General features: G+C 37.4%; 48 protein-coding genes, 2 pseudogenes and 1 riboswitch. Of the genes and pseudogenes, 10 read left to right on the top strand and 40 right to left on the bottom strand.

The window, feature by feature from the left end; genetic code table 11:
* The coding region (locus DVW83_RS09200; RefSeq protein ID WP_446717768.1) for an aggregation-promoting factor C-terminal-like domain-containing protein at nt 1–111 on the top strand (111 nt) is incomplete at its 5' end.
* Nucleotides 112–149: 38 nt separating this feature from the next.
* Here DVW83_RS09200 and DVW83_RS09195 read toward each other — a convergent pair.
* From DVW83_RS09195 to DVW83_RS09170, 7 genes are all read right to left on the bottom strand, one after another.
* Nucleotides 150–1,055, bottom strand: coding sequence for a plasmid recombination protein (locus tag DVW83_RS09195; RefSeq protein ID WP_104662090.1), 906 nt, complete (start codon nt 1,053–1,055; stop codon nt 150–152).
* A gap of 235 nt (nt 1,056–1,290) precedes the next feature.
* Entirely contained in the window at nt 1,291–1,818 is a 528-nt protein-coding gene (locus DVW83_RS09190; RefSeq protein WP_104662089.1) for a hypothetical protein, read from the bottom strand.
* 195 nt (nt 1,819–2,013) lie between these two features.
* Nucleotides 2,014–2,616, bottom strand: a complete 603-nt coding sequence (locus DVW83_RS09185; RefSeq protein WP_104662088.1) for a hypothetical protein — start codon at nt 2,614–2,616, stop codon at nt 2,014–2,016.
* 33 nt (nt 2,617–2,649) lie between these two features.
* Nucleotides 2,650–2,997 carry an LPXTG cell wall anchor domain-containing protein gene (locus DVW83_RS09180; RefSeq protein ID WP_224784393.1) on the bottom strand — a complete coding sequence of 116 codons (348 nt, stop codon included), beginning with the start codon at nt 2,995–2,997 and terminating at the stop codon, nt 2,650–2,652.
* Between the two features lie 219 nt (nt 2,998–3,216).
* Nucleotides 3,217–4,032 carry a hypothetical protein gene (locus DVW83_RS15505; protein WP_238699397.1) on the bottom strand — a complete coding sequence of 272 codons (816 nt, stop codon included), beginning with the start codon at nt 4,030–4,032 and terminating at the stop codon, nt 3,217–3,219.
* Nucleotides 4,033–4,059: 27 nt separating this feature from the next.
* Complete coding sequence (locus DVW83_RS15500) at nt 4,060–4,689, bottom strand: helix-turn-helix domain-containing protein (protein ID WP_238699396.1); 630 nt, start codon at nt 4,687–4,689, stop codon at nt 4,060–4,062.
* 356 nt (nt 4,690–5,045) lie between these two features.
* Nucleotides 5,046–6,509: a helix-turn-helix domain-containing protein gene (locus DVW83_RS09170; RefSeq protein ID WP_104662087.1), complete on the bottom strand. Its 1,464-nt coding sequence runs from the start codon at nt 6,507–6,509 to the stop codon at nt 5,046–5,048.
* Between the two features lie 426 nt (nt 6,510–6,935).
* Here DVW83_RS09170 and DVW83_RS09165 point away from each other — a divergent pair, with 426 nt between their 5' ends.
* From DVW83_RS09165 to DVW83_RS09145, 4 genes are read left to right on the top strand one after another with little or no spacing between them, the layout of a single operon-like run.
* Nucleotides 6,936–7,349 carry a GntR family transcriptional regulator gene (locus DVW83_RS09165; protein WP_104662086.1) on the top strand — a complete coding sequence of 138 codons (414 nt, stop codon included), beginning with the start codon at nt 6,936–6,938 and terminating at the stop codon, nt 7,347–7,349.
* Nucleotides 7,318–8,193, top strand: a complete 876-nt coding sequence (locus DVW83_RS09160; protein ID WP_174784274.1) for an ATP-binding cassette domain-containing protein — start codon at nt 7,318–7,320, stop codon at nt 8,191–8,193. Before DVW83_RS09165 ends, DVW83_RS09160 begins: the two co-directional genes overlap by 32 nt.
* A gap of 14 nt (nt 8,194–8,207) precedes the next feature.
* Nucleotides 8,208–9,401, top strand: coding sequence for an ABC transporter permease (locus tag DVW83_RS09150; RefSeq protein WP_104662085.1), 1,194 nt, complete (start codon nt 8,208–8,210; stop codon nt 9,399–9,401).
* 33 nt (nt 9,402–9,434) lie between these two features.
* Nucleotides 9,435–10,055: a VanZ family protein gene (locus DVW83_RS09145; protein WP_104662084.1), complete on the top strand. Its 621-nt coding sequence runs from the start codon at nt 9,435–9,437 to the stop codon at nt 10,053–10,055.
* A gap of 195 nt (nt 10,056–10,250) precedes the next feature.
* Here the strand turns inward: DVW83_RS09145 and DVW83_RS09140 are convergent, their stop codons facing one another.
* The 8 genes from DVW83_RS09140 to DVW83_RS09100 form a co-directional block, all read right to left on the bottom strand.
* Nucleotides 10,251–10,967 (bottom strand): TatD family hydrolase, encoded by a 717-nt coding sequence (locus DVW83_RS09140; RefSeq protein WP_104662083.1) that lies wholly within the window; start codon nt 10,965–10,967, stop codon nt 10,251–10,253.
* Nucleotides 10,960–11,694 carry an ABC transporter ATP-binding protein gene (locus DVW83_RS09135; protein ID WP_104662082.1) on the bottom strand — a complete coding sequence of 245 codons (735 nt, stop codon included), beginning with the start codon at nt 11,692–11,694 and terminating at the stop codon, nt 10,960–10,962. Before DVW83_RS09135 ends, DVW83_RS09140 begins: the two co-directional genes overlap by 8 nt.
* Before the next feature lie 11 nt (nt 11,695–11,705).
* Nucleotides 11,706–12,692, bottom strand: a complete 987-nt coding sequence (locus DVW83_RS09130) for an ABC transporter substrate-binding protein (protein ID WP_104662081.1) — start codon at nt 12,690–12,692, stop codon at nt 11,706–11,708.
* Nucleotides 12,693–12,890: 198 nt separating this feature from the next.
* Complete coding sequence (locus DVW83_RS09120; protein ID WP_123862473.1) at nt 12,891–13,634, bottom strand: ABC transporter permease; 744 nt, start codon at nt 13,632–13,634, stop codon at nt 12,891–12,893.
* A gap of 79 nt (nt 13,635–13,713) precedes the next feature.
* Nucleotides 13,714–13,818, bottom strand: a riboswitch (TPP riboswitch).
* A gap of 47 nt (nt 13,819–13,865) precedes the next feature.
* Entirely contained in the window at nt 13,866–15,185 is a 1,320-nt protein-coding gene (locus DVW83_RS09115) for a dihydrolipoyl dehydrogenase family protein (RefSeq protein ID WP_104661920.1), read from the bottom strand.
* Nucleotides 15,172–16,137 carry an ABC transporter ATP-binding protein gene (locus DVW83_RS09110; protein ID WP_104661919.1) on the bottom strand — a complete coding sequence of 322 codons (966 nt, stop codon included), beginning with the start codon at nt 16,135–16,137 and terminating at the stop codon, nt 15,172–15,174. The genes DVW83_RS09115 and DVW83_RS09110 overlap by 14 nt, the downstream gene beginning before the upstream one ends.
* Nucleotides 16,134–17,672: an ABC transporter permease/substrate-binding protein gene (locus DVW83_RS09105; RefSeq protein ID WP_123862475.1), complete on the bottom strand. Its 1,539-nt coding sequence runs from the start codon at nt 17,670–17,672 to the stop codon at nt 16,134–16,136. The genes DVW83_RS09110 and DVW83_RS09105 overlap by 4 nt, the downstream gene beginning before the upstream one ends.
* 460 nt (nt 17,673–18,132) lie before the next feature.
* Nucleotides 18,133–18,420, bottom strand: coding sequence for a hypothetical protein (locus DVW83_RS09100; RefSeq protein WP_123862476.1), 288 nt, complete (start codon nt 18,418–18,420; stop codon nt 18,133–18,135).
* 107 nt (nt 18,421–18,527) lie between these two features.
* Between DVW83_RS09100 and DVW83_RS09095 the strand changes: the two genes are divergently transcribed.
* Nucleotides 18,528–19,190, top strand: coding sequence for a YitT family protein (locus tag DVW83_RS09095; protein WP_123862477.1), 663 nt, complete (start codon nt 18,528–18,530; stop codon nt 19,188–19,190).
* 96 nt (nt 19,191–19,286) lie between these two features.
* On the opposite strand, the pseudogene DVW83_RS09090 reads toward DVW83_RS09095, so the two are convergent.
* The 4 genes and pseudogenes from DVW83_RS09090 to DVW83_RS15495 form a co-directional block, all read right to left on the bottom strand.
* A pseudogene (locus DVW83_RS09090) lies at nt 19,287–19,999 on the bottom strand (hypothetical protein).
* Nucleotides 20,000–20,095: 96 nt separating this feature from the next.
* Complete coding sequence (locus DVW83_RS09085) at nt 20,096–21,043, bottom strand: LacI family DNA-binding transcriptional regulator (protein WP_104661960.1); 948 nt, start codon at nt 21,041–21,043, stop codon at nt 20,096–20,098.
* A gap of 192 nt (nt 21,044–21,235) precedes the next feature.
* Nucleotides 21,236–21,997: an alpha/beta fold hydrolase gene (locus DVW83_RS09080; protein ID WP_104661961.1), complete on the bottom strand. Its 762-nt coding sequence runs from the start codon at nt 21,995–21,997 to the stop codon at nt 21,236–21,238.
* A gap of 4 nt (nt 21,998–22,001) precedes the next feature.
* Nucleotides 22,002–22,391 (bottom strand): hypothetical protein, encoded by a 390-nt coding sequence (locus DVW83_RS15495; RefSeq protein ID WP_238699394.1) that lies wholly within the window; start codon nt 22,389–22,391, stop codon nt 22,002–22,004.
* Between the two features lie 154 nt (nt 22,392–22,545).
* Between DVW83_RS15495 and DVW83_RS09070 the strand changes: the two genes are divergently transcribed.
* Nucleotides 22,546–23,088: a DUF2179 domain-containing protein gene (locus DVW83_RS09070; RefSeq protein ID WP_005878182.1), complete on the top strand. Its 543-nt coding sequence runs from the start codon at nt 22,546–22,548 to the stop codon at nt 23,086–23,088.
* 142 nt (nt 23,089–23,230) lie between these two features.
* The gene (locus tag DVW83_RS09065) at nt 23,231–23,869 is read left to right on the top strand and encodes a hypothetical protein (RefSeq protein ID WP_174784273.1); all 639 of its coding nucleotides are present in this window, start codon (nt 23,231–23,233) and stop codon (nt 23,867–23,869) included.
* Between the two features lie 172 nt (nt 23,870–24,041).
* Here the strand turns inward: DVW83_RS09065 and DVW83_RS09060 are convergent, their stop codons facing one another.
* From DVW83_RS09060 to DVW83_RS09030, 7 genes are all read right to left on the bottom strand, one after another.
* A complete protein-coding gene (locus DVW83_RS09060) occupies nt 24,042–24,908 on the bottom strand; it encodes a DUF1803 domain-containing protein (protein ID WP_104661963.1) in 867 nt (288 codons plus the stop codon).
* A 106-nt stretch (nt 24,909–25,014) separates the two neighbouring features.
* On the bottom strand, nt 25,015–25,941 hold the full coding sequence (locus DVW83_RS09055) for a manganese-dependent inorganic pyrophosphatase (RefSeq protein ID WP_104661964.1): 927 nt from the start codon (nt 25,939–25,941) through the stop codon (nt 25,015–25,017).
* Between the two features lie 85 nt (nt 25,942–26,026).
* Entirely contained in the window at nt 26,027–26,788 is a 762-nt protein-coding gene (pflA, locus tag DVW83_RS09050) for a pyruvate formate-lyase-activating protein (RefSeq protein ID WP_104661965.1), read from the bottom strand.
* Between the two features lie 102 nt (nt 26,789–26,890).
* The gene (gene pflB, locus DVW83_RS09045) at nt 26,891–29,122 is read right to left on the bottom strand and encodes a formate C-acetyltransferase (protein WP_104661966.1); all 2,232 of its coding nucleotides are present in this window, start codon (nt 29,120–29,122) and stop codon (nt 26,891–26,893) included.
* A 277-nt stretch (nt 29,123–29,399) separates the two neighbouring features.
* Nucleotides 29,400–31,850, bottom strand: coding sequence for a DNA topoisomerase IV subunit A (gene parC, locus DVW83_RS09040; RefSeq protein ID WP_137239310.1), 2,451 nt, complete (start codon nt 31,848–31,850; stop codon nt 29,400–29,402).
* 11 nt (nt 31,851–31,861) lie between these two features.
* Nucleotides 31,862–33,892, bottom strand: coding sequence for a DNA topoisomerase IV subunit B (gene parE / locus DVW83_RS09035; RefSeq protein ID WP_104661968.1), 2,031 nt, complete (start codon nt 33,890–33,892; stop codon nt 31,862–31,864).
* Between the two features lie 180 nt (nt 33,893–34,072).
* The gene (locus tag DVW83_RS09030) at nt 34,073–34,510 is read right to left on the bottom strand and encodes a CoA-binding protein (protein ID WP_104661969.1); all 438 of its coding nucleotides are present in this window, start codon (nt 34,508–34,510) and stop codon (nt 34,073–34,075) included.
* Nucleotides 34,511–34,616: 106 nt separating this feature from the next.
* Here DVW83_RS09030 and plsY point away from each other — a divergent pair, with 106 nt between their 5' ends.
* The gene (gene plsY / locus DVW83_RS09025) at nt 34,617–35,255 is read left to right on the top strand and encodes a glycerol-3-phosphate 1-O-acyltransferase PlsY (RefSeq protein ID WP_104661970.1); all 639 of its coding nucleotides are present in this window, start codon (nt 34,617–34,619) and stop codon (nt 35,253–35,255) included.
* Between the two features lie 232 nt (nt 35,256–35,487).
* Here the strand turns inward: plsY and DVW83_RS09020 are convergent, their stop codons facing one another.
* From DVW83_RS09020 to ylqF, 10 genes are all read right to left on the bottom strand, one after another.
* Nucleotides 35,488–36,363, bottom strand: coding sequence for an aldose 1-epimerase family protein (locus tag DVW83_RS09020; RefSeq protein ID WP_104661911.1), 876 nt, complete (start codon nt 36,361–36,363; stop codon nt 35,488–35,490).
* Nucleotides 36,364–36,475: 112 nt separating this feature from the next.
* On the bottom strand, nt 36,476–37,267 hold the full coding sequence (gene codY / locus DVW83_RS09015; protein WP_005878161.1) for a GTP-sensing pleiotropic transcriptional regulator CodY: 792 nt from the start codon (nt 37,265–37,267) through the stop codon (nt 36,476–36,478).
* 15 nt (nt 37,268–37,282) lie between these two features.
* The gene (gene hslU / locus DVW83_RS09010) at nt 37,283–38,683 is read right to left on the bottom strand and encodes an ATP-dependent protease ATPase subunit HslU (RefSeq protein WP_104661910.1); all 1,401 of its coding nucleotides are present in this window, start codon (nt 38,681–38,683) and stop codon (nt 37,283–37,285) included.
* 13 nt (nt 38,684–38,696) lie between these two features.
* Nucleotides 38,697–39,245 carry an HslVU peptidase proteolytic subunit gene (gene hslV / locus DVW83_RS09005; RefSeq protein ID WP_005878157.1) on the bottom strand — a complete coding sequence of 183 codons (549 nt, stop codon included), beginning with the start codon at nt 39,243–39,245 and terminating at the stop codon, nt 38,697–38,699.
* 38 nt (nt 39,246–39,283) lie between these two features.
* The gene (gene xerC, locus DVW83_RS09000) at nt 39,284–40,183 is read right to left on the bottom strand and encodes a tyrosine recombinase XerC (RefSeq protein ID WP_104661909.1); all 900 of its coding nucleotides are present in this window, start codon (nt 40,181–40,183) and stop codon (nt 39,284–39,286) included.
* Nucleotides 40,184–40,538: 355 nt separating this feature from the next.
* Nucleotides 40,539–41,861: an FADH(2)-oxidizing methylenetetrahydrofolate--tRNA-(uracil(54)-C(5))-methyltransferase TrmFO gene (gene trmFO, locus DVW83_RS08995; RefSeq protein WP_104661907.1), complete on the bottom strand. Its 1,323-nt coding sequence runs from the start codon at nt 41,859–41,861 to the stop codon at nt 40,539–40,541.
* 21 nt (nt 41,862–41,882) lie between these two features.
* On the bottom strand, nt 41,883–43,961 hold the full coding sequence (gene topA, locus DVW83_RS08990) for a type I DNA topoisomerase (RefSeq protein WP_104661906.1): 2,079 nt from the start codon (nt 43,959–43,961) through the stop codon (nt 41,883–41,885).
* A 123-nt stretch (nt 43,962–44,084) separates the two neighbouring features.
* On the bottom strand, nt 44,085–44,942 hold the full coding sequence (gene dprA / locus DVW83_RS08985) for a DNA-processing protein DprA (protein ID WP_137239308.1): 858 nt from the start codon (nt 44,940–44,942) through the stop codon (nt 44,085–44,087).
* 56 nt (nt 44,943–44,998) lie between these two features.
* Complete coding sequence (locus DVW83_RS08980) at nt 44,999–45,766, bottom strand: ribonuclease HII (RefSeq protein WP_104661904.1); 768 nt, start codon at nt 45,764–45,766, stop codon at nt 44,999–45,001.
* Nucleotides 45,759–46,619, bottom strand: coding sequence for a ribosome biogenesis GTPase YlqF (gene ylqF, locus DVW83_RS08975; RefSeq protein WP_104661903.1), 861 nt, complete (start codon nt 46,617–46,619; stop codon nt 45,759–45,761). The genes DVW83_RS08980 and ylqF overlap by 8 nt, the downstream gene beginning before the upstream one ends.
* Nucleotides 46,620–47,441: 822 nt before the next feature.
* Between ylqF and DVW83_RS08970 the strand changes: the two genes are divergently transcribed.
* Nucleotides 47,442–47,843: a VOC family protein gene (locus tag DVW83_RS08970; RefSeq protein WP_137239306.1), complete on the top strand. Its 402-nt coding sequence runs from the start codon at nt 47,442–47,444 to the stop codon at nt 47,841–47,843.
* 214 nt (nt 47,844–48,057) lie between these two features.
* Here DVW83_RS08970 and DVW83_RS08960 read toward each other — a convergent pair whose 3' ends face one another.
* From DVW83_RS08960 to DVW83_RS08945, 4 genes and pseudogenes are all read right to left on the bottom strand, one after another.
* The gene (locus DVW83_RS08960) at nt 48,058–49,083 is read right to left on the bottom strand and encodes a lipoate--protein ligase (protein WP_104661901.1); all 1,026 of its coding nucleotides are present in this window, start codon (nt 49,081–49,083) and stop codon (nt 48,058–48,060) included.
* Between the two features lie 346 nt (nt 49,084–49,429).
* Nucleotides 49,430–49,981 carry a signal peptidase I gene (gene lepB, locus DVW83_RS08955; RefSeq protein WP_104661900.1) on the bottom strand — a complete coding sequence of 184 codons (552 nt, stop codon included), beginning with the start codon at nt 49,979–49,981 and terminating at the stop codon, nt 49,430–49,432.
* A gap of 387 nt (nt 49,982–50,368) precedes the next feature.
* Nucleotides 50,369–50,590, bottom strand: a complete 222-nt coding sequence (locus tag DVW83_RS08950; protein ID WP_005878529.1) for a YozE family protein — start codon at nt 50,588–50,590, stop codon at nt 50,369–50,371.
* Nucleotides 50,587–50,868: pseudogene (locus tag DVW83_RS08945) on the bottom strand (peptide-methionine (S)-S-oxide reductase); the annotation flags it as partial. The gene DVW83_RS08950 and the pseudogene DVW83_RS08945, both read right to left, overlap by 4 nt.
* Nucleotides 50,869–51,536: the final 668 nt, after the last annotated feature.

Below are 51,536 nucleotides of genomic sequence, written 5' to 3'. Positions count from 1 at the left end.
GGTGACTACTCTGCTGCTAATCAAGAACGTGTAGCCGATCAATATGTTACTTCACGTTATGGTTCATGGGATGCTGCCCAAGCATTCTGGTTAGCTAACGGTTGGTACTAAGAAGTACAAATAGAAAATAAAAAAATTGGCGGGAATCCTTAGGTTTCAGCCAATTTTTTTGCGTATTTTTTTTGTTGAAACTTTGTTACTTTCTGATTGGTCTCTTGGGTCGAAAACAATTGCTTTTCCAATTGTTGGATATTGTTTTCAGCTTCTCGAATGACCTTCACTAAATAATTTTTTTCTGCTTTTAGTTGTTTTACTAAATATTCCAAATAATCATTTTCTTTTTGAAATTCTTCTATTGTTTTATTCTTTTTTCTCATAAACTTGCTCTGCGGATCTCGTTTATTCTGCTCTGGTTTTTTTATTCCAATTTCTGAGGGCAAAATAGATGTATTCACGATTTTGTCATAAAGCTGTTTATATTCTAAACGCTGACTATTCGTATTTAAAGAAATATGTGCTCTGGATGTGTTGTTTCCAGAAATTGCGGCCTTTTTTTGTTTGAGAATCATCTCAAGCTTCAAAGAAAGTTCAGTTTCCAACTCATTCTTTTTGTATTTAGTGATCATTTGAGCAGAATTCAAACGTCCTTCTTTCATTGGAATCAGACCGATATGTAGATGTGGTTGCTCTTCATCAAAATGTACACTTGCATAAATAATATTTGCTATACCATAAAATTTTTGAAATGTCTGTACGACTTGTAAAAAGAATAATTTCATTTCTCTACTTGATAATTTTTGTAAAGAGTACTCCTCGAACAAGACACGCCATTCAACCAAGACTGTCCAATTAGAGCAGACTGACTTAGATGCAGATAGATGCGTCAACCGACGTTTAATGGCTTTCTTATAGTTTATATTTTTTTTGTTCAAGACATCATAATTCAAAAGGGTCTTTTCAGAATGAACGATCAGTGACTCGCAAATTTCTCTTTGATTGTGGATTTGAACCTTTTCTAATTCATAAAAACGATAATTTTTTCTTTCTAAACTAATTAGCTTGATCTTCTTCCCTCCTCTAACATCAAATTACTTATATACTTATTTTATGAAATATCGATCTTAAAAACAAACCTATATCTTCCTATCTCTAGGTAAAAATATAAGCCGCCTTGCCATAAAAAAGAGGACTTCTTCCCCAAAAGAAATCCTCTTTAATCATTAGCCAAAATGAGCAATCAATGTGTACTAGAACTACCCCAAAGTCTATGCTACCCATTATTTTGAATCATCAACTTACGATTATGGTTCCATCAATCGTTGTTGTGTTGATCAATTCTTGTTTGTCGTACATTTTATAATAGATTTTTACAGTATGCTCCCCTTTATTCGGTATGTTTTCAAAAGGAACAGAGGCGATTCCATTATTTGGCGGTACTAACCCTGAAACATACAATTTTTTCTGATTAGTGGCTAAATAATATTCTACTTGGATATTGTACGCATTCTCTCCACTATTACGAATATCGACATTTGCTTTCCCGTTCTTGTCTACTTCAATCTCATGTTTTAATGTAATCCGAATATTGTCTTTATCAACTTCAGTTTGCATCAATTTCAATAGATCGTCGTTGTTCAATTTAGAAATATTCTTGTCTAATTCTGGAAGTCCAGTAACGACCTTTGGGGGAGATTGATTAAAATAATAGTATCCACCAACTCCGAGTGCGAAAAACAACACTACTAGAGCTATGAGGATATATGTTCTTTTTTTATTCTTGTCTTGTGTTGCATTGTTACTATGTGCTATTTTAAACACTCCCTTCTCTGTCGTTGCTGAAAGTTGTTGCTTTTATTTTAATTTTTATAAATACTGACATTTTTAAGTTGATGTTCATTTCGAGTAATCTTACTGCTCTATCGACTCGTTGTTCACCTAAAAAATATGTGCGAAAACACCTGATCACGGGTTTCCAAAATAACTCTATGCTATATTTAACTACTTGGTGTCAACTCAATTTTTTAAAGCTGTAAAATTGAACGTCATTGTATAAGAAGGTTTGATGACTTCATCCGCTTTGAATCCTTCAGCGATCTCACCTTCGAATTTCAAATATTTACTTTGTCCCATACCGATAGTCGCTAAATGGGTCGGTGTATCTAAGAACTGTCCTGCAGCACTTTGCAGACGTACGCCTGCTTCATTGACTGGTGTAAAGAACAAGTCTTGTTTGACACCTGAATTTCCTGTTTCAGAAAAACTTGATACCTCAACCATCACATCACGTACTTTTGAATTATTGGTGATCGTATATAGCGGAGATAAGATATCTGGAAGAATTTTTCCGTCTTCAGACATCGCATTCGCATAACGAACTGTTGTTGGAACAGTGATATCTACATAAGTTTTATCTTCTGGATCTACTGGCGTCCATTCTCCGACCCATCCAGAAACTGCAACGCTTGCATTGTCTTCACCTTTAATCGTTTGTCCTGGTGAAGGATCTGGTTGACCAGGGATCCAACCTAAATCTTGTGCACTAGCATTCATCGTTCCGACAGCCAAACCGCCTAGTAAAACAGACGATAAAAGAATCATACTTGTCAATTTTTTCATTTTTCTTTTTTCTCTCCTTATTGAAATAGTGAATTATTTCGTTCTGATAGCGATACCTACTTTGACCCAACTGTCTTTTTCCCGATTCACAGTGACAAACATCACTACCGAAAAAATAGAAAGCAGCAATCCGATTGCTAGAATATGACCTTGTTTTTTTACGCCAGTTTGTGGAAGATTTGCAGAAGAACCTGAATCAGATGGTGGAATTGCTATAGTTGGTTTTTCTTTTGTTCCAGCGCCATTTCCTTGATTGTTTGAACTGACATCCCATGGTCCTATCGTTGCTTCGACACGAACATTTTGTGTATCTGTAGCTTGCGCATGACAGTTTGTTGTAATACCTAAATTGATTAGTATAATACCTGTCAAAATATACAAAAATTTTTTTATTTATTCCTCACCTCCATTACTTAATGACGCAACTTCCACATCTATAATTATGCTAAAAAGCGAAAAATAATTAAAACCAAGTTTTACCGATAGGTTGGTAAATTGACGAAAAACTCACTTGATCACGCTGTTAGAAAATATAAAAAACGCTTCAGCAGAACGTCAGTCATCCAGATCATAATTACTCTCTCTTGAGCACTCATCTGTTCATACTCTGGCTCCTGCATTCAATTTAGTGTGATAATAATCAACTAATTTATTGATCACATCTTCATCAAGATAGTCTGAGATACCAATGGTAGGAATACCAAAATAATCTTGCGAATAGATATCTGTTAAAATACAGTCGAACTTTTGCAAATAATCTTTTTGGATTCTCGTTGAAGGATTCATTATCTCTATTTTGATATTGTGTCTAAAATAAAACTGGATTTCTTCTTTCAGCATCCTCATGTGATCATACGAACTATCCAATAAAAGGGCGACCTTTATGCTGACTTTGCTGGCTCTTACTTGGACCCATAACTCAGACCAGGAAGTAAGCAATTTAAAAACAGATTGATGGATCATTTCATCCAAATAAGAAAGAAACGGATTTCCTAACGAAAAATAAATATCAAAGAACTCATCTCTTAATGCATTGATCAAATCTGGACTATCTCTCAACGTATTTTCAAAAAAATCTGCCTTCTTATTATGTAGGACGTAAGTTGGCCTAGCAGCACTTAACGTAGTCCAATAAATATCATGAACAAGCTTATCTTTATTCTCGCAAAGGAGATGGAACTGTTCTTCTAGTAAAGTGATGACAGCTTTGATTTCGTTTTTGATCGCTACAGAATCAATATCGATTCCTTCATAATTGAATCGTGCTGTGGGATGGATTGGTTGATAAAATTCATAGAATAATTGTGGAAGATTCTCTTCTTTGATTTCTACATCAAATATATTATGTATATTGGTAATTATTTTCTTTTTGTTTGATAGATGTGAAAAACTAAACGGAATAATATCTGAGGGCATCTTGTACCCTTGCTTCAAGCGGGTTAATCAAACAAATAATTGGAATTTTATATTTCCTAAAAATAGATGATTGTCATTATATACGATTGCCCAGATCATATTTTCTTTAATAAACAATTCAATGATATCTGAGATCAAATTGATTTCGTCTTTCTGGATCAACTTCTCAGGCAAACTATATTTTTCCGAAAAATAGACTGCAAAAAAATCCCGAATGTTTCCCTCATTACCGACAATTTCCAGTTGTTTAGTTATTTGAAAATCAAAAAAGCGTAACTCATGGTTGATACGGTTAATGACACGTGCCACCTGTGTTTCTGAAACATACAAGATGTCACTTAACTCTTCTTTAGAATGGACAATTCCAAAAAATACTGTTTCTAAAAGTGTGTACTCTAAACTCTTTTCGAGTATCTTAGAATAAATAAATGACTTTGGGGTCATCAGGTCTTTCTTTAAAATGACACCTGATCGAAAAGAGGTTTCAATAGACAACGGAGCAATCATCTCATTCACTTGAGAAAGATCATTTCGGATTGTTTTCTCCGAGCTATCAGCTTTTTCTGCTAATTCAGAAGTCGTGATCCATTCTGTTTCCCAAAGTATCTCTAAAATATTTAATTGACGTTTCAAGCGCCCGTCTAATATTTCTCTCATTTTTCTTCCACCTCTCGTCTTAACGAAAAAACTCTTCTAAAATAATTTTTAGCACAACCGCTCGCCTAAAAATAACCGTAATATACCGAGCGCCTGGTAAAATAACATTAGCAACGTTACAGTTTAGTTTTTTCTATGTCAAGACTTCTTACATTTCCTAGTCGACCATTTATGAATAACTCCAATTGGGATTGCATTTTTTTCATCTGTTTTTTTCAAATAATAAAAATAGGATACATAAAAATCGTGTCAAAGAAAAAAACTCAAAAAAAATAGAGATAGGCCTGATTGAACGTATCTCTTTATGTATCTTATTTATTCTTCTATTCCCCACGACCTATGTCAAAAGCGTTGCTTTAAATCCTTCGCTCATTTTTTTTACTATTAAAAAAAAGATGCAATTTTTTTATGAACTCTTCTCCAAAATAGTTTGGTATACCAATCACGCTTACTTTTCCCAGCTCATCTATATTTAATAAATTGGTTAAAATACAATCATAGCAATTCAAGCGGGAAAAAGTGATTGGATCATCTGGTAATAAAATATCTACTTTGTACATATTTCTAAAGTGATATTCGATTTCTTCTTTTAACATGATCATATGTTCTTCCGGCGCATCTAGTAGTAATGCTGCTTTGATTTTCATGATCGTCTTACGAATCTCTACGCGAAACTCATGCCATTGGGTCACTAATGTATAAATAGACTGGTAAAGTATATTATTTTTATCCTCAGCAGATAGGGATAGGTCAGAATAAATGTCGGCAAAATATTTTTGTAAGTCACTGGCGATAGCTTGTTTATCTCTCAATGATTCCAACACGAATTCTTCTTTCGTATTGTGTAAAATATAACTTGGACCAACTGTTAGAAAACTACTCCATAAAATTGCATGGATCAAAGCATCTTGGTTTCGGCATTCGATTTTCAGTTGCTGACAAATCATACCAATCAATTGTTCAAGTCTAGTCTTTAAAGCAAACTGGCTCGCTCCTAACTCAAGACAGGTTTCAGTGACTTTAAAAGGAGCATAATAATGTTCAAAAATGTTATGCAAAATTTTTTCTGTCAATGAGATTCCAAAGACAACTTGCCACCGTTTATTCAATTCTTTGTCTTCAGTAATCATCGTGTAATCGAAGAAATGTTGCTTTTGCTCTAAAAAATAGTCTGATTTACAACGATAAATCGCCACAAGTATTTTCATACGCATTTTATTCAATAAAAAATGATATTGATTGTTCGCAGCAATGATCGCCGTATTTGCTTTATAGAATTTTCGGATCACCTGATCGATCAATTGAAATTCTTTTTCTTTGAAAAAATGGTCTGGGGAAAGATATTTCTCATAAAATAGACTTGAAAGTAATTTACGGATATTCCTTTCGTCCCCAACAATTGTTAAGTCAGTGGTGATTTTTATGCCATATTTTTCAAACCCTTTATTTAGTTTCACTTGCAATCGATTCAATTGTGTTTCAGAAATATACAGTCGATCGCACACTTCTCCTTTCGTGATATGGGGATTAAAAAGAATCATTTCAAGTAGCTGACATTCAACACTCTTTTGTAAAAAGAGCGCATACAGGTGTGTCTTAGAAATACACATTTCTTTATTTAAAAAGACGCCATGTTTAAAGGATGTCTCTATTGTTAATGGTTCAATGATCTCATTTAGCTGTTTGATATCTGTGCGGATCGTTTTCTCAACCCCGCCGATTTCCTTGACTATTTCAGAAACTGTCACCCACTCTTTGTTCCACAACAACTCTAATAAAGCGAGTTGTCTCAAACTCTGCTTATTTAATACTTCCTTCATTTTCCCCTCCTGATAGAACTATTTGTCATTTTATTACTCCCCCATAATTCAATTTTAATTTACTAAACGAAAGATGTCTATAACTAGATTAAAATATAAACATAGTAATATTAAAAATCATTTTATAATTACACCAATGTGTACAATTATGTTTGAATAACAGTCCTAAATTTATTAATAACAAATATAACTATTTCAAATTAGTTTCTATTATAAAAAACTGAATAAAACCGTTTCAGCTGCCGACCTTTCTGTCTCGACCTCTTCTCGCTTCACGAACTAATACGCTTCGGCATCATTCACTTCAAATTTCTGCCTTATCGTCCAGTATTCTATGAAACTTTTTTAGAAAAAAACTTTACATCCACTAGTGTACTATGTATACCAGTACACGAGGGTACGGTATCAAATGGAAGGAGCAACGCCATGATTACGATTGATAAAAATAGCAGCAAACCCTATTACGAACAGCTGATGCTTAGCATTAAAGAAGCGATTCTCCAAGGTATTTTACAGCCCGGTGACAAGATCCCCTCAGTACGTGAAATGGCAAAACAACAGTTGATGAATCCTAACACAGTCAGTAAAGCGTACAAAGTTTTGGAATCCGAGCAAGTTTTAATCACAATCAAAGGCAAAGGAACCTTTGTCAAAGATTTTGCAAAATTGCCGCGCGATGAACTTCGCATTGCACAGTTAAAAGACCAGATGAACGATCTGGTCATCGAAGCAACACATCTAAAAGTTACAGAACAAGAACTCATTACTTGGATTAAACAAACTCAAGCAGCCTTAGGAGGTCCTGAACATGAAAGTCATGAAACTTTCAAAAATGATTGAAGGTAAACAAATTCTCAACGACATTCATTTTGAACTTAAAGCAAACGAAATCGTCGGCTTGATTGGTCGTAATGGGTCTGGCAAAACCACTTTGTTTCGTACACTAACCGGTCAATATTTACCCAACAAAGGAGAGATCGAACTTGATGGTATCTCGCTATTGACCGCAACACAGTCAAAATCAGAATTGTTTTACATTGATGAAGCAGAAAATTTTTTAGCACCCTACACGTTGAAAACGATCAATCAGTTTTACCGTACTGCCTATCCGAATTTTAACCAAGATTTATTTCTTACATTGACAGGCTCGCATCAGTTCCCCTTGCACGTGAATTATCACGGCTTGTCAAAAGGTATGCAAGGTTTGTTTAACATGATTTTAGCCATCAGCTCAAACGCGCGCTTTTTATTGCTTGATGAACCTTTTGATGGCTTGGACGTGATTGTACGCAAAGAAGTCATCGGCTTATTATTAGAACATATCAGCGACAATCAGCACACCGCATTGATTGCTTCACACAATTTAAATGAACTTGAAAATTTAGCTGATCGTGTCTTGTTGTTGAAAAATCAGACCATCATTAAAGATTATCGTCTGGAAGAAATGCGAGAATCCGCTAAAAAAATCCAAATGGTTTTCAAAACAAAAAAAATCCCATCACTTGTCAAAGAACACTCAAGATTATTGACCATTCAAGGACGTGTCATCACTGCGATTTTTGAAGATTTTAATCAAGATTTGGCTAACAAGATCCAAACACTTCAACCAGTTTTATTTGAAGAACTGCCCTTAAGTTTAGAAGATTTATTCGAAGCTAACTTAAAAGAAAAAATGCCCCGCTAGAAAGGAAGAATCACATGGTAAAAAATATCTATCTCACGCGTTACAGTAAAATCTTGTTGCCATTGATTGGTTTGATATTACTCATGTTTGCCTTCAATGCTTGGAGTAATGTTAAAAATTGGCATGATAACGAGCGCTATCTAACTACCGACAAAGAATTAAAAGCAGATTTTAACGCCTATCCGGAGTACTACACTTATTTGGATGAGAAAAAACAAGAACAGATTCCCTACGCTTCATTTGAAAAATATATCGAACACCAACTATATGTCTACCATAAAAATGATTTTTCAGACAAAATATCGCAAAAAAACGACCCAAATCAAACTTATTTCAACCAATCGAGCAACGTAGCTACACTGTTCGCACTTTTTTTAGCCTCTTTTGTTGGTTTTTGCTTATTTTTTGTCGATCTGAAAACCCATTTCACACGCTTTTTATTTAGCTTACCTGTCAGTCGGAAAGAATTATTCGCCAAAAAGCTGCTCTACCTTGCCTTACCATTTTTAGCAACGATTTTCGTTGGTCAACTACTCTATCTGGCGATTCTTCGTTTAGGAATCCCACAACCGTACTTAAATGCGAGTCTAGGAGATATGTTCGCCTCTGTTGTGAATAGTTTTTCGTTGATCATGGTGTTCTTTTGCCTAAGTGTCTTTGTTGGAGTAATGGTAGGTAATTTGGTGTTTGGCCCATTGACTTGGTTTGTCTTTTTGATTTTTTTATGTCAAATCCCAAGTGCCGTAAATGGTCTTTTGTATACTGTCACCATGATGTACTCACCTTTTTTACGTGATTTCGACTTCAACACTTTATTTATTTTTGAAATCGGCAAAACGACTGGACATTGGTATATGAGCCTGTTGTTTTTACTTATCAGTGTTTCTTTCATCTACTGGGCATATCGCAAGTTCCAGGTCATCAGTTTGGAACATGAAAGCGAGTATCTTTTAACACCTGAATCACGTTGGCAAATTTGGCTTTTCATGACCGTACTCACAAGTTTTGTCTTAGTGTTTGCCATAAAAAATCCTTGGCCTTATTATCTGAGCGGCTTGCAGTACAACTTTGAAGTGTCATTTATGACTACGATGATGACAACACTTACTATAATTGTCATTTGTGGCGGGATTTGTTTTGTGGTCGTTTTCTTTTCCAGCATCAAGCGCTTTTTCCGCTCACTTAAAGCTCAAAGATTGGCGCGTTAGTATCCAAAATAACCCTTAAAGGAGGATGACGTGATGCAACAACAGCTTTCTTTACTGGACTCAATTTTGGACTTATTTGTTATCAGTCCACTCAGCATCTTGGGCGTGCTCGTTTTGCTCGTTTCCTTGTACTTCTCGTTGGTAAACGCCAGTTGGAAGCAAAAACTGCGCGTCAGCCTGGCATCATGTTGCTTGTATTTTTTTTGGGTGATTGCCTTAACAAATATCTTTGGTACCCCAAGTTTAGCGGAATTTTTCCGCTTGCATGATTTAGATGAGAAAATTTTCAATCCTAACATCGAATGGGGCTTTCTCGCAGATGGCTTTTCCCGTAGCTTTATTTTGAACATCCTCATTTTTATGCCTGTGGGATTTTTAGCCCCTTGGATTAGCCCAGTTTTTCAAAAGCTGAAAAATACTTGTTTGTTGGTCTTTTGTGCCTCGCTTGCGATTGAAATCAGCCAACTGTTTACCTTGTATCGAGCAACTGATATCAATGATTTGCTCGCAAATACCTTTGGTGGCGTCTGTGGCTTTGCTTGTTATTGGTTATTGGCCAAGATTTTTACTACCAACAAGGAAAGTTCGCCTGCTAAACCACGCTATCTGCCAATCATGATTCTTATATTGGGCGGTCTGGTGACTTTCTTTTAAGATTTCAGAATTTCTAAGAAAAAGAATGAGCCAAACTTCATCATTCGCAATTCAGCGAACAGAAGTTTGACTCTTTTTTTGCAATCATTTTTGATAAAGAGCACCATTTTGACTTAAAAATTCTCTGTCAAAATCAACTCGTTATGCAAGGACAGTACATTGCATAGGCTCAACAAAAAGAAATCATAAGCCTGTTCAAATCCTTAAAAACTCGAACAAATTCGTTTGAACTTGTTTCTCTAACTTTTCTTGAGAAACTTCCCTAATTTTACTGATCTGATGGAAATGGTCTTCAAGTAGCATTAAGTATTCTTTTGTAGGAGCAGGAGTCCCTAATGCCCATTCGATCGCCCCTAATCCGTCTGTTTCGACTAATAGACGATTGAAAGGGACTCCTTTTGCTAGTTGTTGCACTGCCTGATTTATTTTTAAATCAACACCGATCGTAAAATAGCAACCTGCTTCGATATATTCCTTTTGTAATTCCAGAGAAGAGTACCAATGAACAAGATAGCGATTTGGATATTCTTTGATGAACGTCAATATCTCTCTTTCACATCCTTTGGTATGCAAAACAACTGGTTTATCCGTTAATGCGGCATACGCTAGTTGTTTTCGGAATAATTTGACTTGGTGCGCTAAAGGAATATTAGTCCAAACACGATCAAGCCCTATTTCACCAATGATGGCTGCTTGTTGAAGATAAGGATAGATTTCTTCAAAAGTATAGTCTTCTGTTTTCCAGGGATGGAGACCAAAACTTAGATATTGATGACGACCAACAGCTAATTGCTGATTCTTTTGCCATTCCTTGGGAGAATCACAATTGATGATCGTCAAGACATCATTTTCTTGTTGGAGTATTGCAAGTTCTTGGTTTCCTTCCAAATGGCAATGCGCATCACTAAGCAATCGAATCACCTCCCAATAATTGGTAGATTTCTTGTTTTAAAGCAGCTTGACCGATCAGCCATGCACGTGTTCTTTCCACCGATGTAATCTTGATAGTGGTCAGAACTTTCGCCGGTCGTGGCGACAAGACAAAAATCTGATCTGAAAGATAGATTGCTTCCTCGATATCATGGGTGACTAAAATAGTTGTCCGTTTCATTTCTTCTGGAAGAGAAAGTAACCAATCTTGCATCTGTGATCGCGTCATCGCATCCAACGAGCCAAATGGTTCATCTAATAAAAGATAGGGTGCCGGATTTAGCATTGTTCTCAGTAGCGCTGTCCGTTGCTGCATCCCACCTGAAAGTTGCGGTGGCAAAAAATGCTGATAGTCTTTTAATCCAAAAAGTGCTAAATCATCCAACACTTGTTTTTTATCGATTGTCTTATGGTTGATTTTTTGATATAACGTCACATTTTGGTAGACACTTAGCCATGGCAATAGCATATTTTCTTGTGGCATATAACTAAATAGTGTATTCAACTTACTTGTTTCTTGACCATCTATCAGAATTTTGCCAGAGGAAGGTTCCAGAATTCCTGTCAACACTTTCAATAAAGTTGATTTTCCGGCACCACTTGGAGCAATGATCGACGTAAATGTATTTTTGGGGATAGACAGATCAATCTCTTTTAAAATTTCAAGTTGGTTGATGGTTACGCTGAGGTGTTCAACTTCTATCGACATGCTTCCTTCTCCTATTCGATAAACTGATTCGTAAATAATTCTTTCGCAGATATTTTCTCTTTGATCAGACCATTTTCCTTCATAAAGTCAGTATAGTTATCCCATACTTTTGCATCCATCATTCCCCACTTAGCAGGATCATCCGTATAATTTTTCGATAAGAATTCTTGTGAAGCATCTAAAAAGGTTTGTTCGTAGTCACTTGCGTAATTGTGTAAGATTTTTGCGCCTTCTTTAGGATTTTCCATTGCTTCTTGATAGCCTTTTTTAGTAGCATCCATAAACGCTTGGACTGTATCAGGGTCCTCTTTGATCATCTGATCATTCGTGATGATCAGCGGAGTATAATAGTCTAACCGTTTATCCAATTCTCTTAAAGGCATATAATTCAAGTCGATCCCCAACTCTTTTGCTTTGATCATATCCCATCCTTCAAAGTACCATTGGATATCTGCTTCCTTCCCCAAGCTTTGAGGGCCTTCACCATTGCTGCCAATGATCGTCAATTTAGAAAAATCTGCTCCTTCTTTGTTCATCGTGGCTTTCAGTACAGCTTCTTCGCTTGGACTTTGCCACCCTGCATACGTTTTTCCTTCAAAGTCTTTGGGTGAGTTGATTCCACTATTTTTTAGCGAAACAAATCCTGATGTGTTATGTTTGATAATCGTGCCGATCGCCTTAACGGGAATATTTTGACCATCCACATGTGCATATGTCACATCCTCTTGATAACTGACACCAAACTGAGCTTTGTTTGCACCGACTAGACCGATGCTCGTTGAATCATCCCCTGGTTCGATGATCTTCACATCTAAGCCTGCATCTTTATAATACCCTTTTTCCTTTGCCAAATAGATACCGGTGTGATTTGTATTCGGCACATAATCAAGTACTACTGTAACTTTCTTTAATCCTTTTTCTTCCGGTGCTGCTTTTGATCCTGTACTACAAGCTGTTAAAGCAAATAATAAAGGAATGAGTAACCAAATTTTTTTCATTTTTTTCTCCTTTTATAAACAATATAAGAGCGTGGGACAAAAGTAAGAAACACTTTTGCCTCATTCTTTAAAAACGGATAAACGGTAGGAGCAGAAGCAACTCCTTCTTAAATAAACCGAAATCCACAAAAATTTGAAAAGCAATTTTCATTAATTTCTTCTTATTTCTCGGAGTTAAACACTTCTGTCCCAGCCTCTTTATGAACGATATAAGATATAGTAATATCCTTTTTTTAACAGTACAGTGAGTATATTTAACATTAGACTTAGGATGATCACACAAAAAATAGCTGCAAATACCTTATCAATTTGATAACTATTTTTTACACGAATCATATAATAACCTAAACCCGCTTGCGCACTTAGCCACTCTCCAACGATTGCTCCACTTACACAATAGGTCGCAGCTACTTTCAATCCTGAAAAGAAATCATTTGATCCTTGCGGAATCTTGATGATCCGATACAGCTGCCATTCATTCGCTCCCATTGTTTTAAAAAAGCTGATCTGCTCACTTGAAACTTTACTTAACCCATCGGCAAAAGCAACCACAATAGGAAAGTAGCTCATCAAAATAACTAAAATCACTTTAGGAAACAGCCCAAATCCGAACCATAACGCCAAAAGCGGTCCAAGGACCATGATCGGTAATGTTTGTGAGACGACTAAAAGTGGATACAAAGAATTTTTGAAAATTTGCCAGTGGTCCATAGCAATAGCTGTCACAAAAGAAAGTAAGGCCGCAATGGCCAAACCGATGACTGCTTCTTCTAACGTTACGAGAGAATGATAAACGAGCGTAGCCCCATCTGCGAACAGAGCTGAAAGAACATTCAGCGGACTTGGTAAAATAAATGCAGGCGTTTGAAAGATTTTTACGAATAGTTGCCAAAGGGCTAATAAGAAAATAATGCTTACAACTGGATAAATTTTTTTCTTCATTTCTCCCCTCCTTTTCACATGTTTCAAGGGCACATCAAAAACGCCTGAAATCGGGTGCAACATAGAAACCCCAACTTCAAGCGTTTACTACGTTTCTCCCTTCACCAGTGTTAACTGACAGGTTCGATGGGTCTAAGTTCACAACTTACTCTCATGTCGTCGACGACATCCCCAGAAACAATCTTTATTTTTGTTTAGTGTAACACAACTTATTTTTAGTAACAAGGTACTTTACTTCAGCAAATAGGAAAGATCACTAGCTAAAGTTGGATAGCCGAGAATCCATTGATCTAGCTCTGCTTTTTTTACTTTTTGATTGATCAATAGAGTTAGATCATTGATCAAATCATCTGCTTGTTCGCTGATAACAGCAGCACCAACTAAAAAATCATTCGCATCATAGATAAGTTGAGCCTTCGCTAGAGGTTCGTTTACTCGATGGTAGGTAAACCAATCTGTCATTGATACATCGATCACTTGGTCTTTTTCAGTTGCCTGTTTTTTTGTTCGTCCGACCTGTGCCACCTTCGGACTGCTGTAAACGATCGTTGGGATTACCGGATAGTGGATAGGTGCTGTTTTCCCCGTTAAATAATCAGCAACATAAGTCCCTTCAAACGTCGCAACAGGAGTTAGTTTGGGTTCATTTTTTGCGATAATATCCCCACATGCAAAGATATTCGGATTACTTGTCTGTAAATACTCATTGACGACGATTCCTTGCTTCACTGTGTGTACACCTGCCTGCTCAAGTTGCAGATGTTCAATATTCGGCCTTCTACCAGTAGCAACGAAAATTGCATCTGCCTGTAACTCTTTGTCTTTTGAAACAAGACGATACGTAGATGCTTCTTGAATGACACGCTGTGACTCAAAATCAAAAATGAAAATGATCCCTGCCTTTTGCATTTGCTCAACTAAACTGTTGACCAACTCTTCTTCAAATCCTTTTAAAGGTTGCTGATTATGATGAACGATCGTTACCTTGCTTCCAGCAGCATGAGCAATCATTGCTAATTCAAATGCAATATAACCTGCACCGATAAAAATAATCTCTTTTGGCAATTTTTCCAACGCTAAAAAGTCCGTACTAGTTTGCAGAAATTCTTTTCCTTCAATAGGTAAAATAGCTGGTCGCTGCCCAGTCGCAAGGACATAATGCTCAGCAGTGATGGTTTCTTCTCCCACTTTGATCGTTTGTAGATCGATAAACTGAGCAGTACCAGATAAATGATCGATTTTTGCAGCCGCTAGTTCTTCTTGGCGATTTTTAGAAACAGGATCTGTGAATGTTCGTTTGAATGCTTGCAATTCTGCCCAATCAACAGGAGGTACATCCGAGAAACCTTTACCAATGAGTTGTTCGATTCTTTTTCTTGCTTCAACACCATTTAATAGAATTTTTTTCGGGTCACACCCTCTATTTGGGCAAGTTCCCCCCCAAAGGTTTTCTTCCACGACAAGCACCTGTTTTTCTGCCGCTTTCAACCCATACGCAGCACTTAACCCAGCCACCCCTGAACCGATGACGACCGCATCATACTTTTTCATTGTCTTCTTCCTTTCTACTTAGAAAAGCAAACATATCTCCTCTCGTGATTTCACCAGAAATACGTTCATTTTCCTGAATATTTACAGATTCATGATCAACCAACAATGCAAAAACTTCATTCAATGGCGTATTAAATTGAACTACAGGACGATCTTTTTCGCTGATTCCTTTTGTGTAATTCTTGGCCAAGAGGATCTCTTTTACGGTTTGTTCTTTTTGAGAAAGAGAATCATCAAAAAAGCTTCGCACAAACTCGTTCTTCGGATTGGTCAGTAATTGTCCCGGTGTCTCGCATTGGATCAACTCTCCATCCTTCATTACCGCTATCCTTGTTCCTAGTTTGATTGCTTCATCCATATTATGCGTAACAAAAACGATCGTCGTTCCTAGATCCTGATGCAAAGACAATACCAGATCCTGTAAAGAGGCCCGCGACAAAGGATCTAGCGCACTAAATGGCTCATCCATCAAAAGCACCTCTGGATTTGCTGCTAATGCTCGAATAATCCCGATTCTCTGTTGTTCTCCTCCTGATAATTCCTGAGGCATCCTGTTTCTATAGCTAGTGGGGTCAAGTCCAACTTTTTCTAACAAACGATCTGCCGTCTGTTCCCTTTTTGTTTTTTCCCAACCTAGCATTTCTGGAATGACTTCAATGTTTTGTTTGACCGTCATATTCGGAAACAGCGCAATTTGCTGTAGTACGTACCCCATATTCCATCTCATTTTTTGCAGATCATAGTCTTTCAATGCTTTCCCTTTGAAAGAGACTTCACCTGAAGTAGGCCAAGAAAGACCATTTATCATCTTCAATGAAGTCGTTTTTCCACTACCAGAAGGGCCAACGAGCACAAAGATTTCCCCTTCTTCGATTGCTATATCTAATTCTTTAATTGCGTATTTGTCCCCATATTTTTTTTGAACTTTATGAAATTCAATCAGTTTTGTCATTTGTTTTCCTCCTTCAGTAGTCCCTCTTCTATCAAGAATGCATGAGCAACTTCTGCAGGTTGTTTTTTCTCCACGTTTACTTGGTAGTTCATGTCGATCATCTGTTCTTCAGTGATTTTGTTTGAAAGTTTCTCTAGTGCTTTAACGATACTCGGATGTGTGTCGGCAAATTCAGTGGTCATCAAAGGTGCCCCTTGGTAAGCTGGAAACAGGCCTAAGTCATCTTCTAAGGTGACTAACCCATATTGCTTCAATTCACTATCTGTCGAATAACCGTCTACGATGTTCACATCACCATTATTGATTGCTTGGTATCTGAGACTAGGTTCCATACTCTGTACACTTGGAAAATCCAATCCGTACGTTTCTTGAATGCCTTTATAACCGTCCGATCGATCAATAAATTCTAGCGTAAATCCTGCTTTGATCTGATTTTCTATTTTCTTCAAGTCAGAAATCGTTTTTAGTCCATTTTCCTGTGCAAAGCTGGCTTTAACTGCTAGTGCATAGGTATTCTGGTAAGCCATCGGTTGCAACAAACACATCTTGAATTGTTCATTCAATAAGGTGTTGGCTTGCTCATAGGTTTCTTCTTCATTTAATTTTTTATTTTTTAAACTGTCAGGAACCTTCACTAAACTTTCCAAAACAGTTCCTGTGAATTCAGGATAAATATCGATTTGTTGATTCTCCAAAGCACTGAACAAGAAACTTGTTTTACCAAAATTAGGTTTCAGTTCAACTTTAGTATCTGTTTCTTCCTCAATCAGTTCCTTATACATCTCGATCAATATATCTGGCTCCGCTCCAAGTTTACCAGCAATAGTGATCTTTTCTTCCTTGAATATCTCACTTTGAGCCAATGAAGCACCACCGATTCCTAACAGGATAACGATCAATGTAATCACTGTGTATCTAGGCTTTAAATGTTGCAGAAGTCGGATCAAACTACTAAAGACAATGGCTAGTAACGCTGAACTGATCGCGCCAATCAACGTCAAGACAGGTGTATTACGGTCGATCCCTAATAAAATGAATGTTCCTAAACCACCAGCCCCGATCAAAGCTGCTAATGTAGCCGTACCGATGATCAACACTAAAGCTGTTCGAATACCTGAAATAATGACAGGAAGCGCAATAGGAAGTTCTACTTTGATCAGCCGCCTCATTCTAGACATACCGAATGCGCGAGCTGCCTCTTCAATTGACGGATCAATCTCACTCAGACCAATATACGTACTTTGAAAAATCGGTAATAGCGCATAGATGACCAAAGCGATCAATGCTGGCAAAGTACCGATCCCGACAAATGGAATCAACAACCCCAATAACGCTAATGAAGGAATTGTTTGAAGAACACTTGTCGTTTGTAGTAGTACTTCAGCCATTTTTTTATGGTTGACTGACCAAATAGCAATTGGTATTGCGATCAAAATCGCAATCAACAACGCAATCAGTGATATGGATAAATGTTGAAAGGTAGCTGTCAGTAACTCACCTTTTCGCTCATTGAGCGTTTGTATAAAATTATTCATAAGACCTTCCTTTCTAGCTATAATTCAAGTATAAACAACGAACAACAATTCCCCAACTAAATTGACCTCGTACAAAAGCAGTACGGATAAATACTTTCTGCTTTCCTCAAACATTTCCATTTACGGGAAGAGAATCTGGTACAAAAAGTATACATTTATCCGTGCCTCTTCAAAATTTCTTCCGACTTCCTCGTATTCTTTCTTTGAAGATAGTTGTTTAGAAAAAAGCAAAAAAATACACACCTTATGTTCTAAGACATAAAGTGCGCGATTATCGAATATAAATCAAAACAGCCAGTAAATATTGGACCTCGTGGGGGAGATTTTTTTTACTGGCATGTTCAACGATTATTATACTGGAAAACCAGCTATTTTTACTAAAAATGTAACAATCAGTTGTTTTGAGATCATAAACGTTGTACTTTTCCCCTTATTTCCTAAATAAAATAAAAATATTTTGTTAAATGATCAACTGTTGATCCTTCTCTTTTATTCCATATAAAGGTAATTTTTCTTTATCTTTTTGATAAAAGATTTCTTTCTCACGATTTTTCATCAAAAAAACCAATAGTTCTTTCATCGGAAGTTGTTTTTGCCCTTGGGTAAATAAAAAATTGCATTGCCCAGTTTCAGTTATTTCGACACCAGTCAAAGGATAGGATCGACTGTTGACTGTTAATTCGATGCTTTCGTAAGGTTTTTTTTTAGGTGGATTTGATAAAACTGTCAACAAATCTGCAGCACGCATCTTTTTTCCCCTTTCTGACTATTTTTTTATTTTTCCTATTGAAGAATAAGTATCTATCAGTATAATAAAGAAGTTGCTGAAAATTTTCAAAAGGAAAGAGGTTAGACATGAAAAAAAACAATTTATTGATTGATCTAGTTGGCATTACTCTGGGAGCTGCACTTTACAGCTTAGCCGTGACAGGGATCAATATTCCATCAAAGTTAGCAGATGGCGGCGTTACTGGTATCGCACTTTTATTAAATAATTTATTTGGCTTTGCTCCATCTATCACTTCCTTGATGATCAATTTACCTTTATTACTTTTCTCATTGTTCATTTTTGGAAAGCAAGCATTTTTACGGACAATTGTTGGTACTTTTGCTTTGGTTTTCTTTTTGCGTACATGGGAAAGTCTTCATATACATTTTGCGGTGCAGAATCTTTTGGTGAATAGTCTGATGACTGGGCTCCTTTCTGGGATTGGTTGTGGGCTTGTTTTTCGCTTTGGTGGAAGTACTGGCGGAACAGACATCCTCTACCAAGCATTTGAAAAATATTTTCAGATAAAAATCGGAAAAAGTTTATTTTTGATCACTTTTAGTATCTTAGTCGTTTCCTTACTCTATTTGGACCTGCGGCATTTCTTCTATACATTGATCAGCTGCTCGATCCTCTCATACACTTTGAACAAAGTGAAGTATCTGGAGATACCACTTTCATTCAAAATTTTCAAGAGAACATCCCCTAAACCATTTGAAGGATTGGATTCTGCCGAACAATTTGACTGATTTTCAAAAAAAAAAAAAACGAGCAATACAAAAAACGTATTGTTCGTTTTTCTTTCCAATTTCTCAAACCTAACCGACTTTTGTCTCGACCTCTTTTTATTTTTTGAAATAACTATTTTCACCTAACGAATTCCCTTGGTCTTCGATCAATCCTTGTAAAGATCGTTCCAAAATACCGTGGCTACGCTCTTTTTTACTTTGTTCTGGCGTGCTCTTTTCTACCTTATGGAAAGGTTTGACAGAAGGTTCATCTACTTTTTTTCTTGATAAGGTACTTGTTCATTATCAAATAATAAATAAGAATCTTCCGTTTTTTTCATTGATTGGATCAATTCGCTATCTGGAATCGTCTGCTCTTTCGGTTCGGAAATAATCGACGCTGGGACATATTTTGGCACAAAATAAGAACGTTCTCTTCTAGTTCTATGCGTCTCCGTTGTCCTTTGCGTACGTCCTTCATTCGAAGATCTAGTCGTTGAAAATGACCGGTTTTGGGTCTTCGGTAACGTTTTTCCCACTTCGTTGTGTCCTGTGTAATCAGGCAGATGTTCTTTGTATTTTTCCAAATCTTCTTTGACGACAGTTGTTTTCTTGGAATGACCTACTTTGCGGCGTTTGCGTTGTTCTTTTTCACTATCCTCTGCAAAATGGAATTCTTGCATTGGTTCAAACATTGGTTGCTTTGTTATTTCTGTCAATAACTCATCATGTCCATCAAACAAGACACGTTTTTCTTTTTTCGGTAGCTTTACACCTGTTACATCATCGTAGGCGGGAAAACGAAAATGCTTTCGTCTAATTTCTTTCATTTAAACCATCCTTCTCATCAATGGAGCTTTTCTAAATAATAGCATAAATTTGTTGTTTTCAATAGTAACCTCTTCTAAAATCCACTACTTTCTCATTCAGCAAGTTGTTTCTCTTAATATCAACTCAGGGAAAAAACGACGATATCCTTGACTCTCACCTTTTTCAGTAATTTTTTTCAACAGCATTTCACCACATACTTCTCCCATTCGAACAATGTCTTGCTTCACTGTAGTCAATTTTGGGGAACTGATTTGATCAAGAAATACACCATCAAAGCCAATCACGCCGAAATCATCTGGTATTCGCCCTTTTTCTTTGGTGATCCCTCTGACGATACCTAGGGCTAATCGATCTGAACTACAAATGAAACAAGTTTTTTCTTGAAAATCCTGCCAATTTTCTGTCAAATAATTTTCAGCCATCGTTGAATGATTCGGAAACCGTAAAATCTTAGATGGAAGATCTTGATCCTTCATTATGGAAAGATAGCCGTTCTCTCTTGATAACTCAAAAGGCTCATCTTCATCGATACCAATATAAACGATCGTCTGATAACCGTTATCTAACGCATATTGTGTAGCTTTTGCCGTTCCATAATGGTTGTCACTATCTACATAGTCGTACCCAAAACGGTTTTCGCCAAACAATACCACAGGCTTTTCCAAACGATCGATCCAATCAAAATCTTTCTCTCTAACACCAGTAATGATATAGCCGTCACAGGAACCTACATCGAAGGCATCGTTTGTCACTAATTGTAAAGAGTAATGGGCTTTTCCGATACACTTTGCGATTCCCATCAGCAAATTCATATAGTAAGGTTCGGTGGTATCGATCTCTTCCAAGATAAATAATTTGATTATTTGGGAACGATTTGAAACAAGTGCTTTAGCAGCTATATTCGGGCGATAATCTAGTTCTGCCATTGCAGAAAACACCAACTCTTTCAGTTCGTCTGTTACTTGTTCAGGATGATTGATCACTCTGGAAACAGTCATTTTGGAAACATTGGCCTTTTTGGCAACATCGGCTAAAGTCGGCATAAAAAACTCCTCTCCATGATAAAAACGTTTTATTCATTAAGAATAGTATAGCAAATTTCCATCCGTAATTATGCAAAAAATCAAAAATACAGCAACTTAGATCAAACAAATAAATCGAAATCCATATCTAGACCAAGAAATGGCATTTCGATTTATTTGTGCTATTCTTTTATAGATAAAACTGTTGCATCCTCAATCTATTTTATCCATCATCTTACCTAGAAAATCAGCAGCTTCTTCCATCAAAGGTACCTTCACCATATGTCGTTCGGTTATAGAAGACCGAAAAACGATCTTCTCACCAAAAGCTGTATCTCGGTTTTCATCAACGAATTCTTTCGTATGGGCAAATGGGATCTTTTCATCTTTTTCACCATGCCAAAAATACAATGGGCGTCCAGCTAATTTTTCTGGATGTAAGGACAAATCGTATTTTTCGACCCAAGAAATCAAATCAAAGTAATCTGCGGGCAATTTATAATGGTATTCATTTGCTCTTTTTTGGATTTCTTTTCCATATTGAATCGGTGCTGGTGACCCCATCAAACAGATACCGCCAACCAAACGTGGATGTCGAGTCAACAAGGCACAAGTGGTCATCCCACCCATCGATACACCACCTACCGCTACCTTTTCGTGGAGTAATCCTCTTTTATCTAAATGTTCGATCAATGTACTAAATTCGAATAAATTCCCATAAATACTACTCCAAAAAGTATAGGATGGGACAGAAGACACTGGCTGCTTTCGTTCACCGTGGTTCATCGCATCTGGTAATAAAACACGAATGCCCTTCTTGGCAAATTTTCTTCCTTGTGTCAGTACAAGTTCTTTACTGGTTTGCCAACCATGATAATAGATGACTATCGGAATCTTTTCATCTCTTAACTCTTCCAATACGACCTCTAGAAGTGGAATATTTTTTACTTTTCGTTTCAATATGAGTGGACTCAAGTGTTTACTCCCCTATCTTCATAAGTGTCACATACCGAAATAATAGCCAGATATTAACTACAATTTGGAATAAACTGATTATACCAAATAAAATTAAAAATAAATTAAAAGATTTAGAAAATAAAAGAAGTGCACAAATTCCTGTCACACCTAATCCTAAAGAAAGAAGAGGATAAATCGAGAAATTCAAGAAACTTGCAATACTTCCGAAAATATTTCCGATAAATATGGTTGCAAACAAAAAAATGCTTAAAATCAATCCATCAGTCAACGATATTTGGAATAGTAGATCGTTTGTTTCGATCGGTTTTTGTATGGAATATACACCGAGATATACACAAGCGACAATACTAGCTATATGAGTTATACTGATTATTCGATTGATTGTTTTCATTTCTATCACCATCTTCCTGTACCTGTATTATATTTTTCTATAATTGAATTATAATCATTTTATCATTTTTTGTGCATTTTAAAACTCATTTTTTAATTTTTTCTATAATTTTTAGGATAATATGGACTTTAGAACGAACTGAAGGGAGATTATTATGGTCGATACACGTATGTTACTGATGATTTTTTTTATTAATTTTGCTTATATCACACTTAATACGCTACGCTTTATGTTAACAATGAAGGGGTACCGTCTGATTGCCCCATTAGTCAGCATGGTCGAGATCACGATTTATATTCTCGGGTTATCTCTTGTGTTAGACCGTCTAGACAATCCTTTGAATCTATTTGTCTATGCCCTAGGCTATGCTGTTGGGATCAGCGTTGGCATCTTGATCGAAGACAAGTTAGCACTAGGTTATATCATGGTCACTACGATCTTGCCAACTAGCAGTACAGTAGAACAACATCTACCGCTCATCTTACGACAACACGGGTATGGCGTTACTCAAAGTTCCGCTATGGGTCTTGAAGGAGAACGTGTTGTACTAGAAATTCTTTCTCCTAGAAAAAATGAAAGAGAACTTTATCATTTGATAAAAGAAATCGAAGCACGAGCATTTATCATCTCTTATGAACCAAAATACATTTCTGGTGGATTTTGGACGAAAAAAGTACGTAAACGTCAATCGCATTGAGCGTTTCTTTTAACGATCAAAAGAAATAAAATGAAATTAGTCTGTTCCTATTAGTCGTTTCTTTTCATTTTGATTAAAACCTATCGACATATACTCATCATTTTGTTATTATATTCATATCAATCTATTTTCAGGAGAACCTATGAATATAAAAAAAAGAACCACCAGATTTTTACTGACAGGCTCTACTTTTGTTTTATTAACTACTATCCTATTTTTAAGCTACGCTTGTTTGAAAACATCTAGTATTCCCTGCAATGCGTTCGGTTGGTTATTATCGGACCACTCTGAACTTGCTCAGATAGAAGAATTCCCTTATCTATTGATTCTTTCATCGCTGTGCGGTTTCTTGTTTTCTGTTTACTTTCAAGCTTATGTATTTTACCAATTGCCAGGGACGATGAATGAGGCTGCCGGAGTTTTCACTGCATTGAAAGTTCTTTCTTTGATCAGTGTTTTCTTTTATTCGTTTAATCAGTCCTCATTATCCGTTTTTATAATCAATGGATTAGTCGTCATCTTATCTATTTTCACCTATTTTATTTTCTCATTGATTTTTAAAAAGTTAAAGTTACCGCGTTATATCCAGTTCGTCTCACTTTTTTGTTTTGGTTATAGCATGTTTTCTTTCTTTATTCTAGCGTTAGCACCAACCTTTGACCCAGAAAATATTCAAATCACCAGCAACTTTATAGATTTGTTATTCATGTTGAGTCTTGGGTGGATGATGTGGAAAGTAAAAAAAGAGGCAGAAACAGAAGTCATCAACTCCGATAAGTAAGAAGGAGTTGCTTCTGCTCCCGCCTTTTTTATTTATAGTGTCTGGGACAAATCTAAAAATTAGTTTTGCTACAGACTCTCGAATAAACGGTGTCCAAAAGTCAGTTTTTTCGGAAATTTCGAAAAAAACGAGCGTGGGACAAAAGTAAGAAACACTTTTGTCTCGACCTCTTTTATCGTTTTTCTAAAATATAAGAGTAGTCAGTCAAAGATAATTTTGCAATCAAAGATTCATATACTTTTCTTTTTATATATGCCCGTTCTGCTGGAACGATCTTGGTGTCCAAAACAGGGCAAACGATTTTTTCTTCACTTGGATGAAAGATTGGTAATCGTATTTCTTCGATTTCATTTGTTTCTATAGTAGCCGATAAAACAAGTGCATCAAAAAAGATGCTTGGACGGCGTTTTTTGTATTTCTGTTTTTGGATATGTTCTAAGATGACCTCGATCTGGTCGAAGAAATAGGATTCGTTCACATCACCGATGGTATGTGCTAAGTCCGTAAAATTCTTTGGCATTGGTAGTTGTTCTTTCTGAATGTAGAAATAATTTGCCAAGGTGACTGGTAAGTCCTTCTCATGGTTCACTGAAATAAACTGATACTCTTCATTTCCAGCACTTACTTTGTTGACAAGAAGAATATCCGCAGTTGTTCCATAAAAATAATCTTCTTCACCTTCAAAACAATAACGCCAAACCTCTTCTCCCATAGCTAATTGCTGTTCTTCTTGTGATAATTCCCGCAGTTGTGGCAGAAGTTCATTTGTGATGTTTTGACTTTCAGTAAGGTCTTTTTCATTGTTGAAGATCGGAAAATTCAACATATATCGTCTATTTTCACGGAGCACCAATTTTTCTTCAATCAATTGATCTAAAAAATGTTCGAATTTTTTCTGAGGAAATTTTGTTTTTAGTTCTCTTAAAATAATTTCGTGCTGTTGATTTTCATACATATATGCCACAAATTCTGAAAAAATAGGTTGCTCGATTATTTTTCCTAGCTTTTTTTTCTTGCTATTTGAATAGAAATAATTCATTTAGTTCCCTTCTTCGTTGTTTTCTCATTGAATAAAAAAGGCAGGAGAATCGTCGCGTTGACTTTCATCCCACCTTTTCACTCATTGGCCACTATTTGATCATTTTTTAGTTAAATGCCGCTGTCAATTGAGGGACAACTTGTTTCTTACGAGAAACAACGCCTTTCAATAGTGCCCGATTATTTGTTAATTTTGTTTGGAAAGCTTCTTCGACTTTATCGATTGCATTTCCTGCTACCAATAATTCAGAATCGCTATCTAAAATATTTGTAACAACTAGTACAAACAAATCATATCCATTCTTAGCCATCTCATCAGTCATCGCTTCTTCAAGCTCCGTTTGGCGATCCATGACTTCGTTTAGATCAACGGTATTGATTTGAGCGATCCGTACATTTGCTTCACCCATTGGGAAGCTTTTTGCATCTAAGTCTAGAAGGACTGCTGCTGTTTTATCGCTTAAGTTCGTACCAGCTTTTAGCATATCTAATCCATAAGCTTCTAACTCAACTTCGGCTAGTTCAGCAAGTTCTTTCGCTGCTGCTACATCTTCTGGTGTACAAGTTGGTGATTTGAACAACAGTGTATCTGAAATGATTGCAGACAACATGATCCCAGCGATCTCTTTCGGAATAGCCACTTGATTTTCTTTGTACATCTTCAATACGATCGTACTTGTACATCCAACTGGTTCTGCACGATAGTAAAGTGGGTTTGCTGTTTCAAAATTAGCGATACGATGATGATCGACAACTGACAAGATCTCAACATCGGCAATATCAGAAATACTTTGTTGGAATTCGTTATGATCGACAAGCATCACTTGTGTAGCTTCGCCTTTTGCAGAAGCTACGACACGAGGGGCAGCAAGTTTGAAATAGTCTAATGCATATTGTGTTTCTTCACTAGGTTCTCCTAAAGCCACAGCTTCAGTGTCCTTACCTAATTGATTTTGCAAATGTGCGAAAGCAATCGCTGCTCCAATTGCATCTGTATCCGGATTTTGGTGTCCAAAAACTAAAATTTTTGACATTTTTTTCGCTCCTTTGTGATTTCTCCTATTTAATAATAGCAAAAAACGGAAAAGAAGCAATACTTATCTTCCTTTCCGTCCCACGTTATTTTGTAAGATATCCTTTGTATTCTTCGGTATGAAGCAAGCGTTTGGCATTTTCAACACGCTCTTTTGTTGGTGGTTCGATACCTTCTAAAGGATATTTCAAGCCAAGTGTTTCCCATTTATATTTTCCCATCGTGTGATAAGGAAGGATCTCTACTTTTGCTACGTTCGTCAATGTTTTGATAAATGCATCTAAGCGGATCAAATATTCATCATAGTCGCTTCGCTCTGGGACCAACACGTGTCTGATCCAGACTGATTTACCGGTTTCAGAGAGATATTGAGCCATGTCCAGAATATTTTCATTGCCCCAATGCGTTAATTTTTTGTGTTCTTCATTATCGATATGTTTGATATCAAACAGTAATAAATCAGTATATTTCATCAACTCTTGGAAACGAGAAAAGAAAGGTTCATCACGTGTAAAAGGTTTACCACATGTATCTAGCGTGGTGTGTATGCCGCGTTCTTTTGCTTTCTGAAATAGTTCGATCAAGAAATCGATCTGTAACAACGGCTCTCCTCCACTAACGGTGATACCGCCTTCTGAGCCCCAATAAGAACGATAACGTTCAGCTTGATCTAAAATCTCATCTGCCGTATATTCTTTTCCTCCACCGATATTCCACGTATCAGGATTGTGGCAAAACTCGCAACGCATGCGACAGCCTTGCATAAAAACGACAAATCTAACTCCAGGGCCATCTACTGAACCAAACGTTTCAATCGAATGGACATAGCCAATTGTTTTTTCTACCATAGGGATCACTTCTTTTCTTTGATTTCATTTTATAAAAATATTCTTCTGAGCAAAGCTAAAAGATGAGGGCAAGGACAATGAGTCGTCCTGCCCTCAAGTTGATTACATTCTATCGTGTGATGTTCTCATCAAGACGTCTAGTTGTTGTTCTCTTGTCAAATCACGGAACTTAACAGCATAGCCAGATACACGAATTGTTAAGTTAGGGTATTTCATTGGATTTTCCATCGCATCGCGCAATAGATCATTACTGAATACATTCACGTTCAAATGGTAAGCTCCTTTAGAGAAGTAACCATCTAATACATTACGTAGATTACTAATTCTTGTATCTTCATCTTTACCAAGTCCAGTTGGGTTGATCGTTTGTGTATTTGAGATACCATCACGAGCATATGCATAATTGATTTTAGCTGTTGAGTTCAAGCTTGCTAATAATCCATTTTGTTCTGCATTATAACTTGGGTTTGCTCCTGGTGCAAGAGGTTTTCCAGCTTCACGCCCATCCGGAGTATTCCCTGTATTTTTACCATACACTACATTTGAAGTAATAGTTAACAATGATGTTGTTGGTGTAGAGTTGCGGTAAGTTTTATGACGTTTGATCTGTGTCATGAAGTATTCTAAGATCCATTCTGCTAATTTATCTGCGTTATCATCGTCATTACCATATTTAGGGAAGTCACCTTCTACTTCAAAGTCTACAGCGATTCCTTTTTCATTACGGATTGGTTTTACTTTTGCATATTTGATTGCAGCCAAGCTGTCAGCAGCATGTGAGATACCAGCGATACCTGTTGCAAACGTACGTTTCAAATCTGAATCCATCAATGCAAGTTGTGCTGCTTCATAAGAATATTTATCATGCATGTAATGGATGATGTTCAATGTATTGACATATAATTCAGCCAACCAATCCATCACGTTCATGAAGTTATGTTTTACTTCTTCAAAGTCTAATGTTTCAGAAGAAATCGGACGATATTCTGGTCCAACTTGTGCGCCTGTGACTTCATCTACACCACCATTGATAGCATATAATAAAGCTTTAGCTAAGTTTGCACGGGCACCGAAGAACTGCATGTCTTTACCGACAACTGTTGCAGATACACAACATGCGATCGCACAGTCATCTGAACCCCATTGTTCACGCAATAGATTATCATTTTCAAATTGGATCGAAGAACTTTCGATAGCGATCTTGCTTGCATAAGTTCTAAACCCTTCTGGAAGATGTTCTGAATACAAAACAGTTAAGTTTGGTTCTGGAGAAGGTCCCATGTTTGTCAATGTATGCAATAGGCGGAAATCATTCTTCGTTACTAATGAACGGCCATCTAAGCCCATACCTGCAATGGAAAGTGTTGCCCAGATTGGGAAACCTGAGAATAATTGGTTATATTCTGGCGTACGAGCAAATTTTACCATACGAAGTTTCATCACTAAATGGTCGATCAATTCTTGTGCTTCTTGTTCAGTGATCACACCGTTGTCTAAGTCACGTTGGATGTAGATATCTAAGAAAGCAGAAACACGACCGATAGACATCGCAGCACCATTTTGTGATTTGATTGCAGCTAGATAACCAAAGTACAACCATTGTACAGCTTCTTTTGCATTTGCTGCTGGTTTTGAAATATCATAGCCATATTTAGCAGCCATTTCTTTCATTTGAGCTAATGCACGATATTGTTCTGTGATTTCTTCACGAAGACGGATCACGTCTTCACTCATTGTATGGTAACCAGTCATATCATGATCTTTTTTCTTTTGTTCCATCAAATAGTCGATTCCATATAAAGCGACACGACGGTAGTCACCAATGATACGTCCGCGGCCGTAAGCATCTGGTAAACCAGTGATGATCTTGTTTTTACGTGCAGCACGCATTTCAGCAGTGTATGCATCGAAAACACCTTGGTTATGTGTTTTTCTCCAATCAGTAAAGATGTGTGTCAATTCATCATTTGGTGTATAGCCATTACTTTTTAGTGCATTGTTTGCCATGTTGATTCCACCAAAAGGCATGAATGCTTGTTTTAATGGTTTGTCAGTTTGTAACCCAACAACTTTTTCTAAGTCTTTATCCAAGTAGCCAGCGTCATGTGAAGTGATCGTTGATACGATTTCTGTATCCATATCGTAAACACCATTACGTTCGAATTGGATATCATTTAATTTTTGTAGTTCTGCCCATAATTTTTCTGTTGCTTCTGTTGGTTTTTCTAAGAAGCTGTCATCCCCACGGTATTCCGTGTAGTTATTTTGAATAAAATCGCGTGTATCCACGCCTTCTTTCCATTTCGTTCCTTTAAATCCATTCCATTGCTCCATTGTATGGACCTCCTATTTTCTGTTTAATGTAACAGTTTTTACGTGATTAGTATAACACAGAAGCAGACCTTTGCAAGGGTTTTCTTGTTTTTTATTTAACAAAATAAAAGCTTTTTAGTATAGACATTTAAATAACATTGATTTACCAGCGTTTAGCCATTGTGAACACTTTCATATTTTTGAACGATATCTATTAATATTTTATTAACAAACATGAAATAAGAGGGTTACCTGTACTAGTACAGGTAACCCTCTTATCAAAAAATACCATAACAGTTTACTCGTCAATCGAAATCTCTGGTGAATCAATTACTTTGATGACTTCGCCACCGCTTTTTTCATCCATTGCAAATGAACCATTTGATGTTCTGTCGCCAATCGGATAGTCCGTTGGATCGATGACTAGCTCTTGTCCTTTTTGGTTGATCACTGTCATCTCTTTCGATTTGCCTTCCGACATGTAAATGATACGATGCGGATTTTTCTTTAATTCACGCAAGACTGTGACACCACGCTTCGCACGCGAGGTCTGACTGATTTCTTGTGCTAACATTCGTTTCACGGATCCACGCTGAGTAACGATCACGATCGGTGTATCTCCTTCAGCAATCACTAAGAGTCCATTGACCACAGTGTCTTCTTCTTTAAGATTGATTGATTTGACACCAGCTGCCTTGGTACCCACTACCGGTACTTCTTGGAGCGGGTATCGTAGTCCCATGCCCCGATTTGTGACTAAAAAGACATCTAAGGCGGTCTGACCGTCTTCAAGGTAAATGGCGACTAATTCATCGTCTTCACTCTTCAGCTTCATCCCGCTAAGCGGACGGCTCTTGTACGTACGCCATGGTTCGAATTCTGTCATTCTCGTTTGTTTGATCCATCCTTGTTTACTGATGAACACAAATGTTTTCTCCGGATCGATTTTTTTGTAAGGGAAGACTGCCAAAATCGACTCATCTACAGAAAGATTTAAAATCGTTTGCGAGATATGTTCCCCCGCATCTTTCCATTTCAAATCAGGCAACTCATGGACCGGACGATAAATGACGTTGGCTTTGTTCGTGACGAGGAGAAGATGATCCAATGTATTCAGTTCTCCGGAATATAGTAAGTAATCGCCCTCTCTCATCCCGATTTCTTCAGGTTTAGAGGCGCTATATGAACGTAGACTAGTTCGTTTCACATAACCTTCTTTGGTCACACTGACAACAACGTCTTCTTGTGCCACCAATACTTTGGTATCGATTTTGATTTCTTCGATTTCATCTTCGATCTTCGTCATACGAGCATTCGCGTACTTTTTCTTGACTTCGCGAAGTTCCTTTTTCATCACAGAGAATAATTCTTTGTCATCAGACAATATCTTATTCAATTCAGTGATTTGAGCGATCAGGCTTTCTGACTCTGCACGTAACTCCGTGATATCTGTATTCGTTAAACGATACAATTGCAGTGTTACGATTGCTTCTGCCTGTTCCTCAGTAAATTGGAAAACGTCCACTAAATTTTTCTTTGCATCTTTTTTATCTTTACTTTCACGGATCGTCGCAATCACTTCATCAAGGATCGATAAAGCTTTCATCAATCCTTCAACGATGTGCTGACGTTTTTGTGCCTTTTTCAAATCAAATTGACTACGCTTCGTGATCACCTGTTTTCGATGGTCGATATAACTACTCAAGATATCTTCCAAGCCGACTTGATGAGGTGTCATATGATCAATAGCGACCATATTGAAATTGTAGTTGATTTGCAGTTCTGTATTTTTGAATAAATAATTTAAGATTCCAGGTGCATTTGCATCTTTTTTTAGTTCCACGACGATTTGTAACCCTGTTCGGTCACTTTCATCCCGTACCTCAGCGATTCCATCGATTTTTTTATTCAAACGGATCTCATCCATTTTCTTGACAAGTGTTGCTTTATTTACTTCATATGGGATCTCAGAGATTACGATTTGTTGTTTGTTCCCTTTGATGGCCTCGATTTTTGTCTTTGAACGAAGTATGACCTTGCCCCGTCCAGTTTCGTAGGCTTTTTTGATTTCATCTTTTCCTTGTAAGATTCCGCCAGTCGGGAAATCTGGTCCTGGGATAAATTCCATCAACTTGTCTAAACTGGCTTTTGGATGGTCGATCATATAAATCGTTCCATCGATCACTTCCGCTAAATTATGCGTGGGGATCTCTGTCGCATACCCTGCTGAAATCCCTGTCGATCCATTGACCAGCAGATTAGGGTATCTGGCAGGTAAGACAGTGGGTTCTTTTTCTGTATCATCAAAATTCCAGACAAGATCCACTGTGTTTTTTTCGATGTCTGCCAACATTTCACCACTCAACTGTGATAATCGGGCTTCTGTATAACGCATGGCAGCTGGTGGATCACCGTCCATACTCCCATTGTTTCCATGTATCTCGATCAAGACTTCTCTTAGTTTCCAGTCTTGACTCATACGAACCATTGCTTCATAGATACTGCTATCTCCATGAGGGTGATAGTTTCCCATGATGTTCCCAACAGATTTAGCAGATTTTCTAAAGCCTTTATCAAAAGTATTCCCATCTTTATTCATGGCAAATAAAATCCGTCTTTGAACGGGTTTCAAGCCATCGCGAATATCAGGCAATGCTCTTTCTTGGATAATATATTTTGAGTAACGTCCAAAGCGGTCACCCATAACTTCTTCTAGCGTTAGCTCTTGTACTTCTTGACGATTTTCCATCAGGTGACCTCCTATTCTACAACAATTTGATCTGTTTGTTTCTCTTCATCCAGTAATTCGTTTGAAACAGATGGTGTGATCTCGACTTCTTCTTTTTTATCAAGGATGCTTCCATCTTCTTCCAAAGTAAACTGGACATGGGTTTCGATCCATTTACGACGTGGCTCGACTTTATCTCCCATCAATGTGGTAACACGACGCTCTGCTTGGGCTGCATCATCGATCCGAACGCGGATCAACGTACGTGATGTTGGGTCCATCGTTGTTTCCCATAATTGTTCCGCATTCATTTCTCCAAGCCCTTTGTAACGTTGAAGCATATAGCCTTTACCGATCTTCTTGATCGTTGCTGCAAGCTCATCGTCCGTCCAAGCATATTCGATTACTTGTTTTTTCCCTTGTCCTTTAGATACTTTGTATAATGGCGGTAAAGCAATGTAGACTTTCCCGGCTTCGATCAAAGGTTTCATGTAGCGATAGAAGAAAGTTAACAACAATACTTGGATATGTGCACCATCCGTATCTGCATCGGTCATGATGATGATCTTGTCATAATTGCAATCTTCAATCGAAAATTCTGGACCGACACCCGCACCGATCGTATAGATCATGGTATTGATTTCTTCATTTTTTAAAATATCTTGCATCTTCGCTTTTTCGGTATTGATAACTTTTCCTCGAAGCGGCAAAATAGCTTGGAACTTGCGATCTCGTCCTTGTTTCGCTGAACCACCGGCTGAATCCCCTTCGACTAAATACAATTCATTCTTTTTAGGATTACGTGATTGTGCAGGCGTCAATTTCCCTGATAAGAGAGATTCTCCTTTTTTACGCTTCTTGCCATTGCGGCTTTCTTCTCGTGCTTTTCGTGCTGCTTCTCGCGCTTCTCTGGCTTTTACGGCCTTTCGAACAAGCATTTGACTCATTTCACTATTTTCTTGTAAATAAAAGCCCATTTGTTCGCCAATGACGTTATCTACGACGGTCCGTGCTACTGGTGTCCCTAGTTTTTCTTTTGTTTGTCCTTCAAATTGAAGCAGATTTTCTGGCACGCGAATTGAAAGGACAGCGGCGAGACCTTCTCTAAAATCACTACCTTCAAGGTTCTTGTCTCTCTCCTTCAGCAAGCCCACTTTTCTAGCATATTCATTGTATGCTTTTGTCATAGCAGTTTTCATTCCTGCTTCGTGGGTACCACCATCTTTTGTTCGAACATTGTTAACAAAAGACAAGACATTTTCAGAATAGCCATCATTATATTGATAAGCTACTTCCACTTCGATTCCGTCTTTTTCACCAGAGAAATAAACAACTGGTGTCAATGTATCTTTTTCTTCATTCAAATAATCGACAAATTCTTTGATTCCTTCTTCATAATGAAAGACTTCATTAACTGGCTCTTCTCCACGTAGATCAGAGAGAGTGATCCGTACGCCGCGTAATAGGAAAGCTGATTCTCTCAAACGTTCTGATAATATTTCATAAGAAAATTTTGTGGTAGAAAAAATCGAATCATCTGGCAAGAAATGGACGGTCGTGCCATTTGCTTTTTTAGTTTTGCCGATTTTTTTCAGTGTGCCGTTTGGTTTTCCGCCATTACTGAATTTTTGTTGATATTCAATGCCATCACGTACGATCGTGACAACTAGCCATTTTGACAATGCGTTTACAACGCTGGCACCTACACCATGGAGTCCTCCAGAGGTTTTATATCCTCCTTGGCCGAACTTCCCGCCGGCATGCAATACCGTAAAAATCACTTCGACTGTTGGGATACCTGACGCATGCATTCCTACTGGCATTCCACGTCCGCTATCTACGACGGTGATACTATTGTCTTCATGTATCGTTACGTCAATTTCATTTCCATATCCTGATAACGCTTCATCTACAGCATTATCGACAATTTCATAGACTAAATGATGTAAGCCTCGGCTGTCAGTCGATCCAATATACATCCCTGGTCTTTTTCTGACTGCCTCTAATCCTTCAAGAACCTGGATTGACGCATCATTATATTCGTTCTTTACTTTTTTTGCCAAGGCAAACGCTCCTTCAATAATACTTTGCGGTAAAACCGCACCACGATAATCATACTAGAAAAGCTCCTGAAAAAAAAGAGGGTAGAAGCGAATTAAAAACTATTTAATAGCTCGTTCCCTATCAGCGGATACTTTTTTTGAGCCATTTCTCTTTTGGCATTTCTCTGTCTTTGAGTTTTTCTAACGATTGTTCTGTTCTTGCATTTTGCTCCACTCGATCTTGATACAACGGTCCATCACGACATCTTCATGATTTGCTTTTTGGAGTATGTTCGCTGCTTCGTCATTTTGGATCCCTAACTGCGCCCAAAAAACTTTTGCATTCGTCTGTAAAAACTCTTCGGCGATTTCTGGTAAAAATTCACTGCGACGAAAAATATCGACAATATCAATAGGTTCATCTATATCTGAAAGACGCGCAAATACTTTTTCTCCTAAGACTTCCTGTCCTGCTAAAATAGGATTGACTGGTAAAATTCGATATCCCTTGTCTTGGAGCAACTGAGCAATTTTGTAGCTCGTACGCTCTTCTTTATTACTTAATCCTATGACCGCGATCGTTTTCGCTTCTTTTAAATAATCAAAAATTCTTTCTTGCGTTGGATTTTCAAATGCCATCTCTTTTATGCTTCCTTTCGTCTGATCTTTCAAGTTTTTCCGATTGTTCCTGCTTACTATTCATGCTAAAATAAACCTTAGTTTTCAACTTGAAAGAGGGTTAAAAATGAAATTGATCTTATTATTTATTGTAGCATACCTTTTAGGTTCGATTCCTTCGGGCGTTTGGGTAGGCAAATTGTTTTTTAAAAAAGATATTCGCCAACACGGCAGCGGTAATACTGGCACGACGAATACATTCAGAGTACTAGGTAAAACCGCAGGAACCATTGTTTTGTTCATGGATATCCTGAAAGGAACATTGGCAACTTGTCTGCCGTTTATTTTCCACGTTACGAGCATTAATCCGCTTTGGTTTGGTGTTTGTGCGATTTTAGGGCACACATTCCCGATATTTGCAGGATTCAAGGGTGGAAAAGCTGTAGCTACAAGTGCCGGCATGCTTTTGGGATTCAATCCACTCTTTTTCGTTTATTCGTGTATTATTTTCATCGTTAGTCTTTTTTGTACAAGCATGGTTAGTTTGAGCAGTATGATCAGTGCAGTGTTGATCACATTATCTACGATCTTCTTGCCTTATATTGTCCCTAGCATTTTACCTGAGCCTAACTGGTTGCTTACGATCATTGCCTTCTTAGTATCAGCTTTTATCTTTTATCGTCACAAAGACAATATCAAACGTATCAAAGATAAAACTGAAAGTAGAGTTCCTTTTGGCTTGAATAGCAGCAAAAAAAATAATTGAAAAGCAGAGAGCAAATGAGACAAAAAGAGGCTGGGACAAATCTAAAAATCAGGTTTGCTACAGACTCTCGAATAAACGAACGTCCAAAAATCAGGTTTTTTCGGAAATTTCAAAAAAACGAGCAATACAAAAAACGTATTGTTCGTTTTTTTCTCCAATTTCTCAAACCTAAACGACTTTTGTCTCGACTTCTTTTTTCATTGTTTTTTAAAATATTTATTGAAATTCTGTTCTATTTTACTGTAATCGAATATTTTGTTTTAAAGATTTCATGGGCCCCTAATTGATTGATTCCGGCTTTTTCCATCAGCTTCCCTGTGCTGTCCACTGTATCCGCGATCCCACACCAAGGTTCGATACATACAAACGGTGCTTCTTTGGGATAAGGAGACCAAATACCAACGTAAGGTATATCTTTATAGCTCAAAGTCACACTATGACTCGATTTTTCGCTTCTGATAGCATAAGCATTCAACCCTTTTGTCTCAAAGACCAACGCATCCTGATCGAATAATTCACGCATCAATGCAAGATTCGTATTTGTCTGGCCCAATGTTTTTTGATCCATATCGATATACGGACCATTCAGAGGTAAACGCAATCTAGATTTTCTTGGTGAGAATGCAAGATAAAAATCTTCAAAAGTCAATCCTTCTTCAAGTGGAACGTTAAAGGCAGGGTGCCCGCCAATCGAAAAGAACATTTCTTCTTCTCCAACATTCGCTACTTGGTAATGAACAGTGATCCCATCCCCACCTAGTTCATAAGAAATGACGAGTTCAAAATCAAATGGATAATTTTTCTTTGTTTCAGGAGTACTTTTTAGCATAAAACTAGCTAATTCCTCGCCTTGCTCAATGACCTCAAAGTCCATATCCCTAGCAAAGCCATGTTGCCCCATCGAATAAGTTTTCCCTTGATAAGTATATTGGTCATCTTTAAGGCGACCGACAAATGGAAATAATACTGGCGCATGGCGTCCCCAGTATTCAGGATCACCTTGCCAAATGTATTCCAAATATGATTCTTTTGATTTTAAACTAATCAATTCTGCGCCATGTTCAGCGATTTCAGCAATCAATTGATCATTTTGAATGATAACAGTCATAGTAATTCCTCCATCATTAAATCCTAAAACCTGAGACGATAGCTGTGTCTCAGGTCTATAGGTTTTTCCTCTATTTGAATAAATGTTGAACTGCTTTTTTAGATTGAATCAGTTAATAGCTGTGCTTAGTCAATTCTTCTTTAAAGCGAGAATTCAAAACTTTTAGATACGTGCCCTTCATCCCCAGAGAACGAGATTCAATGATACCGGCTGACTCTAATTTGCGTAATGCATTTACGATCACTGAACGAGTGATGCCGATCTTGTCAGCAATATTTGAAGCCGTCAAACGGCCTTCATCTCCCTCTAATGCATCAAAAATCGCCTGAACCGCTTTTAACTCACTGTATGATAACGTATTGATCGCCATCTGGACCGCAGTCGCACTGCGAACGTCGGCTTCGATACTTCGAGATTTTTGATACAAGATCTGCATCCCAACTACTGTTGCGCCGTATTCAGCCAATACTAGATCATCATCATTGAAAGCTTGTTCCATTTTTGCAAGAATGATCGTTCCTAAACGTTCCCCTGCACCAAAGATCGGTACAACAGTAGTTAAACCAAAGGGATATTTTTCTCTGGTTTCAAAAGGAAAAGCAGTGATTTCACTGGTGATAGGAATATTCGCTTCTGTTTTATTTAGTTGACCAACAGTGTCTGTATAAGAATCGGGAAATTGTTTTTCAACAAACATGCTTTTTACACGATCGTTGTTTACATCGTGACGTTCATTATAACCTAAAAGTACACCATCACTACCGATGATATATACATTACTATCTAAAATAGCACCTAGAGTAACAGCCATCTTATCGTAAGGTAAATCTGCTTGCATATCAAAAGTATTTTTTTGTTGCAAGAGTTTATTTATCTTGCGGGTCTTTGTCAATAAATCCGTCATTTTCTTCCTCCGATTTTATAAAATATAGCGGCTTAAGTCTTCGTTTGCCACGATTGAACCCAACTTTTCATCCACATATGCTTCTGTGATGGTTATTTCCCCCATCTGCATATCAGGTGCCTCAAATAGTAGATCTTCCAATAGTTTTTCAAGAATCGTGTGCAAGCGACGAGCACCGATGTTATCTGTGTCGCGGTTCACGTCATAAGCGATTTGTGCAATTTTCTCAATTGCTTCTTTTGTAAACGTTACCGAGACATTTTCTGTACCGATCAAAGCCACATATTGCTTGATCAACGCATTGTTTGGTTCAGTCAGAATCTTGATGAAGTCTTCTGCCGTCAGATCATCCAATTCAACGCGGATTGGGAAACGTCCTTGTAGTTCAGGGATCAAATCGCTAGGTTTTGATAGATGAAACGCTCCTGAAGCAATGAACAAAACATGATCAGTCTGGATCGTACCATATTTCGTATTTACTTGTGAGCCTTCAACAATTGGTAAAATGTCACGTTGGACCCCTTCCCTTGATACTTCACCGGATTGCTGTGATTTTGACGTGATCTTATCGATTTCATCAATAAAAATGATCCCACTTGATTCTGCTAATTTGATTGCTTCACTATGGATATCCGCATCTTTGACAAGTTTAGCAGATTCTTCTTTTGTCAATAATTCTAAGGCTTCTTTGACTGTCACTGTGCGTTCGACCTTTTTCTTGGGTGTCAAAGCTCCTAGTGTTTCGTTCAAGTCGATACCCATTTGCTCTAATCCGTTGTTCATCATTGGTGCTGGTTTCTTTTGATCTTCCACTTCAATCGTTACTTCGCGGTTATCCAAAAGACCTTTTTGTAGCTGTTCCAATACCGTTTTGCGATTCACTCGGATGTCTTCAGTGACATCTTCTTGAGGTTCTGCATTATTTTGCTGTGCCATATTGAACATATTCATCATCTGTTCAAATTGATTGCCAGATTGTTTTTGTTCTTTTTTGATACCAGGGACCAACACTTTTACTAAGCGTTTTTCAGCATTCTTTTTCGCATCCATATATACACGGCTATATTGTTCTTTTTCTACGATTTGGATCGCATTTTCAACTAGGTCACGCACCATCGATTCGACATCGCGTCCCACATAACCCACTTCAGTAAATTTAGTTGCTTCGACTTTGACAAAAGGTGCATTGACGATTTTCGCTAAACGGCGGGCAATTTCTGTTTTACCTACCCCAGTCGGTCCGATCATCAACATGTTTTTAGGTGTGATATCTTGTTGCATTTTTTCATCCAGTTGTAGACGGCGGTAGCGGTTACGTAATGCTACAGCAACTGATTTTTTAGCATCATGTTGACCAACGATGTATTGGTCCAATTCGCTGACGATTTGTCTTGGTGTTTGTTTTAATTCATTCATAGTTTGTTCACCTCTATATTTCTTCCACGATGATATTATGATTTGTAAAAATACAAATATCTGCTGCAATATTCAATGCATTTTCTGCGATTTCTTTTGCACTCATATCATTTTGAGCATAGTTTTTCATTGCACGAGCGGCAGCTAATGCGAAGTTGCCTCCTGAACCGATGGCCAAAATACCATCATCAGGCGTAATCACTTCACCAGTCCCTGATACTAGAAGCATCTCTTTATCATTCATAACGATCAGCATTGCTTCTAATTTTTGCATCGATTGTTGTGTGCGCCATTCTTGCGCCAATTCTACTGCTGCTCTTTGCAAGTTGCCGTTATATTCATTTAGCTTTCCTTCAAACTTTTCTTCTAAAGTAAAAGCATCTGCCACGCTTCCAGCAAAACCGACAACCACTTCATCATTGTAGATGCGGCGTACTTTTCTGGCAGTGCCTTTCATAACAACAGATTCTCCCATCGTTACTTGACCATCGCCCGCCATTGCGAACTTGCCGTTTTTTTCAACAGCACAGATTGTCGTTGAATGGAATTGTGATTCTACCATAGTTATTTCCTCCTAAATAGTTAACTTTCTCTTTTATCTCACGCTCTTGGGTGAAAAGAACGGTAATTTTTTTGTAAGCTTTCTTTGGTTACATGCGCATAGATTTGGGTCGTTGAGAGGTTCGTGTGACCAAGCAATTCTTGCACCGTACGCAGATCTGCACCATTATTCAATAGATGGGTTGCAAATGTATGTCTAAGCATATGGGGATGAATCGAACTATCTAAGCTGCTTTTTTTTATTATTTGGTTTAGAACATATTCAATGCCTGTTGGTGTGATTGGTTCTCCATGATGATTGACAAAAACGATATCATGCTCTTTCTGATACTTCGTCATCAAGACATGACGGCCATTTTCAATATATTCCATTAAAGCATCATGTGCAAATGATCCAATAGGCGCATATCGTTCTTTGTTTCCTTTCCCATGGACCAGCATGACTTCCGAATCAAGATCGATATCCGACATTTTCAGATTGCTGCATTCACTTAAACGGATACCCGAACCATAGAGAATCTCTAATAATGCTCGATTTCTCAGTTCCAACGGTTTTTCTCCCGTTACACTATCGAATAGTGCCTGCATTTCATCTTCATAAAAAAAGCGGGGCAATTTTAAATTTTTCTTTTTGAGGTGCACATAGGAAAAAGGGTTCTCAATGATCAGCTCTTCTTTTAAAAGGTATTGATAAAATGAACGTAGACTGGCGATTTTTCGACTAATCGAATTTCTGCTGTACATCTCATCAGTCAAGTAGCTCAAATACACGCGTACATCCATATGTTTTACTTTTAACAAATCGTCATCACCAGAGTCAGCCAAAAATTGATGGAAGTTGTTGATATCTTCTTCATACGCTTCCCTTGTTTTTTCGGAATACCCTCGTTCAACGATTAAATAACGTAAAAATTTTTCTTTCCATGGTTGTTCTGTCATTTCATCACCTTCCTTTTGATCCCAGAGATAAATTTAGCATAGCCAAAATAAAAAGACAAATAAATTGTCAGAATTTAACCAATATTTCTAAGTTCATTCACAATTAAAACAATTATCTTGACAAAAAGGAGGCGTCTTCTTTTATTTAACGACCATTGAAAAGAAAAAGTTCCCCACCAAAAGAAGAGCGTGAACAAAAGTAAGGAACACTTTTGTCTCACACTCTCAACACGAGTAGAGGGTAGAAAAAGAAGAAGCTCTCTCGAAAATGAATCAAAATCCACAAAAATTTGAAAAGAAATCCCCATGAAATTTTTCTTATTTCTCGTAGTTAAACGCTTCTACTCTCTTTTGTTTAATTGGCGGGAACTTCTTCAAATAATTCACGTTTGAATTGTTCGCCCACTTCCAATGCTCTTTGAGCAATTGTTTCATAACGTGTTTTTTTATCACGAATACGTTTCGGTAACTCAGGGAACAATCCATAGTTTGCATTCATCGGTTGGAAATGTTTGCCTTCTGCGTGTGTGATATAGTATGCCATGCTGCCGATAGCAGTTTCCCGTGGAAATTCAATTGGCTCCTCAGATTTTGCCAAACGAGCGGCATTGATACCTGCAAGTAGACCACTGGCGGCACTTTCAACATACCCTTCGACACCCGTCATTTGTCCGGCAAAAAATAAATCTTCGCGTTTTGTTGATTGATACGTAGGCTTCAATAATTCTGGTGAATTCATGAAACTGTTACGGTGCATCACACCATAACGCACGAACTCAGCATTTTCTAATCCAGGGATCATCCGGAAAACACGTTTTTGTTCGCCCCACTTCAAATGCGTTTGAAAACCGACGATATTATACAAAGATGCTGCCGCATTATCCTGGCGTAGCTGAATGACTGCATACGGTCTTTTGCCCGTTTTTGGATCTTCTAATCCAACTGGCTTCATTGGACCAAACAGCATTGTTTTGAAGCCTCTTTGTGCCATCACTTCGATCGGCATACAGCCGTCAAAATATTTTTCTTTTTCAAAAGATTTCAACTCGGCAACTTCTGCTGTCGTTAATGCTTCATGAAAAGCCTTGAACTCTTCTTCTGTCATTGGACAGTTTAAATAAGCTGCTTCCCCTTTATTGTAGCGAGATTTCAAGTAGACTTTGTCCATGTCGATCGTTGCTTTATCGACGATTGGTGCAGCCGCATCATAAAAGTAAAATCCTTCTGATCCATTGAATTCTTTAATACTTTCCGCTAAAGGATGAGAAGTCAACGGACCTGTTGCAATGATCGTGATGCCCTCTGGTATGGCAGTTATTTCTTCGTTGACGACTGTTACCAAAGGATGTTCTTTGACTTTTCGCGTAATGGTTTCAGAAAAGGAATCACGGTCAACAGCTAAAGCTCCTCCAGCAGGAACAGCTGTTTCATCAGCTGAAATAATAACTACGGAATTCAAGCGACGCATTTCTTCTTTCAACAAACCGACCGCATTCGCTAGACTATTGCCTCTTAGGGAGTTGGAACAGACTAGTTCAGCAAAATTACTTGTGTGATGTGCCTCAGTTGATTTTAATGGACGCATTTCATATAAACGAACAGGAACTCCTGCTTGCGCAATCTGCCACGCAGCTTCACTTCCAGCAAGACCTGCTCCTACAACATTAACAGTTTTCAATGATTGACCTCTTTTCATTTCTTATTTTTGGATATCTTCTTCGTAATCGCCATTCACACAAACGACTTGTTTGCCGCCTTTAACCTTTTTCTCTACAAGATATTGGTCACATTTTGGACAATTTCTGCCGACAGGTTTATCCCATGAAGTAAACTCACATTCCGGAAAACGAGAACAGCCATAAAAAATACGATTTTTCTTAGATTTACGTTCGATGACCTGTCCTTCATGACAAACTGGGCAAGTTACACCGATTTCTTTGACGATTGGTTTGGTATTTCTACATTCTGGAAAATTACTGCATGCATAGAATTTACCATACTTACCTAATTTTATGACCATCGGATGTCCACAAATATCACAATCAAACCCAGCAGGTTCATCCTTGATCTGGATCTTCTCGATTTTTTCTTCTGCATTTGTAAGTTCTTTTTCGAAAGGTTTATAGAAACGATCAACTACTTTGACCCAAGCTTCTTTTCCTTCTTCCACTTTATCTAAATCGTCTTCCATTTCAGCAGTGAAGTGGATATCGACAATTTGCGGGAAGAACTCGCAAATCAATGAATTGACGATTTCACCAAGTTCTGTTGGTTCAAAACGTTTTTGCGTCAATTTGACATAATAACGACGTTGGATCGTATCTAAAGTGGGTGCATACGTAGAAGGACGTCCTACTCCATTTTCTTCCAATGCACGAATCAACGTTGCTTCACTAAAACGTGCTGGTGGTTGAGTAAAATGTTGTTTTGGTTCAATATCAGTAGATTGGACAACGTCTCCTTCGGCAAGATCTGGCAAAATATTTTCTTTATCTTCTTTGCCGTCATCACGTCCTTCGACATACACTTGCATGAACCCTTTAAATTTAACCTTTGAGCCATTCGCAATAAAAATCACACCATTTTGTTCAATGGTTACCTTCATTGTATCTAAGATCGCTGGTGTCATCTGGCTTGCTACAAACCGTGACCAAATCAATGTATAAAGTTTCAATTGATCTTTATCTAGATACTGCTTGATTTCATCTGGTGTACGCAATACACTCGTTGGTCGTACTGCCTCATGGGCATCTTGTGCCCCTTGAGCGTTTTTGATTTTACGATTGGCATGACTAGAAAATTCTTTTCCGTATGTTTCTTCGATAAAATCAGCTGCTTCCGCTTTCGCTGTTTCAGCAATACGTGTCGAGTCAGTACGCATATAAGTGATCAAACCAACTGTTCCTTGTTTTCCTAAAGAAATTCCTTCGTATAGTTGTTGAGCGACCATCATCGTTTTACGTGTTCTAAAGTTGAGTTTTCTGGCAGCTTCTTGTTGAAGACTACTGGTCGTAAACGGATTGGCTGGATTTCTCTTCCGTTCTCTTTTCTCAACTTTTTGAACAGTGAAATCTTGTCCAGCGATTCGCTCAGTGACTTCTTTCACAGATTGTGCATCTGGTAATTTTTTCTTTTTCCCGTCGATTCCCCAAAAATTCGCTTTGAATTTTTTACGCGCTTTTTTGAAATTTCCATCAATACTCCAATATTCTTCTGGAATAAATTCACGGATTTCCTGTTCGCGATCAATGATGATCTTCAGAGCTATGGATTGAACTCGGCCAGCACTTAGCCCTTTTTTCACTTTGCGCCAAAGAATCGGACTGATCGAGTAACCTACTAGACGATCCAATGCTCTTCGTGCTTGTTGGGCATCGACTAGATCAACATCGATCGTTCGTGGCTCTTTGAAGGCTGCTTTAACCGCATCCTTTGTGATTTCGTTAAAAACCACCCGATTCTTGTCATTTAAGTCTAATCCTAATAAATAAGCAAGGTGCCATGCAATTGCTTCCCCTTCTCTATCCGGGTCACTTGCGAGATAAACTTTTTGTGCTTTTTTGGCAGCAGACTTCAAACTTTTGATGACATCGCCTTTACCGCGAATTGAAATATAATGAGGCTCATAGTTGTTCTCAACATCTATCCCCATTTTGCTTTTAGGTAGATCACGTATATGGCCAACACTAGCCATTACTTTATAATTACGACCAAGATATTTTTCTATCGTTTTGGCCTTTGCAGGTGATTCAACGATCACTAAATATTTATATGCCATTACTGAATGGACTCCTTTCCATTGTCGTGTTCCTACTATATATATATAGGATTCATACAAATCGTAGCTTATCATATCCATTCAGAAAACGTTTGTCAAGAAAAGCCAATGATAAATCCGTTGTTATTCTTTTAATTCAGCCAATATATCTTGACCAGAAACCGCGCAAACTGCGCCATCTTGTATCAATTGATGGGAACCTTTCGAATGTTCTGTCAAAATATTTCCTGGAACAGAAAAAATGGGTTTTCCCAACTCCAAAGCGTGCTGGGCAGTGATCAGAGAGCCACTCTTTTCTCTTGCCTCAATCACACAGGTTCCTTCTGATAAAGCTGCAATGAGTCGGTTTCTCATCGGAAAATGATATTTCTTCGGACCTGTATCAGGAGGGAATTCACTGAGTAGCAAATGATTTTTTCCTATCTCTGCTTGTAATGCACGATTTTCTTCAGGATAGACTTTATTCATCCCTGTGCCAATGACTGCAATTGTTTTGCCAGAGTAATTGATTGCCGCTTGATGTGCATAGGTATCGATACCTTTTGCACAGCCACTCACGATCACTACTCCTGCTTCAACGACTGGAGCCAGCAGATGGTGCACTACTTTTTTTGCTAAAACAGACGTTTTCCTTCCACCAACAACACTGATCATCTTTCTCTCCAACAACGAAAGATCACCTTGGTAAAAAAGTGCAATAGGGGGCGCTGCAAGATGCAGTAGTTGCGAGGGATACCTTTTATCTAGGCATGTCACGGCTGATTGTTTTGACAAGCTATCCACCTGTTTTGCACAAATCTCTGCCCAGCTCTCTTCAAATAGGTAACGGAAGTCGCCGATTTTTGCAATAGCAATGATTTCTGTTAGGGATAATTCTTTTTTCTCAGATTTCAGCAGCTCTTGAATCACTTGCCATTTTCTTTGGATGCTCAACCCTTTTACGCACGCTAATTTTTCCAAAAATAAATCTATTTTATACATAACAAAGATCGCCTCTCTTTCTCATAAGTAACATGCGCAAGAGGCGATCAATTATTTTAAAGCAAATAGTTTTTTACAGGCGCAAATGTTTTGCGATGGATCGGTGTCACGCCTTTTTCTGCTAAACCAAGTAAATGCTCTTTCGTGCCGTAGCCTGCATTGTGATCAAAACCATAGCCAGGATACAACTTGTCATACTGTTTCATCAGATCATCTCGATAAACTTTGGCAATAATACTTGCCGCAGCAATCGATACAGAACGTGCATCCCCTTTGATAAGCTTTTCTTGTTGGATCGGTAAATCAAGCGTCATCGCATCAATCAATAAATACGTAGGCTTTACAGCTAGTTTTTCAACTGCTTGGATCATCGCAAGTTTACTTGCTTCGTAAATATTGACCTCGTCAATCGTCTTTTCATCAATTACCCCGATCCCGATAGTAATCGCTTTTTCTTGGATTTGCGCATAAAGCAATTCTCGTTTTTTCTCTGACAATTGTTTGGAGTCATTTAAACCAAGGATTTCTTCATTTTTAGGTAAAACGACTGATGCAGCCACAACTGGTCCAGCTAATGGCCCACGACCTACTTCATCGATCCCTGCGATCCATTCATGACCACTTTCATACCCCTTTTTTTCAAAAATCGACATTTCTTGATATTTTTCTTTGATCAATGCTTCTTTTTTTAAGCGATTCTCAAAAGCAACCAATGCTTGCTTTACGCCTTTACGTGAATCCTGCCGAAATTCTTCAATAGTTGGATCTGTTAGCGAATGAATGGCTTTTAAGCGCTCTTTGATACTTTGAATCGACTCACTCATGCTCTTCTTGACCCACTTCTTCGTAACGGTCTAATGTGTAGCGTCCTAATTTTCCTTGACGGATATCGAATACGACGACTTCACTCCCACGTTCATAGTCATCCTTATAGCCCCGTTTAGCGGTAATATCCATCAGGAGTTCAGAACCTAATTTCTGTTCTTGATCTTCCGATATGTTATAGCGTTCTGCTATTCTTCCTGGATAATAGCGCGCAAAAAAATCTAGGCCATAGATCGCTAAATCATCTAAATGCACAAGTTGATCTTTGATTGCACCAGTCAATGCCAATTTTTTGCCGATTTCTTCATCTTCAAATTTAGGCCATAGTATCCCTGGGGTGTCTAATAATTCTAGTTCGCTACCTAAACGCAGCCATTGCTGACCTTTTGTTACGCCGGGTTTATTCCCTGTCTGTGCAATTTTTTTCCCAACTAGTCGATTCATCAATGTTGACTTCCCCACATTGGGGATTCCTAAGACCATTGCCCGTATCGCACGAGGCTTGATCCCTCTAGCTGCATCACGTTCCCGTTTTTCTTTTAAGGCTTCTTTTGCCGCCGGAATCAATGCTTTGATTCCTTTACTTTCCTGTGCCGTGATTGCAAGTGCTGAATGACCTTGTTTTTTAAAATAGTCTTGCCACAATCTAGTCTGCTGTGGATCTGCCAAGTCTGCCTTATTCAGTAATACTAATCGTGGTTTTTGTTGGATAATCTGGTCGAGCATCGGGTTTCTTGAAGATAAAGGTAACCGCGCATCCACCAATTCAAAAACGATATCTACATATTTCATTTTCTCAGATACTTCACGGCGTGCTTTCGCCATGTGACCTGGGAACCATTGTATCGTCATATTATTAAGTCCACTCCTTTCATATCAAGGTTTTAACGGCCTTGATTCATAGAAATTTAGGTAAAATACTACGCATGGGACAAACATAGGACAATTAAAGATTACTCTTCAAAACCAGATTCTCTCCATACATTATCTTGTAACCTAGTATCTTTTGCATTTTACCATAAAACGTTTCAATATCAAGCGACGTCTATCCTTCACTTTAGCCACTAATAACCAATAACCTTCGATACTGTTATTGATACCTAAACCATAATAGTAGTTTCTCTACGAGCATTATTTTATCATACTAGCTTTTTAACAGCGACTTAATGATAATTATTTATTTAAAAAAAATCAATTGAGTTTTTCAACATATAGTATCCAAACAATCTATTCATTTCAAAGACTTCGACAATCCAGAATGTTAAAAGGATCAAAATTTGTCTAACTTTAAACTTCAGTTTGTTGGTAACCCCCATTTACTCGTCAACTCTTGTAACAACTTGTTGGTTTCGTTGTAAACTTTCTGAATACGAAGAATATTAATAATAACATTAGCAGCTATAATGTAAAGAGGCTGTGATGGAAGCTTCTTTACTTTTGCCACACCTCCTTCTTAATTATAGTACAGACCATTGAAGATTTATATACATTGATAATTATCATACAAAAATAATCCTATTTAAGAATTAATATACATTTTCCAAATACATACAAAAGTAGAAAAGCAAGAAATTTTCGAGGAAATTCGTATATATTTCTTAAACAAATAGTTGAATTTTTTTGACAACGTTTACAAAAAAGTGGATGATGAGTAAAAGAAAGGAGCTGTTGAAAATGAATAGTATGGTTTTTGTTAATTTTCCAGTGGAGAATGTTGATGCTTCTGTCGCTTTCTATGAAAAATTAGGTTTTACAAAAAACGAGGAATTTTCAAATGAACAAGCGAGTTCGATGGTTTGGGATGATACCTTTTGGATTATGCTACTTTCTCACGATTTTTATAAAAAGTTCTTGAAAGATAAAGAAATTGCAGACAATCACAAATTTATCGGGGCCTTGATTTCGTTTAGTGTAGAAAATGCAGATGCTGTCAAAAAATTTGCAGAAATTGCAAAAGCAAACGGCGGTAACTATCATGCAGTCGATATGGGGATACCAGAGGAAGAAATGTTCTCGCTGGAAGTCCAAGACTTAGATGGAAACACTTTAGAACCAGTTTGGATGAAGATGCCTTAACAAAACAGCTCTCATAGCAATCTACACAAGCAAAAGAGCGTGGGAGCAGAAGCAACTCCTTCGGAAATAAGCCGAAATTCTCGGAGTTAAACACTTCTGTCCTAGCCTTCTTTTAACGTGTTTATTTGCATATTGAGAGTTTTTTTATTTTTATTCAATATAATACATATTTACTTTTTTGATTTTTGTCAGTCAAGGGATAATGCAACTATTCCTAAACAACTTCTCCGAAGAGTAAATCAAGCAACCCCTCCGTACTAAAATGAGTGATATACTCCGAAACATTTACCTCATTCAGCTTAGTTTTAAGCGATTCATATAGAAATGGCTGACCTTCAAGAGATTCTTCAAGCTCTCTGATATTCTTTTGTCCAAAAAAATCGCCGAAAAAGCGGATATCTGTGATTTTCCCTTTTTTTGTTGCTAAACGGATGTCGATGATCCCTATTGTTGGAATGCGTGTACGACGAGTTAAAGTGAACACTGGTGTCTCACCGTAGATCCACTCATCATTGTCGTAGCGGTCATTCACTAATTCGCTGATTTTTTGCTTATCTGCAGAAGTCAGTACTAATTTTTTATCTTCAATTTCAGCTAAATCAGTGATATGATAAAGTTCTTTTAAAAGCGCATCACGGAAATCTTCAATATGCACATATTGGAATTCAGGACTTAAGTATGGCTTGATGTTTGTGACGCTTTTTCGTACTGATTTCGTTGCTTTAGAATCTATCTTTTCTTTTGAGACTGTCAATATCTTATCTAGTACAGATAAATCCACATCATACATCAATGTTCCATGGGAATATAACCGATTCTTTTTCGTATACATTGCATTTCCTGAAAATTTCATACCATCAACATACAGGTCATTGCGTCCACTAGCTTCGACAGTTGTGGCACCCATGTTTTTTAACGCTTGTACAATAGGTGCGGTAACAGTTTTATATTCACCAAATACTGTCTGATCTTTCTTTGTGACAAAGCTGAAACTAAGATTCCCAAGATCATCATACACTGCTCCGCCGCCAGAAGTTCGCCGTGTGATCGTGATTTTTTTCTGTTGTACGTAAGTTTGATTGATTTCCTCGTAAACATTTTGATTTCTGCCGATGATCACACATGGTTCCTGAATGTATAACAGCAATAATGGTTCGTTGCCAGCATAATGATTCATTAAGTATTCTTCAGTGGCTAAATTTTTACGGATATCTCGACTTTCCATGATATGGTACCGCATGAACAACCCCTCTTATCTGATGTAATTGTTGGTTCTATCTTCTCCTTTCTCCTTCAAAATGGCAACTATTTTGACTAATTACTGTATTATTTACCTCAAATATCTGTACTAAAATTTTAGTTTACGTAAAGATTAGGGCATTTTCACCCGCTTGCTATATACACTATGCAGAACAACAGCCTTGAAAGAAAGAGCGTAAAATAACTATTGGAAACAAAAATAACTCCTTCATAAATAAGTCAAAAGTCACAAAAATCAAAAAAGTGATTTTCGTTATTTTCTTCTTATTTATTGGAGTTATACACTTCTGCCCATTCGTTTTTCTCATCATATAATATAGCCAGATTCAGCCAATCCATTTTATCTCGTGTAATGGATAATAAACGAACCGAGCTTTCCCTAAAATATCTTCTTGCGAAATCGTACCAAATGATCGACTATCTTTTGAGACCCGCCGATTATCTCCTAAAACAAAATAGCTATTCTCTGGCAATTTTTTTTGATTGATCAATTCGTCTAAATTAAAATCTGTCGTATAAGGCAAACTTTCATGGTCTGTTTTGATATTTTTTGTCAAAAAAGGTTCTTTGACTATTTTTCCATTTACTCGTAACTGATCATTTTCGTAGCTGATTGTTTCACCAGGTAAGCCAATCACTCGTTTGATGTAAATCGTTCCATCTGCCAATTGAAAAACAACAACGTCGAACCGTTTAATTGTTGAAAATTTTTCCATTACTACCATATCGCCTTGCTTCAGTATGTTCTCCATTGAATTTCCTTCAACTGGAACTGGAATCAGAACAAATCCTCTGATGATGAATACAATAAAAATGGAGCAGAGGACATATTTAAATACAAGCCAAAAACGGTCTATATATTGTTGTTTTTTTGTCAATATCCATCAATCCATCCTTTAATTTTTTCCTTCTTTCTCCATTATAGAAAATCTAACCAAAAAATGCGACTAGCTGAGTAGCTTTTTTAAATTTTTAACAAATTTTGATCAGTCGCAATTTTTTTCTTTCATGCGTTCTCTTTTGAAAAAACTATCTTTACAAAAAAAGAGTGCTAGGCAAAAGTAAGGAATGCTTTTGCCTCACACTCAAAACACGCTTAAACGACAGAAAAAGAGGCATCTCTTGCTAGAAAGTTGCACACCTTTTTATTCCAGTCTCTTTTTACAAATGATTCAAAAACATTCGCAAGATGTCCAGTTACAATAAACGATGCGATGTTCATGTGACCCAAAGAGCTCATCCAATTATCTACGCAGACAACCTGCTCAATGACTATTTTCTAAATATTTTTCCCATACTTCATCAAAAATATCCATTGAAGGTAGATAATCAACATTCAATTCTAAGTAATCTGAAATTTCTTCGTAGCTTGTACTGTGTTTTGGGAATTGAATATCCTTCCCAGCATCGGTTGCAAAAGAGGAGATCATATCCGTATGTTTTCCTCCACGTAGTGTCATCAAATAATGGTAAAAGCTTCGGTTCACTCTTTTTCCTCCCAGTTATCTTTTATGAATGCTGCTCTTCTTGCATGGTTTCGTTCATAATTTTCAGGATTTCTTTTATAGTAATCTTGGTGTTCATCCTCTGCTAAATAAAAAGGCTTCGCAGATTCGATCATGGTAACGATCGGTTCATCAAATCGTCCACTTTCAGCTAATTTTTGCTTACTTTTTTCAGCAATCACACGCTGCTCCTCTGTAGTATAGAAAATAACAGGTCGATAATTTTCTCCTCGGTCTTCAAATTGTCCGAAAGCGTCTGAATTTAGAACGGAAGTGAATGTATATAAATGGAAAAATCCTTTAAAATCAACCATTTAATAGTATGACTTTAGAAGTAACTGCCATTGAATATACCATAAAAGGTAGTCAAAGGGTAGTCATTTGACACAATTCATCTATCATGTATAATAATAGATGAAAACGAAATGCATTTTTCTGTCCTGACCTAACAAGTTGCTGATTGTTAGGTCTTTTTTATGTAAAAAACACTTAGTAGTTGCTGCTACTAAGTGCCATGTCGACTCTTATTTCTTATCTAGCCAAACGGTAGATGGCATCTCATATAAATATTGATACAGCAACGTTTATCATACTTAACAATATAATATCACACCAAAATCACACTAAAATTTCTCGGACAAAAAGCTTGATAAAAATTTATTTTTACATCTATCAAAATAAAATTAAACATGATTATGTACTGCTCCTCTAATGAGGAGCTTAGACTGTAGACAAAGATAAACATCTTTTTCTGTTCAAATAATTCTTTTTACTAATTATTATCTTTTAAATAGTTATAAATATCTATCCTTATTTTTATTATTTAATTTTTCTTTAGCTTCATTATTTTTAGTCAAGTCCATAATCCTGTGTAAAATACTATACAATGTTTTACCGGTCTCTCATTGATCAAACTTAATATATTTTC

Origin of the sequence: Enterococcus sp. VV15, assembly GCF_005236045.1 — a bacterium.
In the GTDB taxonomy this organism is placed as follows: domain Bacteria; phylum Bacillota; class Bacilli; order Lactobacillales; family Enterococcaceae; genus Enterococcus_B; species Enterococcus_B durans.
This window is presented reverse-complemented; position numbering and strand designations above follow the sequence as displayed.

Bases quoted from the DNA above. Each gene is read 5' to 3' on its own strand.
- DVW83_RS09185 (WP_104662088.1), bottom strand. From the start codon at position 2,616: ATGAAAAAATTGACAAGTATGATTCTTTTATCGTCTGTTTTACTAGGC.
- DVW83_RS15505 (WP_238699397.1), bottom strand. From the start codon at position 4,032: ATGCCCTCAGATATTATTCCGTTTAGTTTTTCACATCTATCAAACAAA.
- DVW83_RS15500 (WP_238699396.1), bottom strand. From the start codon at position 4,689: ATGAGAGAAATATTAGACGGGCGCTTGAAACGTCAATTAAATATTTTA.
- DVW83_RS09170 (WP_104662087.1), bottom strand. From the start codon at position 6,509: ATGAAGGAAGTATTAAATAAGCAGAGTTTGAGACAACTCGCTTTATTA.
- DVW83_RS09165 (WP_104662086.1), top strand. From the start codon at position 6,936: ATGATTACGATTGATAAAAATAGCAGCAAACCCTATTACGAACAGCTG.
- DVW83_RS09160 (WP_174784274.1), top strand. From the start codon at position 7,318: ATGAAAGTCATGAAACTTTCAAAAATGATTGAAGGTAAACAAATTCTC.
- DVW83_RS09150 (WP_104662085.1), top strand. From the start codon at position 8,208: ATGGTAAAAAATATCTATCTCACGCGTTACAGTAAAATCTTGTTGCCA.
- DVW83_RS09145 (WP_104662084.1), top strand. From the start codon at position 9,435: ATGCAACAACAGCTTTCTTTACTGGACTCAATTTTGGACTTATTTGTT.
- DVW83_RS09135 (WP_104662082.1), bottom strand. From the start codon at position 11,694: ATGTCGATAGAAGTTGAACACCTCAGCGTAACCATCAACCAACTTGAA.
- DVW83_RS09130 (WP_104662081.1), bottom strand. From the start codon at position 12,692: ATGAAAAAAATTTGGTTACTCATTCCTTTATTATTTGCTTTAACAGCT.
- DVW83_RS09120 (WP_123862473.1), bottom strand. From the start codon at position 13,634: ATGAAGAAAAAAATTTATCCAGTTGTAAGCATTATTTTCTTATTAGCC.
- DVW83_RS09115 (WP_104661920.1), bottom strand. From the start codon at position 15,185: ATGAAAAAGTATGATGCGGTCGTCATCGGTTCAGGGGTGGCTGGGTTA.
- DVW83_RS09110 (WP_104661919.1), bottom strand. From the start codon at position 16,137: ATGACAAAACTGATTGAATTTCATAAAGTTCAAAAAAAATATGGGGAC.
- DVW83_RS09105 (WP_123862475.1), bottom strand. From the start codon at position 17,672: ATGAATAATTTTATACAAACGCTCAATGAGCGAAAAGGTGAGTTACTG.
- DVW83_RS09100 (WP_123862476.1), bottom strand. From the start codon at position 18,420: ATGCGTGCTGCAGATTTGTTGACAGTTTTATCAAATCCACCTAAAAAA.
- DVW83_RS09095 (WP_123862477.1), top strand. From the start codon at position 18,528: ATGAAAAAAAACAATTTATTGATTGATCTAGTTGGCATTACTCTGGGA.
- DVW83_RS09085 (WP_104661960.1), bottom strand. From the start codon at position 21,043: ATGCCGACTTTAGCCGATGTTGCCAAAAAGGCCAATGTTTCCAAAATG.
- DVW83_RS15495 (WP_238699394.1), bottom strand. From the start codon at position 22,391: ATGAAAACAATCAATCGAATAATCAGTATAACTCATATAGCTAGTATT.
- DVW83_RS09070 (WP_005878182.1), top strand. From the start codon at position 22,546: ATGGTCGATACACGTATGTTACTGATGATTTTTTTTATTAATTTTGCT.
- DVW83_RS09065 (WP_174784273.1), top strand. From the start codon at position 23,231: ATGAATATAAAAAAAAGAACCACCAGATTTTTACTGACAGGCTCTACT.
- DVW83_RS09060 (WP_104661963.1), bottom strand. From the start codon at position 24,908: ATGAATTATTTCTATTCAAATAGCAAGAAAAAAAAGCTAGGAAAAATA.
- DVW83_RS09055 (WP_104661964.1), bottom strand. From the start codon at position 25,941: ATGTCAAAAATTTTAGTTTTTGGACACCAAAATCCGGATACAGATGCA.
- pflA (WP_104661965.1), bottom strand. From the start codon at position 26,788: ATGGTAGAAAAAACAATTGGCTATGTCCATTCGATTGAAACGTTTGGT.
- pflB (WP_104661966.1), bottom strand. From the start codon at position 29,122: ATGGAGCAATGGAATGGATTTAAAGGAACGAAATGGAAAGAAGGCGTG.
- parC (WP_137239310.1), bottom strand. From the start codon at position 31,850: ATGGAAAATCGTCAAGAAGTACAAGAGCTAACGCTAGAAGAAGTTATG.
- DVW83_RS09030 (WP_104661969.1), bottom strand. From the start codon at position 34,510: ATGGCATTTGAAAATCCAACGCAAGAAAGAATTTTTGATTATTTAAAA.
- plsY (WP_104661970.1), top strand. From the start codon at position 34,617: ATGAAATTGATCTTATTATTTATTGTAGCATACCTTTTAGGTTCGATT.
- DVW83_RS09020 (WP_104661911.1), bottom strand. From the start codon at position 36,363: ATGACTGTTATCATTCAAAATGATCAATTGATTGCTGAAATCGCTGAA.
- codY (WP_005878161.1), bottom strand. From the start codon at position 37,267: ATGACGGATTTATTGACAAAGACCCGCAAGATAAATAAACTCTTGCAA.
- hslU (WP_104661910.1), bottom strand. From the start codon at position 38,683: ATGAATGAATTAAAACAAACACCAAGACAAATCGTCAGCGAATTGGAC.
- hslV (WP_005878157.1), bottom strand. From the start codon at position 39,245: ATGGTAGAATCACAATTCCATTCAACGACAATCTGTGCTGTTGAAAAA.
- xerC (WP_104661909.1), bottom strand. From the start codon at position 40,183: ATGACAGAACAACCATGGAAAGAAAAATTTTTACGTTATTTAATCGTT.
- topA (WP_104661906.1), bottom strand. From the start codon at position 43,961: ATGGCATATAAATATTTAGTGATCGTTGAATCACCTGCAAAGGCCAAA.
- dprA (WP_137239308.1), bottom strand. From the start codon at position 44,942: ATGTATAAAATAGATTTATTTTTGGAAAAATTAGCGTGCGTAAAAGGG.
- DVW83_RS08980 (WP_104661904.1), bottom strand. From the start codon at position 45,766: ATGAGTGAGTCGATTCAAAGTATCAAAGAGCGCTTAAAAGCCATTCAT.
- ylqF (WP_104661903.1), bottom strand. From the start codon at position 46,619: ATGACGATACAATGGTTCCCAGGTCACATGGCGAAAGCACGCCGTGAA.
- DVW83_RS08970 (WP_137239306.1), top strand. From the start codon at position 47,442: ATGAATAGTATGGTTTTTGTTAATTTTCCAGTGGAGAATGTTGATGCT.
- DVW83_RS08960 (WP_104661901.1), bottom strand. From the start codon at position 49,083: ATGCGGTACCATATCATGGAAAGTCGAGATATCCGTAAAAATTTAGCC.